This is a genomic window from Streptococcus halichoeri (assembly GCF_019774635.1).
GTDB classification, from domain to species: Bacteria; Bacillota; Bacilli; order Lactobacillales; family Streptococcaceae; genus Streptococcus; species Streptococcus halichoeri.
In genome coordinates this window covers 1,037,562-1,095,232 of record NZ_CP081502.1, presented here as the reverse complement: position 1 = coordinate 1,095,232, position 57,671 = coordinate 1,037,562, and the positions used below count along the sequence as shown (strand labels likewise).

Sequence of the window (57,671 nt, the reverse complement as noted above, 5' to 3'; positions counted from 1 at the left end):
TAGAAACCTCTCTCACATAATCATTTAGTTCCATCTGGAGCCAATAAACTTAAATTAACTTTATGGTGCTCAAGATCAATCCTCGAAACCCATACGGTTACGAGGTCGCCCACCGCAAGCACCTGACTAGGGTGGTTGACAAAGGTCTTGCTCATCTCAGAGATATGAATGAGACCGTCTTCGTGCACACCAATATCCACAAAAGCTCCAAAATCAACCACATTGCGGACTGTTCCTTCTAATTTTTGACCAATTTTTAAATCTGCCAACTCTAAAATATCTTGGCGCAGGACAGGTGCTTCGAAATCATCACGTAAATCCCGACCCGGTTTTAACAAATCACTAATAATGTCCTTTAGGGTTTCCCGGCCAATGCCAATTTTGTCAGCTAAGTCGCTAATAGATGCTTGCTGTAATTTTTCTTTAGCAGCTTGGTCTAACTCATTGATTTCAAGCTCTTTTAATAAAAGCTGAACTGCTGGATAGGACTCTGGATGGACGCCGGTATTATCTAGCATATTGTCACCATTTGGAATGCGTAAGAAACCAGCAGCTTGCTCAAAGGCTTTGGCACCCAAACGAGGGACATTTTTTAGCTCTTCTCGACTGGCTAAGCGGCCATTAGCTTGACGGTAACCCACGATATTTTCAGAAATGGCTTTATTGAGTCCAGAGACATGAGAAAGCAAGGTGGCACTTGCTGTATTCACATTGACACCTACCTGGTTGACCACCGTATCAACCACGAAATCGAGATGTTCGCTAAGCTTTTTTTGACTAACATCGTGCTGATACTGACCAACACCAATGGACTTGGGATCAATCTTAACCAGTTCAGCTAAAGGATCTTGTAAGCGTCTAGCGATGGAAATGGCTGAGCGTTTTTCAACCGTTAGATCTGGGAACTCTTTGCGGGCCAATTCTGAGGCGGAGTAGACTGAAGCCCCGCTTTCATTAACAATAACATAAGAAGTCTGTGGAAAATCACTGAGCACATCAGCAACGAAAGCTTCGCTTTCACGACTAGCTGTTCCGTTACCGATGGCAATGATTTCAATCGCGTAGGTCTCAATGAGTTCAGTCAAAGTCTGTTTAGCTTCTGCAATTTTAGTTGGATTGGCAGGAGGAACAGGATAGATGACTTGCGTGGTAACTAAGGTGCCCAACTGATCGACCACGGCTAGTTTTGCCCCTGTTCGAAAGGCGGGGTCAAACCCTAAAATCATCTTTCCTTTTAGAGGAGAAACCAGCAAGAGATTGCGAAGATTTTCAGAGAAAAGCGCAATAGCACCATCTTCAGCTGCTTCGGTTAGCTCCACTCGAATACGGCGTTCCATTGCTGGAACAATTTTTTTCTTAATGGTTTGATTGATCACCTCTAGAATGTAAGCATTGCTTTCTTTAAAGCGCACGCTAAAAAAGCGTAGCATCTTATCTAGATTATGCTCAAAACCAACCTTTAATACACCGAGTTTTTCGCCACGGTTCAATGCTAATGTCCGGTAGCCCTGCATTTTGGCCACGCGATCAGAAAAATCATAGTAAATGCTAAAGATTGCTTTGGGGTCGGCTTCCTTATCTTTGACAGTTGAGCGAATCAAACTGTACTGCCAGATTTCATTGTAAACCCAGGAGCGCAGTTTGGCGTCTTCTGAAAAAGCTTCAACCAAAATAGCAACTGCGCCAGCCAAGGCGTCTTGCGCTGTTGGAAAGGCTTCTGATAGATAATCTTGCGCCTTTAGCTCAAGTGGCTCAGCATTTTGCAAAATCAAGCGTGATAAAGGTAAAAGTCCAGCTTCGCGGGCAATGGTGGCCTTGGTTCGTCGTTTTTCTTTGTAGGGTAGGTAAAGTTCTTCTAGGTCTGTTAATTTTTCCGCGGCAAGGATGCTTGCTTTTAGGCTGTCAGTTAGTTTGCCCTGGGCTTCAATCTTGCTTAGGATTGTTTCTTTGCGTTCTTTGAGATTTTGCAGGGATTTGTTCAAATCAATGATAGCCTTGATTTGGACCTCATCTAAATTTCCAGTCGCTTCTTTGCGGTAACGTGCGATAAAGGGAATGGTGTTCCCTTCTTCCGTCAGGGTTAAAACCTGCTTAATTTGGTCTAAGGTTACAGCAAGTCTAGTGGCAATTGTTTCAAGTATCTTATTTTCTTTCATAAGGCTTATTATAGCACATCCCTTACCCAGTTTTACAGTTCTATTTGCGAAGTTGTCCCTAAAAAGAGGTTGACAATAATCAACCTCAGCACTTATAAATTGGACAATTCTTAGAAGATATGTGAAGGTCGCTTGTCCCTTTCTTTTGGCCACAAAAAGTAAAGATAAGGGCTTTGCCAATGACGCGTTTAGCTAATTTAATTCTATCAATTCACCTGTTTCTAAATAGACCATGCGTTCACAAATAGTCGCAATATAATCACCAAAACGCTCTAGATGCCCCAGTATCTTTAGATACTCCGTTCCATTGCGGATTGAGGCTTCTTGGACCTTCATCAGATCGATGACTTCCTTTGATAGGCTATAATACAAGGCATCAATAGCCTCATCTTGTTTGGCGATGGCTAGCGCATCTTTGGCAGCATGCTTTGGAAAGCTATCTAGCAATTGGTCTAGCATTTTTAAGGCCTTTTGCCCTACTTCATGCAGGCCCTCTTCGATTTCTGTAATCGCATCAGCTGCCCGCAAGTGTAAAATAGATTTAGAGACACCAGCCATGTGGTCACCCATGCGCTCTAAGTCCGAGCAGGCAGACATAATGGTAATGACCAAGCGTAGATCCGTTACCTGGGGCTGTTGTAGGGCTAGAATGCGGGCGCAGGCCAGTTCAATATCAACCTGGAATTGATTAATCATTTTGTCGCCTGCAATAATATGCTCTGCCATATCCTGATCCTTCGCTGATAGGGCCAACATGGCCTTGGAAGCTGCCTCTAAAACGCAATGTCCCAAGGTCAAAAACTGCTGTTCCAGAAGTTGCAATTCAATCGCAAATTGTTCTCTCATCTTAGCTTGTCCTTTCCTTAACCAAAGCGGCCCGAAATATAATCTTCTGTTCGTTTATCTTTTGGATTGGTGAAAATATCGATGGTGTCACCAAATTCACAGATTTCTCCCGTCAGGAAAAAGGCGGTTTTATCCGAAATACGTGAGGCTTGTTGCATATTGTGGGTAACGATAATAATCGTGTACTCTTTTTTTAGATTTTGCACGAGATCCTCAATTTTTAGGGTTGAAATGGGATCCAAAGCCGAGGTGGGCTCATCCATCAATAAAACGTCAGGTTCAACAGCAAGAGCACGCGCAATACACAGTCGTTGCTGCTGACCTCCAGATAAGGACATGGCACCCTTGTTTAGGCTGTCTTTAACCTCCTCCCAAATGGCTGCGCTTCTTAAGCTTTTTTCCACCAGGGCATCCAAGACTTTTTTATCCTTAATTCCATGCGTACGCGGGCCATAGGCAACGTTATCATAGATGGACATAGCAAATGGATTGGGTTGCTGAAAAACCATGCCTACGCGCTTGCGAAGGTTGTTTAAATTCATGTTTTTATCGTAAATGTTGGTGTCATCTAAAAAGACTTCTCCTTCAATGTGGCAATTAGGCACCAAGTCATTCATCCGATTCAGAGTTTTAAGAAAGGTTGATTTGCCACAACCAGATGGGCCAATCAGCGCTGTAATTTGCCCCTCAGGGATGGTGATGGAAACCTGCTTTAAGGCTTGAAAGTCCCCATAATACAAATCTAAATTGTTAACACAAAAAGTTCCCATTCTTAAGCCGCTCCTTTCACGAGACGTCGAGATAATAAACTAGAGGTGGCATTAATGACTAAGACGGTAATAATCAAAATCACACCTGTGGCATAGGCTTCATTAACATGCAAACCTTCACTAGAGAGCATGTACATGTGTAAAGCCAAGGAACGACCTGACGACAAAAGACTAGTTGGCGTATTCGTTGAAGTTCCCAAGGTATACATGAGGGCAGCTGTCTCACCGACAATCCGACCGATTGCTAAAATAACACCTGATAAGATCCCAGGCATAGCCACTGGCAAAACAATTTTAAAGACGGTACGTAATTTACCGGCCCCAAGCCCAAAGCTTGCCTGCCGCATGCTATCACTGACTGCTAGTAGGGCTTCTTCGGTAGAGCGAATAATCACGGGTAACACCATAATAACTGAGGTTAAAATCCCCGACAGCAACGAATACTGCAAGCCCAGAAAGATAACAAAGAAAAGCATCCCAAAGAGCCCAAAAACAATAGAAGGAATGCCCGCTAGAGTATCTGCAGCAATCCGAATGACTCTCACCCAAGGCGAGGTTTTTGGAGCGTATTCAACCAAGTAAAAGCCAGCAAAAATACCAATCGGTAGGGCTAAAATAAGAGAGCCAAATACCAAAATCAAGGTAGAGATAATGGCAGGCATCAAAGATACATTGTCACTGGTATATTTCCAGACAAATAAATTAGCAGTAATATGGGGTAGACCATTGGCTAAAATAAATCCAATGATTAAAAAGAGAGAACCAAATGTTAGAAGGGCAAAGAAATAGACTAAAGCTTTCAAAATGGGTTTACTCATGCACCGCTTTTCCTTTCATGTAAGCAAAGATGGCATTGATAATCAAGATAAAGACAAATAAAACGGCTGACGTGGCAATCAAAGCCTCACGGTGCTGACCAGAAGCATAGGCCATTTCTAAAACAATATTTGTGGTCATTGTCCGCGTCCCAGCAAAGAGGCCACTCGGAATAATCGGTTGGTTACCTGCAACCAGAATCACTGCCATAGTCTCACCAATAGCTCGGCCCACTCCTAGAATCACCGCTGAGAAGATGCCCGATTTTGCTGCGGGTAAAATCACACTGAAAATCGATCGCTCATGGCTAGCTCCTAGGGCTAGACTACCAGCATAATAAGCAGACGGAACTGTGCGGATGGCTGATTCTGACAGGCTAATAATGGTTGGCAAGATCATAATGCCTAGTAAGAGCGAAGCTGTCAGGACACTCATGCCATTACCAGAAAATGAACCAATCCAAGGCACCAGCAATTGTAAGCCAAAAAAACCATAGACAATGGACGGGATCGCTGCCATCAGGTTCACCGCCGATTTTAAAAAGGCATAGATCTGTTTAGGACAGTAATAAACCATAAAAACAGCAGTAAAAACACCGGTTGGAACACCTAGGGCAATAGCTCCGATCGTGATGAATACCGAACCCACAATCATGGGCAAAATACCATAGCTTGCCGGTGTATTAGAGGGCGACCAGTCATTACCTAATAAAAAGTGACTGATACCATATTTTCCAATAAACGGAAGACCATTCATAAAGATAAAGATACAGATTAAGAAGATGGCCAGGATAGCAGTTGCTGCGCTGAGAAAAAAGATTATCCGGAAAAACTCTTCTTTAAAGGTTTGTTTTTTCACGCTGTGTCCTTTCTAAGGATATAAAAGCAAGGGAGACAAATCGCCCCCTCACCCTTTTTCTACTGACCTATTTCACATTCTCCCAAGAAGTTGTTTTGCCACTGAAAATGTCAGCAACAGCACTCATACTTATTTTTTGTAATGCATTAGCTTTATTGACTACAAGAGCTATCCCATCAAGAGCTATGGCATCATGCTTAAGTGTCTTTCCTTCGTCTGGGGTCAATTCGCGAGAGACCATGCCAATATCTGCTGTTTTTTCTTTTGCAGCAGTAATGCCAGCAGACGAGCCATTGGCAGTGATGTCAATCGTAACGCCTGGATTTTCTTTCTTATAAGCCTCAGCTATTTTTTCCATCAGTGGGGCTACTGAGGTTGAGCCAACCAGCGATAGTTTACCAGACATTTTTTGTGAGCTATAATCTGCACCTTGTGTTTTGGCTTTAACATATTTATTTTCAGCAACCACTTTTTGTCCTTCTTTTGAATGAATGTAAGTGATAAAATCTTTACCTAGTGTTGAGAGGCTATCATTGTAAACAATATTAAACGGTCTTTGCAAAGGATAATCACCATCTAAGACAGTCTTGGCGGTGGCTTCTACACCATCTACTTTTAATGCTTTAACATTTTTATTGAGTGAGCCTAAGGAAATATAGCCAATCGCATTTTTGTTACCAGAAACGGCAGAAATCACTCCTTCGGTGCTGTTTTGGACCACTGCCGATTTGGTCGTATTATCGGTTTCTTTCCCACCACTTTTCTTTAGCAAGCCTGTGATTTCAGTAAATGCTCCGCGGGTCCCTGAGCCATTTTCACGTGTGACAACATCAATCTTTTTGGTTGCTCCTCCTTCTCCAGCGCCAGCTGAATGATTCCCACAGGCTGCAAGGCCTAAGCCAGATAAACCAAGTGCTGCTAAGATAAGCATTTTTTTCATTTTCATAATAACCACCTTTATATGGATTTTAAACATTTTCTTGTAGCTTGACTACATTTATAGTCTACCAAGCTATTGTAAAGATTGAGGCCTGATTTTGGTAAAGATTTGGTAAAGATTTCAAAAATCAGCAAAAAAACCTACTAAGATCGGCTTAGTAGGCAATGCGTTTTTGTCAATACAAGCTAGCAGGGCTGTTACGCTTTTGATGAGGGTGGTTCTGCAATCATTTGTTTAGGTAAGGTGATGGTAAAATCACTTCCTTGGCCCAACTGACTATCAACCTGAATAGTCGCACCAAGCAAGTCACTGAGTTCTTTGACAATGGCTAGGCCTAAGCCGGTGCCGCCGCTTTGGCGACTGCGTCCCTTGTTAACCCGATAAAAGCGTTCAAAAATACGTTCTAATTCATGCGTTTTAATGCCAATACCTGTATCAGAGACAGTAATTTTAAGTTCTTCATTAAGCCATTGCGTCTTAATCTTAATAGTCCCACCCTGATCTGTGTAGCGAATAGCATTTGACAGTAAATTTAACAAAATCTGCGATAAAACGTATTTATCAGTTTGGAGAACACAATCACCGGCCAATTGATAATGCAAGTGGAGCTGTTTTTGGCTTAATTGTGGCGTCATGCTCTGCCCAATGTAGGTTAAAAAATCATTAATGAGAAACCTGCTGGTTTGAATTTGTATTTTTGCAGCCTTAGACAAGGTGAGCATATGTTCAACAATACGTTCTAAGCGCAAGCTTTCATTATAGATAATCTCTAAAAATTCTTCTTGAGTCTTTGACTCGGTTTCTGGCATTTCCTTTAAGGTTTCAGCAAAACCTTTGATAGAGGTAACCGGCGTTCGCAGTTCATGTGAAGCATTAGAAATGAAATCCATATTTGTTTTTTCATAACTTCTGATGGTGGTTAAATCATAGAGCAAAACCAGCACTTGTGTGACCTGATCACGATTGGTAAGAATAGGAATGGCTGAAACCTCCAAGATTAGATCGTTATCATCAAGGCCTGCCAATTCTTTTTTGATCATCTTTTTCTTATCAAAAGCCTCATTGATCAATGCTTTAACATCCATACGACGAATGTCAGCAAGCATCCTAATCGGATGCTTTGTTTTGGGAAAATAGCTGGGCAGAGATTGACTTTGTAAGAGAACCGTGCGGTCTTTGCTGACCAAAAGCATCCCCATAGTCAAGTGGGACAAGAGGGCTTCAAGATGCTCTGACATGGTTTCTTTTTCAAGACTTAGAGCTGCTAGCTGGCTTTTGACTTGCCAATAGTCCTTAGCAAATGCTTTTAAATCGCTCTGCTTATCAGCAATAAAAGAAACGGGGTTGGCTTGCTGTCGAACGGCCAATAAATGAAATGCCTCTTGCCAGGCAAATAAAGACTTTAGGGTGTAAACCAAGCTGAGACAAACAACCCCATAGCCCAGATAAAACCAGTTAGATACCTGGCTTAACATCCCACAGACGCTCATAAGAACTAACAAGAAACTTATCCCACTCAGGACAATCAAGCGCTTTTTCATTGCTATTAGTCTCCTTTAAACTTATAGCCGTAACCACGAATGGTTTCAATCAATTTGGGATTTTTTGCATCATCTTCTACTTTTTCCCGCAATTTGCCAATATGCACATCCACCAGTCGTGTTTCTTGTCCAAAATCATAACCCCAGATACGTTCTAATAAACGCTCACGCGTTAAAGTCATGTTAGGATGCTTAATCAAATATAAGAGTAGTTCAAATTCCTTGGGAGTTAACCGCAATAATTGGCCAGCCTTATATACTTCATGACGTTCTGGGTAAATGGTAATGTCCTGAATAGTGAGAGCATCATCAAGATTTTCTTCATTTTGTAAACTGGCTTTAGTATCTGTTCGCCGTAAAACTGCCTTGACACGTGCGACCAATTCTCTGGGGCTAAAGGGCTTGGTCAAATAATCATCTGCTCCTAGTTCTAAAGCGAGGACTTTATCAAACTCTTCGCCTTTGGCTGATACCATCATGATCGGGGTTTTAATGCCCTTCGCACGTAAACGTTTGCAAACTTCTATGCCATCCAATTGGGGCAGCATAATATCCAAAATGATGAAATTATAGGGCTCTGATTGAGCTAACTTTAACGCAGTCCTGCCATCACTAACCAGCTCAGTTGCATAGCCTTCCTTTTGCAAATGGTAGTCTAACAGTCGTAAAATGTGCTCTTCATCATCCACAACTAGTAACTTCTTTTTCATGTTCAACTCCTACTAAGCTCATTATAACATAAGCCAGCAAGCTTTTAACAAAATTAAGGAGTAGAAATCTCTAATCTTCAAACTTTTTAAATCTAGACGATTTGAGACGATTGGGTAAAAAGCGTAGCTATGTCCTACCAAAGCCAAAAAAGTAAAGAAATGGTTTGCCAGGGTGCTGGCTGTTGTGATTAAGCCTCCCTACACCCTTGGGTTTTTAATTCCTGACAAAAGAGATGAGCTTGTACACTTTACTCTTTTGATACGAGGGTAACTTTAGGAATAGCTTAAGGTTAGTTTGGTAACCTAATCCTAGGGTTAATAAGGTTAAGAGAGAGCACATTATCATTATCCTCTACAGCTTTCACTTTCCTTTTAGCCCTATTTGATAGTATAATGGTACTAGTAACATTAGAAAGTTGGTTTTTTAGATGGCTATAACACATAAAAAAAATGATGAATTAGAAAAAATGATGGCACAATTTGCCAATATTCCTGGTTTTGATAAGCCTTTAGAAGTTGATACCGATGGTAAGATTATTCCTAATCCAGCCAAGGAGAAGCAACCCCATAATGAGTTGTAAGAAACTACTTTGTGCCACGGGCCCAAAAAGGAGGTTGATATAGCAATGAGCCTTTTTTCACAACTTCCGCCTAGTGTGCTTCAATGGTTTGCTATTTTTATCTCCATTATTATTGAAGCCCTCCCCTTTGTCCTTTTAGGAACAATTCTGTCTGGGGTGATTGAAGTCTATGTGACTCCAGAAGTGGTCCAGCGTTACTTGCCCAAACAAAAGTTTTTACGAATTCTCTTTGGAACGTTTATTGGCTTTGTTTTCCCTTCCTGTGAATGCGGAATCATTCCTATTATTAACCGTTTCCTTGAAAAACAGGTACCTAGCTATACAGCTGTGCCTTTTTTAGCAACTGCACCAATTATTAATCCTATTGTGCTTTTTGCTACCTATTCGGCTTTTGGAAATTCGCTGCGGTTTTTAGTATTGCGCTTAGTAGGGGCAACGATTGTAGCTATTGCTTTGGGGATTATGTTAGCCTATCTCACAGATGAGGCCATTTTAAAAGAAGACGCAAAACCAAGCCATCTTCACGATTATTCCCATGAAAAATGGTACCGCAAAATCTATCTGGCTCTGCTCCATGCTATTGATGAATTCTTTGATACGGGCCGCTATCTAGTTTTTGGAACCTTGATTGCCTCTGCGATGCAAATCTATGTGCCAACGCGTATTCTAACAACGATTGGTCATAATCCCTTAACAGCTATTTTAATCATGATGCTCTTAGCCTTTATCCTATCCTTGTGCAGTGAAGCGGATGCTTTTATTGGGGCTTCTTTATTATCAACCTTTGGCATAGCACCAGTCCTAGCCTTCTTGCTGATTGGACCCATGGTTGACATTAAAAACCTTATGATGATGCTCAAGGCCTTCAAAGGGAAGTTTATCGGCCAATTCATTGGTCTTTCAGTTGTGATGATTATTCTGTATTGCCTGGGGATCGGAGGTCTTCGCTTATGATTCGATTTTTAATTCTCGCTGGTTACTTTGAATTGACCATGTACTTAGAATTATCAGGTAAATTGGACCAATACATTAATATCAAATATTCTTATTTAGCTTATATATCAATGGTCTTGTCTTTCATTCTCGCATTGGTACAACTCTATTGCTGGATGAAAAATTGTAAGGTGCACAGCCATTTATCCGGAAAATGGGCCAAGCTAACCAGTCCGATGATTCTTGTTTTTCCAGTTTTGGTTGGGTTATTGGTGCCAACGGTGAGTTTGGACTCAACTACCGTTCAAGCCAAGGGCTATACTTTCCCGCTAGCAGCTGGCTCAACCAGCTCTGGTATCAGTCAAGACGGCACACGGGTGCAATACCTAAAGCCCGATACGAGCCTCTATTTCACCAAATCAGCCTACCAAAAAGAAATGCTAGCTGAGCTCAAAAAATATAAGGGGACCAGCCCGCTGACCATCACAAGTGCTAATTATATGGAAATTATGGAGCTTATTTACCTTTATCCTGAGGAATTCAGTAATCGGGATATTCGCTATACTGGCTTTGTCTTTAATGAACCAGATCATGAGGGTTACCAGTTCCTCTTTCGCTTTGGGATTATCCACTGTATCGCGGATTCAGGGGTTTATGGTTTATTAACAACAGGCGAACAAACACACTTTGCCAATAATACATGGTTGACAGTGAGTGGTCGTATCACTACGGAATATAATGCTAAGTTGGAGCAAACGCTTCCTGTCTTACATATTCAGCACGTTGAAGAAAAAGCCCAGCCGAAAAATCCCTATGTTTATCGTGTTTTCTAAAAACTTGCATGCCTCAATAACTTCAGATTGAAAAAAAGCTTGCTTAAGCCAATTCTTCAATCTTTTTTTGAGCCATAAAAAAACTCTTAGAAGCGCTAAAAAGCAGCTTTTCTAAGAGTTTATTGCTAGTCACGAATGCAAGGCAAAGTCCTTGTTTTCTTAAAAGTTTGGCAAAAGTCTAGCAGACGTTTCCAGCTAGTAAATCCTTTTTAAAGGCTTATTAAAAATCTAGCAGACACTTACAGCTAGCCAGGCCTTTAGCGGGGGCTAGTCAGGGCGGTCATCCAGCAGCTACAGCTTTTCGCCAAACAGCTAAGCCACAGGGCAACTGCGGAGCGGTTTTAGGCTTTAGCTAATGGCCTGTAACACTCAAGGAGGACTTGACGCTTTTTTGTGTTCTTCTTACCTAACACTAGAGAATGCCCGTTAACAGCCCTCTCATAAACTCCTCAGAGTTAAAGACACCAATATCATCGATTTTTTCCCCAAAGCCGATTAATTTAACAGGAATGTCCAACTCTTGACGAATGGCTAAAACAACGCCTCCTTTGGCTGTACCATCAATCTTTGTTAAAATTAATCCGGTCAAAGGCGTGATTTTAGAGAATTCTTTGGTCTGGCTAAGCGCATTTTGCCCAGTGGAAGCATCAAGAGCAAGTAAGGTTTCATGTGGGGCATCTGGCACTACACGTTTGATGATACGGCCAATTTTTTCCAGCTCAGCCATGAGATTTTCCTTGTTTTGCAAGCGGCCAGCCGTATCAATCATCAAGACATCAATCTTCTCTGCCACTGCTTTTTCCACACCATCAAAGACCACAGAAGCCGGATCGGCTTTTTCTGGGCCCGTAACTACGGGAACAGCCACCCGGCGGCCCCATTCTGCTAACTGAGCCACTGCTCCGGCCCGAAAGGTATCTGCTGCCACCAACATCACCTTTTTGCCTTCTTGCTTGTATTTGTAAGCCAATTTTCCAATCGAAGTGGTCTTACCAACGCCATTTACTCCCACAAACAACATCACCGTCAAACCAGGCTGCAGGTTGATTGTCTCTTTATAGGTCCCATCTTTTTCATAGATAGCGACTAATTTTTCAATGATGACTCGCTTAAGGGCTTCTGGTTTTTTCGCATTTTCGAGCTTGGCTTCTTGACGCAGAGCATCGGTCAACTCTGTCGCGACGGTCACCCCAACATCAGACAAAATCAACATTTCTTCTAATTCTTCAAAGAAATCTTCGTCAACCTTACGAAAAGTTGCAAAAAAACTATTGAGTCTGGCTGAAAAACCCGAGCGAGTTTTGGACAAGCTTCGCTTGTACTTGTCTTCTTCTGTCTCGGTCATCGCTGGCGCTGTTTGACTTGGCTCGGTCGCTGCCTCGGTGCTATCATCCTTAGTGTTAGCAGGTGTGTTTGACAGCTCAAGGTCATCAGCTGACTCTGTAGCATCACTTGTCCCACCAAGAGGAACAGGTTCTGATGTTTGTGCCTTGGCAGACTGGGCTAACTCAGGTTCCACACCTTCAAAGTCACCTGGTACAGCAAAAATCGCTGCTTCCTTCAATACTGGCTCAGGTTCTGGTTTGGCTACCGGCTCAGCTGGTTCCTCAGTGGCCACTTGCTTAGCTGCATCTGCTTTATTCCCACCGCCCTGCTCTGAGTGGACGGACTGTGGTTTTTCTTCAGGCTCAAAGTGACCTTCTGGCTCTGGTCTACCACTTGGCTCGTTGGTCACAACAGAAGGCTTAGCCTCTTGTTCTTCAGGTGTTGTTTGGCTTTCTTCTGCTACCGTTTCTTGAAGGGGGGCTTCCTTAGCGGACTGAGTCTCTTTTTTTTGCTTTTTATTTCCAAATAATCGATCAAATAATCCCATTATATCTCCTTAGCTAGAATATAGGTTTCAATAGCTTCTGCTACACCGGATGCGTCATTACTATGTTGTGTCACCTGATCAGCTACCGCCTTAATCGAAGGCACCGCATTGGCCATGGCCACGCCCAAGCCAGCCCATTTCAGCATAGTATAATCATTAGCCTCATCGCCCATGGCCATAACATTTTCAGGTAAAAGGCCAAGGTGCTCACACAAAAGGGCTAAACCAAAGGCTTTATGAATGCCTTTTGGCATGATTTCAAATATAATATCTCGTGATTTGAACGCCTCATAGTGGTCATATATGGCCCCTGGTAAGTGAGCTAGCTGCTGATCTAAATAATCAGCATCCGTCACACTAACAACCTTATTATATATAATATTTGGGTCTAAGTCATCTAAAGAATCACACGTGACAAAGGCCAAGGCCGGATTAGCTAGATGATACTGAGACTGACAGCCATCTTGACCTGCTATACTATAGACCCGACCCTCACTCAAAATATCAGTGGGAATGTTCAAATGGTACAAGGTCTGATGAATGTCTCTCACCTGATCAAAAGTTAAACTGGATTTAGCTAAAATCTCACCCGAATTACGTTGGACCAAACCACCGTTAAAGGTAATACTGTAATGTTCTGGGCCTGTAAGTACTAACTCAGTCAATAAGCCTTCGATGGCTTTAAGGGGCCGACCCGTTGTGATGACCACCTGCACACCAGCTGCTTGTGCTTGTCGGATCGCTTTTTGATTAGCCTGAGTTACTCTTTTATCGGTGGTTAATAAGGTCCCGTCAAGATCCAGAGCTAGCAGTTTAATGGGCTTCATCTCGAACCATCCTTTCTAGATACTGTAAAACAGCCTGACTATTGCAATGGCCAATCAGCTCATCAGCCACAGCCTTTATTTCAGGACGGGCATTGGCAGTAGCTATGGCTTTCCCTGCACAGGTTAGCATTTGCAGATCATTGAAATTATCCCCAAAAGCAAGGGTTTGATTCAAGGACAAGTCAAGTGCCTGACAAAGATGCTGTAAACCAAACCCTTTATTGACCTCTGATAGCATCACATCAATGGAATCAAAACCAGTGGTGACAGCTGTCGCATAAGGTAATGCCTGATCTAACCAGTCACTCCCTAGTAAAACGGTAGCATCAGTAAAGCTTGTGGTCATTTTAAAAATGAGGTCCTCATCCATAAGGTCATAGGTCTCAATGATTTGAACATTGGCATAGTAGTGCTTCATCTTCTCAATATAAGCAGGCGACGTTCCCTCAAGGATATAGCTAGCCTTTTGACCTGAAAAGAGCATACCAGCCGAGCCATGGTAAGGATTAGCTTTAATCTTCGCAGCAACCTCAAGGTATTGCGACTTAGACAGCGCATCCGAAAAAACAACTCGGCCCTGGTACTGCACCAAAGACCCATTCTCAGCAATAATGGCAATCTGATCTAAAAAGTCTTCAAAGAGGCGATTAATGGCCAACAAGGAACGGCCACTAGAGACAGCAAAAATAATCCCTGCCTCTTGGAGTTTTGGCAAAAGGCGGGCTAAGCGGTCCTTATCATAGGTCCCATCCTCTCTTAAGAAAGTTCCGTCCATATCTGTTGCTACTAATTTAATCATCTCATACCCTACTAATTTTTTGAGTTATGTCTCTTTATTATAACATAGAAGCTTGGAAATGGAGTAACAGGGCTTAAGACAAGACTTAAATCATTTCTTTTTTTGAACTTGGTCAGCTACTTCTTGGGAAAAAACCAGTATCACTTAGTCGACCTTAAAAACAAAAAGTGTTAAGCATTTGAACACAAATGAGCTAACTTAATATTATGAGCACATTTCAGATCATTCATAACTATGACCATCAAAGGCAGGTAAAAATTAGTAGAGCTTCCTAATCAAGCAAATACATAGCCGTCTAAACAACCAACAGCCCTATCAGCATCCTAAACATCATCAAAAAACACAGTGAAGCTCCTTTTCTATCAAGGAGCTTCGCTATGCTTTAGGCTGTTTTAGTGATAAGGTTAATTAGTTCACATAATCTAATTCTTGTGATTCTTTTAGCTTAACTGAAACAATTTTGGAAACGCCGGATTCTTGCATGGTTACGCCATAGATGCTATCTGCGGCAGCCATGGTTCCCTTACGGTGAGTGACCACAATGAATTGGCTGTCTTTGTCAAAACGGTTGAGGTAATCCCCAAAGCGTTTGACATTGGCTTCATCAAGTGCTGCTTCGACTTCGTCTAAGATGACAAATGGAATCGTCTTTACACGGATAATGGCAAATAATAGTGCCAAAGCCGATAAGGCTTTTTCACCACCTGACATCAGATTCAAGGATTGGATTTTTTTGCCTGGTGGTTGCACTGAAATCTCCACCCCCGATGCCAATAAATCTTTTTCTGTTAGAATCAAATCGGCAGAACCTCCGCCAAACATTTGCTTAAAGGTTTCTTTAAAGCTCTGACGAATGGCTTCAAAGGTCACTTTAAATCGGGCTTTTACCTCACTATCCATCTCCTCAATGGTCGAAAGTAGCATGTCACGCGCCTTAAGCAAATCAGCCTTTTGGCTGTTTAAAAAATTCAGACGCTGGCTGACTTCGTCATATTGTGCGATAGCATCCAAATTGATTGGTCCTAGGTTTTTGATGGCTTTTTGCAAGTGCCGTAAACTTTCTTTGGCTGCTACGGGTTCGCTGATTGCCTGCGCTAGCGATTTTGCTTCTTCAAAGGTGAGTTGGAAATCCTCTGACAAGGTGGTCGCTGCTTGTTTTAGGCGCTGGCTGATTTGTTCATTATCAGCCTCCCATTTGGTTTGCTGGCGAATATAGGCCTCGTTTTTTTGTTGTTCTTGTTGGAGTTTTTCTTCAAGTTCTTCTACTTGTGCTTGATAATCCTCTTGCTCGATCCGCAATTGAACCAGGCGCATTTCTTCGGCAGTTTTACGCTCACTAACAGCTTGCGCTTTGGCCTTTAATTCTGGCAGCTGATCAGCTTGATGCTCATCACTAGCTTGTGATAATGACCGGTTGAGCGCTAGTATCTCAGCTTGCACCTGCTCGATGTCTGTCTCTAAGCGTACTAAATTGCTTGTTTCGTAGCGTTGCTCATTTTGCAAATCACGCTCTTGTAATCTAGACTCGGCTAACTGCTGAGTTAGCTCTGCTTTTTTGGCATTAAGCGCCGTCTTATCATTTTTGATTTGATCAATGGCCTGCGTCAGCTGGGTCTTTTGTTCCTGAATGGTTTGCAGGGCCTGTTCGGTCTTTTCTTTTTGCTTTTGACGGGTATCTGAGGTCTGATTAGTGTGTTGCTTGTCCATCATGGCTAAGAGTGCCTTAGCTTCCGTCAACTGTTCTTGGGTTTGCTGCTGGTTAAATTCGGCTTTTTGCAGTTCCAAACGGGCCTGTTCCCCCTGCTCTTTAACCTTCTGTTGTTGCTCGCTTAGGTTCTGAAGGTTGGTCTGCAGTTTTTCGACCAGGGTCTCGTGTTGCCACAGTTGGGTCTCAAGCTTGGTCAGGTCACTAGTGATCTGGTCTAATTCAGGCTTAATAAAGGTCGTATTATTTTGACGAAGGGAACCGCCTGAAAAAGAGCCACCTGGTCGCAACTCGGTTCCATCCAGCGTGACAATCCGGATCGCATAGCGGAGCGCTTTAGCTGCCTTATTAGCATGATCAACCTGATCAAAGATAGCAGTGGTTCCTAAAAGATTTGCAAAAATAGCAGATAGGTCACTCGAATAGCTAACCAGCTCTTGGGCTGTCCCTAGATAGCCAGGGCTCTTAGCAAGCACTGCCTGGAGGTGATCGGCTAAATGGCGTTCTTTAAGGGTCGTTAAGGGTAAAAAGGTGGCCCGGCCCAAGCGTTTTTGCTTCAAATAGTTGATGGCTCGCTTAGCTGATGCTTCATCAGCTACAATAATATGCTGGCTGCTAGCGCCCAGCGCTATTTCTAAGGCCGTTTGATAGCGAGGTTCAAACGTCAAATGCTCACTAACTGCCCCAAGAATGCCGCCTAGGCTAGCGGCCTCCTGGAGAACGGCGCGCACTCCAGCATAGAATTGGCTGTGATTCTTTTGAATCGCCTCTAAACTAGCCTTCTTGGCTTGCTTTGCCTTTTTATCATCTAAGCAGTTAAATAAATCTTGTTGAGCAGTTTGGTAATGAGATTGTTCTTGTTCAATCGTCTTGGTTAGCTGCTGATACTGATCAAGTAAGGTTTGTACCTGTGCTTGACAAGCTTTAAGCCTCGTGCTTCGCTCCTGGTTGTCTGCTTCTAGGTCTTCAACTCTAGCGCGAACCTGTTGCTCTTGACTCAGCCGCTCCTCTTGTGATGCTTCTTCGGTTGCTAACTCAGACTGAATCACAGTCAATTGGTTGGACAAATCCGCTTCTTGCTTCATTAGTTGCACATAGTCTTCGCGCAGCTGTTCAATCAACTGGTCCGGATCACCAGCAAATTTGGCTACCTCATCAGTTAGGCTAGCGACCTGAGCCTGAATGGCAGTTAGTTGTCTGCTCAACTCTGTGAGCTGGGCTTGTTTGGCTGCCTGATCGGTCTGTAAGGCTGCCAAATTTTGCTCAAGCTGGGCTAAACGCTGACTGCTTTCTTGACGCTTTTCTGCCTTTTGATGACTGTCTAAGGTAATCAACTCAATCTGACGCTCACAATCGCCCAAGCGCTTGGTTAACTGAAGCAGATTGGTCTGCTTTTCTTCCGACTCGCTTTGCAATTGCTGGCGCTTTTGCTTAAGATGCTGATGCTTAGCTTCAAGCGACTCGCGCATCAGGTAGTATTCCTTGAGCTCTGCTTGCAAATTAGCCAGGTTTTTAGCCAGCTCGGCTTGCTTAGCTTGATTGCCTGTAATATCATACACAAGCAAATCAAGTTGAGCTTGTTTACGTTTTGCTTCTAAGCTTTGAAATTGGCGAGCCACCTCCGCTTGCTTTGCCAAAGGAGCCAGCTGGTTTTCCAATTCATAAACAATATCATCTAGCCGATCAACATTGGCCTGGGTCTGATCCAATTTGTGTTTGGTTTCTTTTTTACGTGTCTTGTACTTTAAAACCCCAGCTGCCTCTTCAAAGATAGCGCGACGCTCTTCTGGCTTACTGTTAAAAATCTCTTCAACCCGACCCTGGGAAATAATAGAGAAAGAATCCCGCCCCAAACCAGTGTCTAAGAACAAATCATGAATATCACGAAGGCGCACTTTTTTGCCTGCAATTAAATAATCACTATCGCCATTTCGATAAATGTGGCGTTCCACTCGGATTTCCTTAGGGGCATTGCTGATAAAGCCATCAGAATTGTCAAGGACTACTGCCACCTGAGCAAAATTTAAGGGACTTCGTTTTTCTGTCCCTGCAAAAATAACATCTGGCATCTTACCACCACGAAGGCTCTTGGCACTGGATTCTCCCAATGCCCAACGCAAGCTTTCTGTAATATTACTTTTGCCCGAACCATTAGGGCCAACAACAGCTGTAACCCCACGGTCAAACTCAACTTTGGTTTTATCGGCAAAGGATTTAAACCCTTGCATTTCAATTTCTTTTAAAAACATCTAACCCTCTTTCGAGTTTTGCCAATGCTATCTTAGCGGCATCTTGTTCTGCTAATTTTTTTGAGCGGCCTTGCCCTTGACTCAAAGGTTCTTGGTTAACCAGTACTTCAACGGTAAAGGCTTTGGCGTGGGCTGGACCTTCTTCGGCAATAACCTGATAATCAATAGTAACATCACCATGGGCTTGTAAAAGCTCTTGAAGACTTGTTTTGTAATCCTTGACGCGCTCATAGTTGCCTTTTTCTACTTGGGGAATCATCACCTGCTCTAAAAATTGCCGGACTTGCTCAACGCCTTGGTCCAATAGCAAAGCACCCAAAAATGCTTCAAACAGATCACCTAAAATGGTATCGCGGTTGCGACCGCCAGATTTTTCCTCTCCCTTGCCTAATTTGATAAATTCATCAAAGGAACAGTAGCGTGAAAAACCAGCCAGACTCTCTTCGCGCACAATCATCGAACGCATCTTAGACAAATCACCTTCAGGCTTATGAGGATATTTGGTAAAGAGGTACTCTGAGATAATTAATTGGAGAACGGCGTCTCCTAAAAATTCCAAACGTTCGTTATGTGAAATGTTTAGGAGGCGATGTTCGTTTGCGTATGAAGTATGAGTAAAGGCAGTTTCAAGCAAAGCTTTGTTTGTAAAATGAATGCCAAAAGCGTGGTATAAGACCTTCTCAAGTTTTTCCATGTTTTCTCCTTTTGCTGATGTCTACAGACCATCTTATTATAGCAAAAATTAGGTAAAAAATCCGCTTCGATTCTGTAACCAAAGCAGATTTTAGCTCTTATTTTTAAATATCTGTTAACGGACAAGCCGTATCTGGTGATGTGTCTAAGACTGTAAAATCAGAGCCAACTGCCAAATCAGCCTGAGCCAGTTGATTTTCCATCGTCATATGGGCCAACTCTTTGATATTGTTTTCTTTGGACAGGTGACCAAGATAGATTTTCTTGGTTTTGTAGCCCATGCTACGAATCATTGCACCAGCACCGTCTTCATTTGACAAATGTCCATGGTCTGATAAGATGCGCTGTTTGAGCGGCCAAGGATAAGAGCCTGCTCGCAAAATCTCAACATCATGATTTGATTCGATGAGATAACCGTCAGCATTTTCGATTAAGCCACTCAAACGATCACTAACATAACCTGTATCTGTCAACATAACAAAAGACTTATTATCTTTCATAAAACGATAAAACTGTGGGTCAATAGCGTCATGACTAACACCAAAACTCTCAATGTCAATATCGCCAAATGTTAGCACCTTATCACGTTGAAAAATATGTTTTTGAGCAAAATCAAGTTTTCCGAGCATATTGCGTTGGTCAATAGCCTGCCAAGTTAGCTCATTGGCATAGACATCAAGCTGATACTTGCGGGCTAAAACACCAACACCTTTGATGTGATCAGAATGCTCATGTGTGATTAAAATAGCATCTAAATCTTCTGGGCGTCGATCTATTTCAGCTAATAGGCTCACGATTTTTTTCCCTGTCAGTCCGGCATCAATCAAAAGGCGCTGCTTTGGCGTCTCCAAATAAAAGCTATTTCCAGTAGAGCCTGAAGCTAATATACTATACTTAAAGCCGTTTGTCGTCATTATTTAGTCTAAATCATCCTCCCATTCATCATAACTAACAGCATCCTTATCATAAGGCAAAACAATGGTAAAGGTTGAGCCCTTGCCATAGTCGCTCTTTGCCCAGATAAAACCATGATGCTGCTTAACAATTTCTTTAGCAATGGCTAGGCCAAGTCCCGTCCCGCCTTGGGCCCGACTTCTTGCCTTGTCTACCCGATAAAACCGATCAAAAATTAATGGTAAATCTTTCTTTGGAATGCCCAAGCCTTCATCAGAGATTGATACAATTAATTGGGTATCAGTCGTCTTCATTTTAACTGTTATTTCCCCCCATCTGGCGAATACTTAATAGCATTATTCAAGATATTTTCAATAACCTGTGTCATTTTATCATTATCAATCTCTAGCCAAATCGAGGTTAAGGGATAATCGCGCACAATGTCGTAAGTTTTGCCTGTACCAGATGTATTTTGTGTGCGAACTAAATCAAAACGATTTAAAATTGACGTCATAAAGGCCGTAAAATTAGTCATTTCAACTGCTAACTGGGTAACCTGGTTGTCAATACGAGAAAGATTCAACAAGTCAGAAATCATCCGCATCATCCGGTTGGTCTCATCAAGTGAGACCTTGATGAAGCTTGGTGCAATCTCTTCTTTAAGAGCGCCTTCATCCAGCGCTTCCAAATAAGACTTAACTGAAGTTAGTGGCGTTCGCAACTCATGGCTGACATTTGAGACAAACAACCGCCGTTCACGCTCTTCTTTTTCTTGTTCTGTTGTATCATGCAAGACAACAATCAAACCAGAGATGAAGCCGCTTTCGCGACGATTGAGCGCAAAACGTAAACGCAAGGAAATGAATTCACCCGTTTCATCACGGCGATTAAGGGTCACAATCGGGGTTTTTGACACCAAATCACGATAAGAATACGGCGTCTCACTATCAACCAAAAGGTCCGTAATGGATAAGTCTAAGGCTTGCTCCTTAGTTAAATCCAACTGTTTTTGGGCCGTTTCATTAATCATGGTAATCTTACCCGAACGATCTGTCGCCAAGACCCCGTCGGTCATATAAGCTAAGATACTGGCCAAGCGGTTCTTTTCTTGTGCTAAATTTTCATGAGTTAGGCGAAATACATCTGATAGGTCATTAAGTTGATAGGACAAATCCATCAACTCAACATCAGCTTTAACATCAATGTCATCGGTATAACGGCCATTGATCAAATCACGAATCTTGTGGCTCAGCAAACGAATAATGCGGGCATTACGAAAATCACGCACAGCTAAGTAAACAAAATAAATGGCTACAAAAACCAGCAATAAAAGAATGGCTAATTCAAATAATGACAGGTTTCCGATAATGTCTTTAGTCATATGCTTTCATAAAGTAACCGACGCCGCGACGGGTTAAGATATATTCGGGGCGACTCGGTGTGTCTTCAATCTTTTCGCGCAGACGACGTACCGTCACATCCACGGTGCGCACATCGCCAAAGTAGTCATAGCCCCATACCGTTTCTAGCAAATGTTCGCGCGTCATCACTTGGCCCATGTGTTTAGCTAAATGGTAGAGCAATTCAAATTCACGGTGGGTTAATTCAACTTCCACGCCACGCTTTTTAGCGACAAAGGCATCTGGCACAATTTGCAAATTGCCAATGGTCATCTCTTGATTGCCAAGTGATGCATTTTCTTCAGCGACAGCTGTTTCAATCGTCTCCGTACGACGGAGGTGAGCTTTGACGCGCGCAAGCAATTCCCGGTTAGAAAAAGGCTTGGTAACATAATCATCAGCCCCTATCTCTAGTCCAATGACCTTGTCAAATTCGCTATCTTTTGCTGATAACATAATAATGGGGATATGACTTGTTTTGCGGATTTCTTTGGCAACCTCTAGACCATCCAATTCTGGCAGCATCAAGTCAAGGATGACCAAATCAGGTTTTTCGGCTTCATACAAAGCTACTGCTTCGCGCCCATCAAAAGCGGTGATGGTTTCATAGCCTTCCTTTGTTAGGTTAAATTTAATGATGTCTGAAATAGGCTTTTCGTCATCGACAATAAGAACTTTTTTCATTTTTGTACCTCAATCATTTAGCGTTTGACCTTTTCACTTGTATCATCCTAAATGGTTCCGTTTCCTATTTTATCTTCATAATTATACCAGAATTTCACAGCATATGACAATATCTGTCTACGTTTTAGAGCTATGCTGTTTTGAATGGTCCCAAAACCGAAGTCGTTTGGTGATTCTGTCGCTAGTGTGTTTTAGAGCTATGCTGTTTTGAATGGTCCCAAAACCGAAGTCGTTTGGTGATTCTGTCGCTAGTGTGTTTTAGAGCTATGTTGTTTTGAATAGCTCTCAAAAGCCTGGCTTCAGGCTTGGAAAATCGCTAGGCGCAGCTGTTTGCTTTGAAGTCGCCTAGTCACTTTCATTTTCCCTGCACAAAGGCCAGCTGTGACGAAGCTTCGCACAGAGTAATTTGACTTGGAATACGCAAGCTGCCCTTTGAACCCAATAATGACTACTGCGCCCTTTGCGGGCATAAAAGCCACGGTGACTAAAATAAGACCAAGCAAAATCAGCAGAAGATCGGTGTGTCCACCAGTGCAGACGCTTTGGCGAGCGAAAGCCCTTAATCATTTGTTTACGAAAAGCAGGATCATGTCGGTACACCGGGTCAACATCTAAATCCCAGTGACGCTGGCCGCGTGTCCCGTAATTAAAGCTGGCACCATTTACCACACCGCCTTGTGTTACCTTTTCAGCATCTACTTCATTAAGAAAATGACCCTCACTAGACAAAATAAACTCCGTATGAAAATGCATGAGAAGTTTGATATTATAAGCAACTCTGGCATCTGGAAAAATAACTTGTCCATCTTTGAATGCCAGTTTATTATGCAAACGCGCCGATTCAAACACCGAATAGTCCCTTTTCTTACCTGCTAGCCAGCCTCCTTTTTTCTTTCTGAGATAATGGATTAAGGCTCTACGATCGGTCATCTGGGCTTTTTTAAAATGGCTGCGCACATACTGAGCTTGCTGACTGGAGATGATATAGCGAAACTGGTGGAGCTGACGCTCCAAGATCCCTGCCTGAGCAAGTGTCTGACCTGGATAAGTCCGATTAACCAACAAAGCAAATTCAGACCAAAATGGCGCATCTGGAGCTAACTCAGGGTGAAAATGACGCAAAATAGCTTGTGTCTGCTGTAGCTCGCCTGATAGATCTTCTTTAGGCATTGCTACCAAAGTCATAATCATCTGGAGCAGAGCTTTGCCATCGTCTAATAAATAATGCTGCTGCCAAAACGCCAAAAAGACAGGTGAGCCAATCCGATAATCAATGTCTTCTTGCCCGGCAAACAAGGCCAGATCCGCTTTTTTCCAACCGATGCTAGCCAAAAAAACTAGCTTTTTATAACGTTCCTCAATCCCTGTAAGCAAAGCCCTCTCCTTTTTTGCAGCAACTATCATCTCCATTATAGCTTAAAGTCAACCTATCAGCCAAGTAAGAAATGGTAAGAATCATTCCCGTAGTTAGTTATTCCATAGCCATCATAGCTTTTCAAACCCTCAAAAAGAAAAATCGCCACGTTAAGTAGCGATTTTTCCCTTTTGTGAGCCTCAATGAAACGTCAAAGCGTTATAATAGTTTTAAGCAAAAATCTCTATTAACGAGGTCTCACTATGAAAATTATAACACAGCTTAACCTTTTTGAAGATCAGGAACTGGGTGATTTGGAAAAAATTTTGATGGTATTAGATGGTCTTCCAGAAACGGATTTCTTTGACCAGTTAGAAGCCAAACGAAAACATGGTCGAAAAGATTACACCATCCAGTCCTATTTCATTGCCTATATTGCTAAAATAGTTCTTCAATTGGAAACCGATCAACAGTTGATTCGTCAGCTTAATATGAATAGTCAACTACGTCAAATCTGTGGCTTTGAAACCCACGGGGTTAAATTGAAAAATGGGACGATAAAACTAGTCCATGCCCCCTCTAAATCTGCTTATTCCCGTTTCATCCAGGACTTGGAAGAGGTCTGCCCTGATATTGAGGACTGGGTATTATCTGGCATATCTGAACTATATGACCTTCTTCCTAATTTCGGTGTTAACTTGGCCTTAGATGGTAAATTCATAGATAGCTATGCTAGTCCTTATGGTAAATATAAGAAAAAGAAAGATAAGCGTGCCGATTTAGATGCCGATAGTGGAATCAAACAGTGCCCTCATAAAAATGGGATGGTAACTAAAGAAACCCATTATGGCTATCGTTGTCATCTTATCGTTGATACGACCTATGAATTACCTGTGGCTTGGAGAGTAACACCAGCCTCAAAAGGGGAACCAACGGTTGCGAAAGAGCTCATCAGGAACCTCAGTCCAATGACGCTTGAAAAAGGGAAGTACCTAATGGCAGACAAAGGCTACAGTGGCAGCCCTCTTCAAGCTCTTTTGGAGGAGGCTCATATCGTCACAATCATTGATAACCCACATAAGTGGAAAAAGAATGGCACTAGGCAATATTTGGATACCGATTTGATTTATAACCAATCAGGAGAAGTGTTTTGGGTAGATGATAGAGGCCAAGCGATTCAGCTCATGTACAAGGGCTATGATTCTTCTAGTGATAGTTTACGATATGGTTTTCACCCTAAGTATCAAGATAACTGTATTTTTCGTTTAAAACGATGTGTTGAACCGATTATCTTTAATCAAGTAGCGCGAGATAGTAAGAAGTTCAAGAGGCTATACAGGAAGCGAATAGCTGTGGAGCGAGTGAATGGACGATTAGACAGAGACTTTAGGTTTGAGACCCATACTATTCGAGGGTTAAAGAAGATGAGTTTAGCTGTTGCCATGAGCTTTTTAGTCATGCTCGGCTTTGCCTTAAGGAAAGCCAAGTCAGGGACAAGGACTCACCTTGCGAGCTGGGTAGTTTAACTGGTTCAAAAAAATCACCACATAAACAAGGGGTTATTTCGCCCTTTTTTGCATTTAATTGGAAGAAAGGGCATCAGTGAATATTGTTGAGCAATTGTTAAGACAAGGAAAGTCATTATTATCTCCCTTTGGACTATAACAAATTGGACAACAATATTAACTACGGGAATGATTCGGTAAAGCTGCACCTCAAAATACCTGCCTATTAAACAAAGAGACTAAAACCGTATGAAAGTAGGGCTTTTAAACCCTAATTTCATACGGTTTTACCAATTATTAGTGGTCGCATAGCTAGCTCATGACTAGATGTGATTTAAAATTAGTTGAAATATAAGAGCACCCACTACTCCACCAACCAGTGGTCCAAACACCGGAATCCAAGCATAAGACCAATCTGAATTACCTTTATTAGGGATAGGCAGGAGTTGATGCATTAGCCTAGGGCCTAAATCACGCGCTGGATTGATGGCATAGCCAGTTGTTGCACCTAAGGAGAACCCCACTGCTGCAACTACTAAACCAACAAGCAAGGGGCCAAAACCAGCAGCTAATTTATTGGGCCCAATAGCCATGACTGTCACCACAAGGATTGCCGTACCAAGGGCTTCGCCAAAGAAGTTTGACCAAGTATGGCGAATAGCTGGTGCTGTTGAAAAACAAGATAAGATCGTAGTTGGGTCATCTGTTTCTTGCCAGTGTGGGTAATAGTGCAAATATAAGACAAGGGCCCCAAGCATCGCTCCTAACATCTGGGCCAAAAAATAGATTGGTACCTGAGCCCAAGGTAAACTGCCCACGCTAGCCAAAGCCAGGGTAACTGCTGGGTTTAAATGTGCCCCACTTATAAAGCCAGTTACATAGACAGCAATGCTGACTGCCGCCGCCCAGCCCAAAACAATGGTCACCCAACCACTATTTTGGGCTTTTGTTTTATGAAGTACACAAGCCGAGATGACCCCATCACCTAGTAGGACAAGAATAAAAGTTCCTAGACACTCGCCAATAAAGTTCATCTGATGTCTCCTTATTTTTTGATTTCTAATTCCTTTAGCTGGGCTAAAATAGCCTCTTTAGCCACTCCGGCTTGAATTAGGGCTGCAGCTGTATAAGCCCCCTCAACAATTGGTACTTTAAGTACTGTGAGCGTTTTATCAGTAACATCTGCTGCCATCTCCAAATTCATACCAGCACTGCCTAAATCATAGAAGGCTAAAAGATCGTCTTGTGGATTCGCGTCGATTTTGGCTTGCACTTGTTCAAAACTAGTACCAATGCCACCATCTTCGCTACCACCGATATAAGTAATAGCCACATCTTGAGAGACTTCCAAGAGCAGATCCACAACCCCTTGGGCAATGTTTTTTGAGTGCGATACAATCACCATTCCTAGAGCTGTCATTAGGCCACCTCCGCTTCTAGCATTGCCTCAAAAAGAAGATAAGAGGAGTAAGCACCTGGATCTATATGCCCCACAGAACGCTCTCCCAGATATGAAGCCCGCCCCTTGGTCGCTTTGATGTCTTTTGTGGCTTGAGCGAACGCTGCGACAGCTTCTTTGGTCAATTCTCCCTGGCTAAGCGCCTCAATAACGGGTTGCCAAACATCGATCATGGTTTTTTCTCCAACCTGGGCTTTGCCCCGTTTTTGAATCATCTCAAGCCCCGCTTGCAAACAGTCTATAAGAGAAGCGCCATCAGCTGCTTTAGCCATGCCCATAAAGGCCGAACCATAAAGAGGACCTGATGCACCACCGACTTTGCTGACTAGTTGAGTTGCGATTATTTTAAAAACATCGCTAGCTTGATCAAATGTCTTGCCGCTCAGGCTTTCCATCACAGCAGCCATGCCCCGAACCAGATTGCCGCCATGATCGCCATCTCCAATGGGGGTATCAAGCTCGCTAAGGTAGTCCTTATTAGCTTTTACTTTATCATTAAATAAGCTCATCCATGTTACTATTTTTGTCGTATCCATAAGTCCTCCTTACCAAGCTACCGTAGTGACTGGTGCTTTTAATGCTTCAATCCATGCTTGATCTTCACATCTTAATAAGGTTAGTGAAAGACCAGCCATATCCAGAGACGTCATGTAATCACCAATTTTTTTAAAAACGACATCCACACCTTTTTCTGCTAAGAGTTGGGCAACATCATTAGCAAAAACATATTCTTCCATAAGCGGTGTACTTCCTAAACCATTAATTAGCAGGGCAAACTGCTGACCAGCAGTCATTTGAAAGCTCGCAGCTAATTTATCAACTAATTCTTGCGCCAAAAGATGTGATGGCTGCATTTTTTCTCTCTTATAGCCAGGTTCGCCATGGATTCCCACCCCATACTCAAATTCGTCTTCACTAAGGACAAAGCCTGGCTTACCAACTTCAGGGACAGTTGCCCCTGATAAGGCTAAGCCAATGGTTTTGAGCTGAGGTACTAAGTTTTCTGCTAGGTGCTTGATTTGCGATAAACTCTGACCAGCTTGGGCAGCGTGACCTAAAATTTTATGCACAAGAACGGTACCGGCAACGCCGCGCCGGCCTTGGGTATAAAGACTGTCTTCCACAGCAATATCATCATCAACAATGATACTTGATACCTCAATTCCTTCCATTTCAGCAAGCTCCTGGGCCATCTCAAAATTCATGATATCACCAGAGTAATTCTTAATAACCATAAAGACACCCGCACCTTCATCAGCAGCCTTGATGGCCTCCAAAATGTGATCCGGAGTGGGAGAGGTAAAGACCGCTCCACAAACAGCGGCCGAAAGCATACCCAATCCGACAAAGCCAGCATGGGCTGGCTCATGGCCAGAACCACCGCCTGAAATAATAGCAACCTTGTGTGTTTTAGGAGCCTTGCGAACAATGACATCAAAACCATCCAAGCGCTCTACCAGGTCATCATGCATATAGGCCAACCCTTGAAGCATGTCATCAACGATGTGTGTTGGCTCATTCATAATTTTCTTCATCAGCAAATCCTCCATTTTTTGTTTACGCTTTCATTTTAACTTAACTTTTTCTTGCTGGTAAGGGACAATTATCACCATTTGTCCATATCTTTTTAAGGTAGCTTTTGATAAGCTATTAAGGAAGAGAACAAGAAATAAAGGAAAATTTAATGGCAACTTCTCTGATTACTAAAAAGCGTATTGCCAAGGCTTTCAAAAAACAGTTACAAGAAAAAAGCTTTGAAAAAATTTCAGTCGTAGACATTATGGACACTGCTGGAATCAGACGGCAAACTTTTTATAACCATTTTGTAGATAAATACGAGTTATTGGACTGGATCTTTGAGACCGAATTGCAAGAGCAAGTCACTAGTAATCTCAACTATATCTCTGGATTTAAACTGCTGGAAGAATTATTATTTTATATCCAAAGTAATCAGCATTTCTATGCCCAGCTCTTCAATATTGAAGGACAAAATGACTTTTACTCCTTTTTTGGGGATTATTGTATTATCCTAGTTGAAAAAATCATCAAGGAAGAAGAGGACAAGCAAGCCCTGTCATTAACAGATGACTACAAAACCTTTTTAATTCATTACCACGCTAATGCTCTTGCTACGGTCATCAAACACTATGTTAATCACGAAGAAGTCCTTCCCCAGATAAGTGACCTTAAAGCCATTATTTTAAAAACCTTACAAGACATATAGGAGCATAATCATGGTAACTATTATGAACCACGTCAGTCAAACGTTCGAACAGTATATAGACGGCATCTTAGCTGCTCAGCCTCATTTAGCCAAATTAGGCCGGTGGCCTATCATTTATAATCGGCATCTTGATCACGATAGTGTGCCCATCCTCTCTGGCGGCGGCTCTGGCCATGAGCCAGCCCATGCCGGATTTGTTGGCAATGGCATGCTCAGTGCAGCCATTTATGGTGAGCTCTTTGTACCACCAAAACCTGAAGCCATTTTAAAAGCCATTCGTTTTTTAGACCAGGGCAAGGGTGTCTTTATCATCATCAAAAATTTTGAAGCTGATATAGCCTCCTTTCAAACGGCTATTCACACGGCTAGACAAGAAGGTCACAATATCAAGTATATTATCTCGCATGATGATATTTCTGTTGAGCCCAAACAACAATTTGCAATGCGGCATCGCGGTTTGGCTGGCACCATTTTACTCCACAAAATTCTAGGTGCAGCTGCCAAGAGTGGTGCAAGTTTGACTGAGCTAGAAGCCCTGGCCTTTGAAGTGGCTACCGAAACAGCTACGATTGGCTTTGCCACCAAATCCGCCAGTCTACCTGGCACTCAGCAGCCGCTTTTTGCATTAAACAACAACCAGATTGCCTTTGGTATTGGCATTCATGGTGAAGAAGGTTACCGTCAAGTTGACTTTCATTCTTCAGAGCAATTGGCCATTGAGATTATGAATAAGTTACACATTAAATTTCATTGGCAAGAAGGGCAACACTTTATCTTACTGGTTAACAATCTGGGAACAGCAACTGACTTAGAACAGGGTATCTTCCTAAATGATATGCACCAACTACTAGAACTAGAAGGTCTGCAGCTGCCCTTTATCAAAAATGGAAAATTCATGACCAGCCTTGATATGACAGGCATTTCAGTTACTCTTTGCCGGCTTAAGAATCAAAGCTGGCTTACTTACCTACAAGCCCCTACCAATGCCTATGCTTGGTAATAGGGCACGGCAAAAGACAGTAGTTCGTACTACTGCCTTTTCATTTATTGATGCTGACTTTGGTCTGGCTTTTTACAGCTAGCACTCTTTTGGGTCAACTTATCTCGTCTAAGAGCCTGCGCTCTCATAAGCAGCCAAGCCCCATTTCCACAGTTTGAGCGATACGGCAAACACAAGCAAGGAAATAACCATCAAACCACCGATATTAAAAAGGAAGTTCTGTCCTGTCAAAAAGTAGGATGCCGGATAATAAGCCGTAAAGGCAAAAGGAATGAGAAAACTAAGCACCCACTTCAATAACGAATTATAAATGGACATGGGGTATTTGGCAAAGTCATTAAACATGTAAAAGATATAAATGACTGCTCCTGATTGCTTAGTCCAAAAGGAAATACTAGCGGTCGCGATTTTTAAAGAGGTATAAATCAAGGTAGCAAAGGGAATGGCTATCACAAAAAGCACTAGCTTAGGGAGCGTCCAGGTAAGAGAGCCAACCGTTGTAGACAGCAAGATAATCCCAACCAGTAGTTCCCCCAGGGCATCCACTTGAAAGGTTTCTACCAAGACATGAAATAAAGGGCTAATCGGTCTGGTCAGATATTTATCAAATTCTCCTTTACGAACCAGGCGCTGCCCCAAAGCCCAGAGGTTGTCAAAAAAGAGGTGGTCAATGCCCTTTGGGATGAGAGAAAAACCATAGATAAAGGCAATCTGCTCAAAGGTCCAACCTTCTAACGCCGGGATATGCTGAAACAGCACATTTAAAAAGAGCAAATTCAGTCCTTGAGTCAGGAAAACCCCCAGCACTCCTACCACAAAATCAACCTTATATTCCAAGATTTGCTTGAGGTATTGCTTGATAAAAATCGCATGCATACGTCTGATTTTTGCCATCTCATCCTCCTTGAATCGTTAACTGATACTGCACTTTTTTCCAAATCAGCTGGGATAATACCACCATCACCAAAAGCCAAAAAAGCTGTAAACCTAGAGCAAGCCCGATTTGACGCAAGTTATATTTTCCAATCACAATCATCACTGGCGTATAAACTAAAGAAGAAAAGGGCAGAAAACTAAGGACGTTTGCCACAACTTTTGGGAAAAAGGCCAAAGGAATCAAGCTTCCAGACATAAAGGAAACTAAAGCATTTTTTAGCAAATTAGAACCCCAAAGGTTCTTAAAAACAAATGCTGTAAAGCCAAAACAAATATTAAAATAAAAATTAATTAAAAAGGCCAGCAAAAGACTAAGCAAATACAAAAAAATACTCGCTAATACTTGCCAAAATGGTAGCCCTGCCATCACTCTGACACCAGATATGACCAACAAAAAAGGTAGCCCCACACTAATCAAAACAATCCAGCGAAAGCCAATTTCCATAAAAAGATAAGAAGCGGCAAAATGAACCGGGCACAGCAGGCGCATAATAATCGAGCCATCCTTAACTTCTTCACCAATTATAAAAGAACTGTCTGACTTAGTCAACAAGGTGGTGACAAAACTCATGATAATGTAAAACGTCATATCTGACAGAGTAAAACCATTAATCAAGGGTTGCTTAGCAGAATCAAAAACAGCCTTCCAAAGGTAGAAAGCCACAAAAGCTCCCATAACATCACCAAGGCGGTACAAAAAGAAATTGACACGGTAGGTGATCAATTCCTGAATACCAGCACTGATAAAGGGCCTATAACGTTTCCAAAATGATAGCATCTTAGAGCTCCTTTCGGTAAAAGCGACGGACAATATCCTCAATGTTAACGTCAGCCATTTTCAAGTCCCTAACGGCAAAGTCAGCCAGAGTCTTTTGAATAATCTCTGCCGTTTGGTAACGCGAACTATCGTACTTTATATCCAAAACAAGGTCCTGCCGGATTACTGTTATATCAGGTAGCCCCGCAAAGGAGGAGACTAGCTGCTCTTGACCTGGTTTTAGTTCAAAGGTCAAGCTTTTTTGTTTGCCAAATGTTTGCTTTAATTGCCTTACTGTGCCATCAAAGATTTCTTTTCCCTTATCAATCATAATCAACCGATCACACAATTGCTCAATATCACTCAAATCATGAGTGGTTAGTAAAATCGTTGTCGCTTCTTCTTGATTTATCTGCGTAATGGCACGACGAATGTTATCCTTCACCGAAACATCCAAGCCAATGGTCGGCTCATCTAGAAATAAAACCTTAGGATTATGTAGCAATGACGCCGCAATATCAGCCCGCATGCGCTGACCAAGCGATAAAGTGCGAACAGGATCTTTGATGAAATCATTGAGGTCTAAAACGTCATTTAAAAAGGCCATTCGTTTGTGAAAAACCTGGTCAGGCACATCATAAATTTCCTTTAAGACTGTATAGGTTTCCTGCAAAGCTAAGTCCCACCACAGTTGTGTTCGTTGTCCAAAAACAACCCCAATATCTTTGACATAGTCTTGGCGATTATCTTGTGGGATTTTGCCATTAATACGACAATAACCTGACGTTGGTTTTAAAATGCCAGTTAGCATCTTAATTGTCGTTGATTTGCCAGCGCCATTAGCCCCAATAAAGCCCATGATTTGCCCTTTTGGTATCTCAAAAGTTAGGTCCTTGACCGCTTCAAAGTTGGTCTTTTGCGGATGCACAAAAGATTTCAAGGCACCCTTTAACCCAGGCTCTTTTCTTATTTTAGAAAAGGTTTTGTGAAGATGAGATACTTCTATCATTGCCATTACAATCACACTCCATTATTACACTATCATAACATCTTAATGAACTTTATTATAACAAGTTAAAATAGCTTGCGCAAGCGTTTTCCAAAGCAGCAAAAAAAGAAGCCGCACAGCTTCTTTTCAGTTGATATTAGTTGTCTTGTGGGCGGGATTTACGTGCAATATCGGCTAAGATGGTCTCTACAAATTGATCAACAGTTTCTGTATGGGTTGCCTTACTGCCGTAGCGGCGGACATTGACTGATTTATCTTCCATTTCCTTGTCCCCAACGATTAATTGGTAAGGGATCTTGCTGGTTTGAGAAGCACGAATCTTGTACTGCATTTTTTCATTGCGCTCATCCACATCGACGCGCACGCCATGATCACGTAAAGTTTTTGCCACTTGCCAAGCATAGTCAATGTGTGCTTCGTTAGAAATTGGGATAACCGTAACTTGGTGTGGAGCCAACCAGGTTGGGAAAGCACCCTTGTAAGTCTCAATCAAGATCGCTGTAAAGCGTTCCATGGTTGAGATGACTCCGCGGTGAATCATGACTGGACGGTGCTCTTCCCCATCAGCTCCAATGTAAGACAGGTTAAAGCGTTCTGGTAACAAGAAATCCAACTGGATGGTGGAGAGGGTTTCTTCATTACCAAGGGCCGTTTTAACCTGAATATCCAGTTTTGGTCCGTAAAAGGCAGCTTCGCCTTCTGCTTCGAAATAGTCGACGCCCATGTCGTCCAGCGCAGCCTTGAGCATGCTTTGTGCATTTTCCCACATCTCATCATCGTCATAATATTTATGTGTATCTTTGGGATCCCGATAGGACAAACGAAAACGATAGTCTGTTAAGTTGAAGTCCTCATAAACATCAATGATTAATTGCAGGGCACGTTGGAATTCTTCGTGGATCTGCTCTGGTGCTACAAAGATGTGACCGTCATTAAGCGTCATCTCACGAACACGTTGCAAGCCAGATAAGGCACCAGATTTTTCATAGCGGTGCATCATCCCAAGCTCTGCGATCCGAATCGGCAACTCACGGTAAGAATGCACGCGGTTTTTATAGACCTGAATGTGATGCGGGCAGTTCATGGGACGTAGAACAAACTCCTCACCGTCTCCCATATCCATGGTTGGGAACATGTCTTCGCGATAGTGATCCCAGTGACCAGAAGTTTTATAAAAGTCAACAGAGGCCATTGGTGGTGTGTAGACATGTTGGTAACCAGAAGCTAATTCTTTGTCCGTGATATAACGCTCAAGCGTCCGACGAATCGTCGCACCATCTGGTAGCCAAAAAGGTAAACCTTGACCGACCTCTGGATTAATCATGAACAAGTCCAACTCTTTACCCAGTTTGCGATGATCACGTTCTTTTGCTTCTTCTAGCCGGGTCAAATAAGCCTTGAGATCTTTTTTGTCAAACCAAGCGGTGCCATAAACCCTTTGCATCATGTTATTGTCACTGTTACCGCGCCAGTAAGCACCAGCTACATTGAGCAGGTGGAAGACTTGGATCCGACCTGTTGATGGTACGTGAGGGCCACGGCAAAGATCGACAAACTCGCCTTGACGATAAACCGTTAAACCAGCAGCATCGTCAGCGTGCTCTTTGATTAATTCGACTTTGTAGGGGTCATCTTTAAATAAGTCTAGGGCTTCTTCCTTGGACAATTCCTCACGGATACAAGGATAATTTTCTTTGACAATTTTACGCATTTCTTCTTCAATGCGGGGCAGATCTTCGTTAGAAATCTGGCCTTGGGCATTGTCAGTATCATAGTAAAAGCCATCTTCAATAGCAGGGCCTACTCCTAGGTGTAAATCAGGAAAGAGGCGTTTTGCTGCTTGAGCAAACAAATGAGCCGCTGAATGACGAAGAACACCCAAGGCATCCTCGTGCTCGGGAGTCACGATTTCAATACTGCCGTCTTCTGTAATAGGGCGATTGGTATCTATTAAGTGGCCGTTAAATTTCCCGGCTAAGGCTTTTTTGGCCAAGGATTTGCTGATGGATTCAGCGATTGCAACGGTTGTGATTCCTTTTGCATATTCGCGCACGGCACCATCTGGAAATGTTATATTAATCATCGTCTTCTCCTTAATCAAGCATTTTTCTCAAGTCACATTTTATCAAAACAAGCTCCTCTTCAAGCGAACTTACACTGAGCTTAGCTGTTGCTGCCAAAACACCTCACTACTTTGGTTAGTCTCTCAAAAAGAAAAACCACATCCTATATCAGGACGCGGTTGCGTGGTTCCACCTTCATTCATCCAACAAAAAAACTAGCATTCTCATGTTGAACCTCAAGCGGCGATAAGGGAACCACCCTTTTATGTTTGCATAAAATCATGGAAGGAGTATTAAGTTAGTCTATTTTGCGCTCTTTTCACCAACCAGCGCTCGCTTATCACAAATAAAGGGTAACTTAACGTGTCTTCATGCTTATTATATCAATTTTTCTACAGATTTCAAGTCCCTATCTTAAAAATCCACCAGACCATTTTGCCACCCAGTAAGCTTAAGCACAAGTGTGCCTTGTTAATCTAAAAAATCACGGATCGCATTGACCATTTTTAAGGGCGCCTTGACGACTTTGACCGACGTTTTAGCCGTAGCTTTGACAGCTCTTTGCGGAAGATGAATGGCTTGTGCGACCAGCTTGATGGGCTCATGCTTTTCTGGACTATTGATATATAAGCTTAAACGCTTGTGCTTTTGCTCTGATTTAGCAATGAGGGTGTCCAAATAAAAGGTATAGATGGATTGGCCAAAATGCTGAGCAGAAATTTCATAGCGCTTTTGCTCTAATAGCAGCGGATCCATGTCGGGCGTGACATTGATGGCATCAATGATGGCAGCGGGAATGTCTTCTTCGCGATAAAACAAGGTTCCAAACATTTTATGGGAAATCAAATCATCCAAATAAGGATTGCCATGGGCGATGATGGGTTTGCCACTCGCCAAACTCTCAATATAAGTCAAACCTTGGGTCTCACTAGTTGAAGCACTGATAAAAAAGTCACAGGCCTTATAATAATGGGCCACTTGCTCATGGGGAATCATCCCAGTAAAAATAACATGGCTGGTCATTTTTAATTGCTCTGCCAATTCTTGTAAGGTTGACAGGTAAGGGCCATCACCAACAATCACCAGTTTTATCTTTGGATTTTCTGCGATAACTTGGGGAAATTGAAACAAGATTGCCTGGATATTTTTTTCATACGACACACGAGATAAACTTAAAAGCATCTTATCATCAGGAGCTAGGCCTAAGTTAGCTTTTAAATTAGCAACCATTTCTTGGGTAATATCATCTTGAATATAATTTTCTACAGGAATTCCTGTTGGAATCACACGCTTAGGAATCTTAATCTCATAGCCTTCTAGCAAATTAAGCACAATTCTACTTGGACAGACAACACCATCCAAGTCTTTGAGGTAATTGCGCAAAATCGGCTTTACCATACTTGGTCTGATGAGCTTGCCATTGGCAATATATTTAACATAGTCTTCATATTGTGTGTGATAGGTGTGTACCACTGGAATCCGTAAGGCCTTGCCAATCATTTTGCCTAATAAGCCTAAGCTAAATTCAGTCTGAGTATGAATAATATCTAAGTGGTAGTCTTTAGCAATTTTATATGAGGAGACTAATCCACGGTAGACCACGCGCCGATCAGTAAAAGAAATAAAAGGAACGCTTGGCAAACGGATAATGGTGGGATCTTCAAAACGCTTGACATTCTTATCGGTGGTGGTAAAAATATAGACTTCATGACCTTCTTTTTCCAACTCTTCTTTCAGGGTTCTAATACTGGTCGACACGCCTGAAACTTGTGGAAAATAGGTGTCTGTAAATAATCCGACACGCATACTATAACTCCATTACTTTTTGATAGACGTTTATTAATTCTTTGGCAATTTGTTCGAGATTTCGGCTTTGTGCTACAGCATAGCCTGCATCGCGTTTATCTGATTGATTACTCAATATCCGCTCTAGTGCTTCTTTAAAGCCAGTAGCATCAGCTGCTAACTCCGCACTATCACTAGAAATCCAACCATGGTAGACGGGGATGTCCCGCAAGACCAGTCTTTGACGGCTGGCTAAGGCTTCTAAAACAACAATGCCTTCTGTTTCTTCTCGACTAGGAAAGAAAAAGGCATCAGCTCCGGTCATGGCACCTTCATACACAGGACCTTTAATATAGCCGGGAAAGCGGACATTTTTGGGGTGCTTACTGGACACAAGTCTTCTAACCTTTCGCGGAATCACCCAGCGGTTGGTTTCACCAAACCAAATAAACTGCACCTCCGGTAATTCTCTTGCAACGCGGACAAAATCATCAATTCCCTTTCGCATAAAATAGAGGCCCGCCCCAATAACCACTTTTTCTTCCTTGGCCAACTGAAAATGGTCCCTAAAAGCTTGTTCTTTAACAGGATCAGCCCGATACTGTGTTAAATCAATTCCGTTTGAAATCGCATAAATGGGAGTTGTGATGCCATAATTCTGAATCAAAGTCTTGGAATACTCTGTCGGTGTAATAATAGCATCTGCTGTCTTATAAAACAAGCATAAATAACGCCTAAAAAAAGGGGCAATAAAATTAGAAAAAACAAAAGAGTTGCGGAAGTCTTCTTCAGTCGAATGACCATGCATAATCACTTTTTTACCTTGCTTTTGAGCACGTTTCATCAAACGCCAGCTCTTTATACCATAGGTATTAATATGCACAAGATCATAGTCATCATTAGGGTCCACTGTAAAGGCTTGGCCGACTAGAGCTAAGGCTTTTGCTTGGTGTTTAATTGCCCGTCCGATGCCCGACTTGGTTAAAAAACCTTCAGCTTCTAAATATAGTAAGACTTTCATAATGACTATTATAGCCTATTTCAGTGTAATTTTCACTAAAGATGACAAAAATCAACCCTTGGGCTGATTTTTCTCTTTAGCTTATTTAGAGAAGGTTTTGCTTAGGGAGCCAGACCGACACCGAACCTGCTTCAACCTGAAAGTCGCCCCAGCCATCCTGATTAATGCTGATTTCTTGATCACAATGACCCAGATAATCTACAAAAACCTGATTGGCGTAATCTTGACCCACTTCCATTTTCTTCCAGCCACGATCGCCATTGGTTAAAATGACTGCTAGACAGCCTGGATGCTCAGAGTCACCTAATTCTGTCCAGCCGATGCAATTACCGTGATCGAAATAGTCTTTTTGGCAACCATAGACATAATGCTTGCGCAGATAGGCAAGCTTGTCTATGACATCTTTAAAGGAGGCTTGGCCATATTCTCCGGAAATACCATAATAATCACCATAAAACAGGCAGGGGGTCCCCTCTTGACGTAACATAATTAGGCTATAGGCTAAGGGCTTGAACCAGGCTTCTACTTGTGTTTCTAGCGCCTGACCGGCCTGTGTATCATGGTTATCAACAAATGTGACCGCAAAATCTGGGCGCAGTTGCATCAGGCTACCATTCAAAATGGTTCGCATATCGTATTGATTGCCCTGTTTACTAGCAGTAAAGAGATTCATGTGCAAAGCCACATCAATCAAATCAAGCTGCATGTCCAGAGCTTCTAGATACTTATCCGTTGCTTGGCTGTCATTTTTCCAGTATTCACCAAAAACATAGAGTTCTGAGTCAAGATTATCACGAATATAGCGGATAAAATGATTCATAAATTGTGAATCAATATGCTTGATTGCATCTAATCGAAAACCACGAATGTGACTCGTTTTCAAAAACCACTCTACCCATTGGTTTAGATGGGCTCGTACCTCAGGATGCTTAAAATCAATATCGTTAAACATCAAATAATCAAAATTACCATTTTCATTATCGACATGTGCTTGATCAGCCCAGCCTTTGTTGTCACCTGTAATCTGATAAATCCCTACTTCATCGTGTAAGGCATCATAATCCGTACCTGTAAAATGGTACCAATGCCATTTAAAATCACTATAATGGTTATTGCGACCAGGAAAATCAAAGCCCGTCCAGGCTTCAATCTCATAGGGCTCTGAAATAGCCTGCTGGCGATTTTTGGGATCCATTTGCAACACATAAAAACGCTCTTTATGATCTCCATTTGCTTTGTGATTCAAGACAATATCTGCTATTGGCATGATTTGAGCCTGATTAAGGCTGCTAATCAAAGTCAAATACTCATCCTTGGTACCATATTTGGTCGGAATTGTCCCATTTTGATCAAATTCACCAAGATCAAAAAGATCGTAGACACCATAGCCGACATCATTTGCGCCTGTTCCCTTAAAAGCGGGCGGTAGCCACATTTTAGTGACGCCTAGTTCTTGATAATCGGCAATGGCTTGCTGCAAGTTCTTCCAGTGCTTCGCATCTGCTTTTAAATACCATTCAAAAGCTTGAAAAATGAGTTCATTGGTCATGTTCTTATCCTTTTTCCAAGAGCGCATGCCTTGCTTGATGATGGCCTGTAAAGCTTATGGCCTTTTTCTGAAAAAGAGAAGGGCCTTGCTTTGTGAGACTTCCTAATCAGTCAAACGCAGCTGTGGCTTGGGCTTGCTTTGCCTTATTCTAATCATGAAAATAGGGTCTGAGCAAGTTGCCCAGCCCCTCTATTTGGTTGTTCCACGTCTTTTTAGTCCATGATTTAACAAAATTTCTTTTTCTTCGAGCTCTTCTTTATTCATGATTTTTGTGAGCATGCGCATGCTTACTGCTCCTAGGTCATAGACAGGTTGGCTGATGGAACTTAGATTAGGTCTTGTGTATTCTACCACAGGTGAATCATTACTTGTGATAATTTCAAAATCTGCAGGAACATTGATGCCAGCATCAAATAAGCCATTGAGAAGTCCAGCAGCCAATTCATCCTCACCAACATAGGCTGCCGTCGCACCGGAATTGATCACACGCTTGGCTAAGTGGTAACCTTCACTGTAAGCATAATTAGCTTCAAAAACCAAGCCTTCTGTATAGTCCAAATGATTTTGTTTTAAGCCATTTTTATAGCCAGACAATCTAACTTTCCCATTAATGTCATCAATAAGCGGCCCTGAAACAAAAGCAATCTTGTCATGCCGCTCTGCCAATATTGTAATCACTTCTTCTACGGCAGCCTTATAATCAATATTAACACTTGGTAATTGATGCTCTAAATCAACGGTCCCAGCTAAAACAATTGGTGTACGTGAACGCGAAAACTCAGCGCGAATTTTTTCAGTTAAATGATGTCCCATAAAAATAATACCATCAACCTGTTTGGCAAATAGGGTATTGACAACATTGACCTCTTTATCATCATCTTCATCACTTGAGGCTAAGACGATATTATATTTATACATAGCTGCAATATCGTCGATTCCTTTAGCTAAAATCGAAAAATAGCTATTGGCAATATTTGGAATCACAACACCTACTGTGGTCGTTTTTTTGCTTGCCAGTCCTCTGGCAACCGCGTTGGGACGATAATCTAAACGATCGATAACTTCAAGAACTTTCTTACGAGTGTTTTCTTTGACATTTTTATTGCCATTGACAACACGACTGACAGTTGCCATTGATACACCTGCTTCACGCGCAACGTCGTATATTGTAATTGTATCATCAGTGTTCATTTTCGTCTTCCTTCCTATTTGAAAATTACGCTTTCAAAATTCATTTTAGCATGAATTGTAAACACTTTCAAGTACTAATTGGTGAATTTTGAAAACTTTTTCAATCATTTGAAGAAAACTTGCTTTTTTGCTGTTTTTTTGAAAAAATAGAAAACAGAAAGAAGGTATTGCGATGACAAAATTAGAACAAATTCGTCACTTTTTAACCCAACAACATTCTGAATTAGCCATTCTTTCAGATCCGGTTACAATCCATTATCTTACGGGTTTCTTTTGTGACCCCCATGAACGTCAACTCTTTTTGTTTGTCTATAATCAACTAGCCCCCGTCTTGTTTGTCCCTGCTTTAGAAGTTGCGCGTGCCAAAGAGGCAGTTGACTTTCCTGTCTTTGGTTACATGGATTCTGAAAATCCCTGGGAAAAGCTAACAAAGGTCTTACCAAACACTGCTGCCAAGACCTTGTATGCTGAGTTTGACCATCTTAATTTAAGTAAATTTAAGGGTCTACAAACCGTTTTTGCTGGTCGTTTTGAAAATTTAACGCCCTTGGTCCAAGAAATGCGAGTCATCAAATCAGCTGATGAAATTCAAAAATTACGGATTGCTGGTGATTTTGCCGATAAGGCTGTGCAAGCTGGTTTTGAAGCCATCTCCCTTCAAGCAACCGAAACCGATATCATTGCCAAGATTGAATACGATATGAAAAAGCAAGGCATTAGTAAGATGAGTTTTGAAACAATGGTACTAACTGGTAATAATGCCGCTAATCCTCATGGGATACCTGGAACCAATCCAATTGAAAATAACGCCCTACTGCTATTTGACTTAGGCGTAGAAACCTTAGGATATACATCTGATATGACAAGAACCGTTGCTGTCGGCCAGCCTGATTCCTTTAAACAAGACATCTACGCCCTTTGTTTAGAAGCGCAATTAACTGCCTTAGACTTTATTAAGCCTGGTGTCACAGCTGCCGAAATTGATGCTGCAGCTCGCCAGGTTATTGAAAAAGCCGGCTACGGAGAATACTTTAACCATCGCCTTGGGCATGGTTTAGGTATGGATGTGCATGAGTATCCATCTATCATGGCGGGCAATGAGCTTGTCATCAAAGAAGGCATGTGCTTCTCTGTTGAGCCAGGTATTTACATCCCAGGTAAAGTTGGAGTTCGCATTGAAGACTGTGGTCATGTTACCAAGAATGGCTTTGAGCTCTTTACCCAAACACCAAAAGAATTACTCTTTTTTGAAGGATAGGTGGCTTAAAGTTTAGACTTGTTCACCTAGCACTCGCAAGCCCATAGCAAATAAAAAAACAAAAGAAGAGACTAAAAGCAAAATAGCAAACATGTAAATCTGCTTTTAGTCTCTTCTTTGTTATTACTATCACTAAAACCAACTAGGACGCTGCTTCTACAATAACCTGAGATAGGGTTAGGTGATACTCTTTCATTAATAGTTCTTTGAGCTTAGCATCGCTAAGCTGGGAATAGACGGAGAAAGTCCCTGCTTGACTATTACCAGAAATGACGGTTACGTACCGGGCAAGAGCCTGATTACGACGAATATCAATTAAGGTTGAGGTTTGATTGAAATAAACAAGATAATAAAAATCAACCTTTTCTTTGGTGAGAAAGCTCCCTCTAAATAGCGTATAAATGAGAAACGTAAATAAGAGAATGTGGATTACTATTACCCCTATGGCCATGATTTACTCCTAACTCTAAATGGACTACCTTCAATAGTATACCCCGATGTGTAAGCGTTGTCAATTCAACCTTCTGACTTTCTCTTTGGAGGTGGGGCAAAAAACCTTGATATCGCAATCAATTCAAGCAACCGAGCGTTAATTCGATCAACCTATTAGCACAAAGAAAATACCTTGTTAGACTTGCTTGGTCAGGTTGCTGATCGCTTTGTTGACGTTCTGGTATTATTTACCAACAGACAGCTGGCCCACATCAAAATGCGGGTTTTTTGTTTTGCCTCATCCTTTGTGTTATGATGAAGCTATAAGGAGAGAAAAAGGAGGAAACAATGACATCTATTCGAGAACAATTACAATCTGCTCAGCAATTTCGCACGGCCGTGCGGGTCTATAAGGAACAAAAAATCAGCGAGGATGATCTCAAACTGATTTTAGATGCTGCCTGGCAAAGCCCCTCCTCTGTAGGAATGGAAGCCTGGCGATTCATTGTCCTAAATAATGAAGCAGTCAAAGAAGAGCTAAAGCCAATCTCTTGGGGTGCCCAGTATCAATTAGAAACAGCCAGTCACATTGTGCTGTTAGTTGCTGAAAAAAACACCCGCTATGATAGCTCGACTATTAAACAGAGTCTCGAGCGGCGCGGCTTTACAGGGGGCGAGGAGATGGACCTGCGTTTACAGACCTATAAGGAATTTCAAACACGTGATTTAGAGATTGCTGATGATCCACGTGCCTTATTTGATTGGTCAGCTAAGCAAACCTATATTGCTTTAGGCAATATGATGACAACAGCTGCCTTAATGGGGATTGATTCGTGCCCAATTGAGGGCTTTGACCACAAAGAGGTTGATCATATTCTCGCACAACATGGCATTATTACTCCTAATACCGAAGGTATTGTCACCATGTTATCGCTTGGCTATCGGCTTCGTGATCCAAAGCACCCCCACTCTCGTAAACCACGAGAAGAAGTCATTTCTGTTATTAATTAAGGAGAATCAGATGAAATCACTACATACCTGCATCCGCGTCCAGAATTTGGAAAAATCCATCGCCTTTTATACCTCTGCTTTTCCTTTCAAAGAAACGCGCCGCAAAGACTTTCCTGATAAGGAATTCACACTCGTTTATCTAGCTCTAGAAGGGCAGGATTATGAGCTTGAGTTAACCTATAATTATAATCATGGACCCTATGACTTAGGTGATGGTTATGGCCATATTGCCCTTGGGACAGATGCCTTTGAGGAGTTACATCAAAAACATATTGATGCCGGTTTTAATGTTACTGCTATTAAGAGCCTAGATGACGAATCTGTTTTTTTCTATTTCTTACAAGATCCTGATGGCTATAAAATTGAAGTCATTGACCTCAACCATAATCATTAAGACTGAACAAGACTAAAAAGAGCTGAAAGATACGTTTCAACTCTCAGATTGAAGAAGAAGTCCATTTTGGATAATTTTCTTCAATCTTTTTTCGTTGTGAAGCTCATTAATAATTCTCAGAAACATTGCCAGATTAACGTTTCTAAGTGTTTAATAATTTAACAGCTCACTTAGGCTACATCAAATGATGCCATTCTATAGGAGTTTGTCTACGTGCTGAGAGCTGAAAGACACGTTTCAACTCTTTTTTAGACCCTATTAACGCCTATTTACGCTTTTCATTACCCGTTTAATATCACGCTCTTGATCGCGACGCTTAATGGTTTCACGTTTATCGTAGTCGTGCTTTCCTCTTGCCACTCCTAGCAAAATTTTAGCAAAGCCATTCTTTAGATAGACCTTCAAGGGCACAAGCGTCATCCCGCTTCCTTTTAAAGTGTTGCTGAGGTGATTAATCTCACGTTTTTTGAGCAGGAGCTTACGTGTTCGTTCGGGATCTTGATTCCAGATATTTCCCTGTTCAAACGGTGCAATATGAACATTGACAAGCCAGGCTTCACCATTTTTAATTTGCGCAAAACCGTCCTTGAGCTGGATACGCGCAGCACGAACACTCTTGATTTCCGTGCCTGTTAGGACAATACCAGCTTCAAGCGTCTCTTCAATGTGATAGTCATGCCTGGCTTTTTTGTTTTGTGCCAGTAAATTTCCTTCCCCTTTAGCCATTATGAACTCCTTTTTCGTCCTTTCTTTTTAGACAGACCTTTATAAAATGACTTTTGGCCTTTGGCCTTTTTGCTGTTACTTTTAAAAACTGACTTGCTCTTGCCTTTTTTAGGGTCCTGCTTGGTTGATCCCTTGCGCTTGTTTTGATGAGATTTTTGGGCTGAAATGGCCTTTTTATCAATAATATCCAGCTCACTGGCTACATAGGCAAAATCAATATCACCAGTTTCTTTATCAGCTTTTACCACCTTAATTCGGATAGGTTGACCAACTTTAAAGCTTGTACCCGATTTTTCACCCGTCAACACCATGGTTCGTTCATTGTAGTGATAGTACTCTGGTAAAGACGTCACATGAATCAAACCCTCAATGGTGTTAGGTAATTCTACAAATATTCCAAACTTGACAACACTAGCCACGATACCCAGGAATTCTTGACCAAGAAACGCTTGCATGTATTCAGCTTTTTTCATAGCCTCAACCAAACGCTCGGCGTCAATGGCGCGACGCTCCAGACGTGACGAACTGCTGGCCAATTCGGGAATAATCTGGGCAAAATGAGCCTTAACCTCATCAGTAGGCTTTTGATAGTCGCGTATCATTCGATGCACTAATAAATCAGGATAACGTCGAATGGGACTGGTAAAGTGCGTGTAGTACTCAGCAGCTAAACCATAATGCCCATGATTGTGTTCCAAATAGCGCGCCTGCTGCATGGAACGCAAGAGCATCATGTTTAGCACATCAGCACCAGGTTTACCTTCTACCTTCGCCATAAAATCTTGCAAGGCCGTCTGAGAAATCTTCGCAGCGCTTCCCTTGATTTGAATTCCAAAAACTCCCGCGTAATCAATAAATTGCTGTAGTTTCTCAGCCTTTGGCTCTTCGTGAATGCGATAGATAAAAGGAAGATTAGCTTTGGCAAAATGCTGTGCGACACATTCATTAGCAGCTAGCATGAAGGATTCAATCATGCGTTCAGCAATTCCTCGCTGGCGCAGCATAATATCAACTGCCATCCCTTTATCATTGACCACAATCTTGGCCTCAGAGGTATCAAAGTTCAAAGCTCCGCGATTTACCCGCATCTGCTCTAAAATGTTATGCAGACTGACCATATCAGAGACAGAAGAAGCAATCTTTGGATAGGTTGCTAGAGCTGTGTCATCACGAGCAATCATATCATTGACATCTGAGTAGGTCATGCGATAGGTGGTATTAATGACCGACTGGCAAATCTGGTACTGGCGCACATGGCCCTGCTGATCAATCTCCATCAAAGCAGACTGCGTTAAGCGATCAACATTAGGGTTTAACGAGCAAATACCATTTGAGAGTCGCTCTGGTAGCATAGGCACCACCCGGTCCGTCACATACACTGAGGTTCCCCGCGCTGCTGCTTCTTTGTCTAAGGCAGACCCTTCTTTGACATAGTAGGACACATCAGCTATATGAACACCCAACTCAAAATTACCATTTGCTAAACGTTTAATGTGGACCGCATCATCTAAATCTTTAGCATCGGCACCATCGATCGTAAAAGTGGTCTCTTGCCGTAAATCAACACGGCCGATCAGGTCTTTTTCTGTAAGCTGCTCTGAAATAGCATCTGCTTCTGCTAGAACAGCAGCCGGAAAGTTAGAAACAATATCCATTGATTCCAATACTTCCAAAACATCAATACCAACATCTCCTTGATGACCGACAATGTCTAAAACGCTAGCGACAAAATAATCATGCCCCCGGGTTGGATACTTGTCAATAGCTACCTTGATAATTTCCGTCCCATCAAGCACAACGGGCTCTTTTTTTATATATATTTTTTGCTGGACTTTTTGATTTTTGGACCTAATATAGCCTGCATATTTTGGCTTTGCATCATCAAGGATAAATTTCCCAACGACAGTTGTCAGGGCTCTCTCAAGAATACCAACAACCTTAGCTTCAGCGGCAGCACCTTTTAAGCGATTAGCTGGTTTTTTGACCACAACTTCAACCAAGTCGCCATCAATCGCATAGGCCACGTCATTACGACCAATAAACATATCATCTTCAGTATCATTCACATGCAAAAAGCCAAAGCCAGCCTTATTAGCACGAAAGATACCCTGCACCGTAATATCCTGTTTCTTTTTGGATGATGGCTGGCGCAAGGCCAACGAACCATCATCTGAGAAGCGCAAAAGACCCTGGCTTTCCATTTTGGAAATCGATTTAATTAAACTTGGAAATTTTTTGGCTCCTGCCATATCTAAATATCTTGCCAAGTCATTAATGTTGATGCCTTCGTGCTCCTTCAATAATTGAATAATTTGTTCTTTCATAAACTTCTTTCTAAACTGACCTTACTAAATGATAAAAAAATGAGCTAGACTAACTCTGTCAAGCTCACTTCTATTTACTTGATAATACGGCAAGAATTAAAGCAATAGCTAGCCAAAAGAAGACTAACACGGCTGTATAACGTTGCATAAAGGCTTCAAAACCACGAGCTTTAGTACGCTCAAATAAAGCTTCTGAACCACTGTTATCAAAGACGTTACTGCTTGGATTTTTTTGCGGCTGCATAAAAATAGCAATAACAAGTAATACCGACAAAACAAGTAATACTGTTAGTAGTAAGTTGTACATGTTTTTTCCTCCAACATATTCTTACTCATAGTAACATAAAAGCTGTTAAGATTCAACATGCAAGGTGACTTTTCTCTCTTTGGGACAATACTTGGGAACTGATATTTTCTCAGGATGAGTAGCCTTATTTTTACTCGTTAAGTAATTTTTGCTACCACATTGGCTACACTGTAAGGTTATTTTTATTCTCACTGAATTTCTCTGACTCTTAAATACTTTCTAAAATTAATAAAACTCCAAACAAAATTAGCAAGCACCACGAAACTGGTAACCCAAAAAACCGAGCGATAGCCTAAAGTTACCGCAATATGTGAACCAATGAAAGGCCCAATAACCATCCCTAGATTAGTAAAAGCCTGATTATAAGAAAAAATTCTTGAGAGGCCCTGCTTTGGTGTTAACCGCGTTAAAAGAGAATTGACACTAGGCATCAAAGCTCCTACTCCAAAACCATAGGCAAAACGCAACAAACCCAGCAACAAACTACTATTTGCCAAACCTGTTAAGAAATACATCACAAAACTATACATTAATGCCAATAGTAAAAGGCGATGATTGCCTATACGGTCACCCAATTTGCCAAGTGTTGAACTGCTCATTAAACTAGAAACTCCTAGAGCTGAAACAATCATGCCCGAAACGACCATCAGATTGTCTACTTGACCAAGGTGACGAATATATAAAGGTAAGATTGGAGCCACCGATTGAGCTGCAATTTGAATAATCATACTCGTCACAAACAAACCAATCAAGATTTGCCGATGCGTCATCTGCTGCCACAAGATTTTTGAAGGGATCATTTCTGAACGCTGAACGGGCTCGAAATCTTCTTTAACATACAAGAGTGTCATCAAGTAACACACGAATAAGATGATACCAACAATTAAAAAGACTGTTCGAATCCCAAGCATCTCAGCCAGAACACCACCAAATAAAGGGCCAATCAAGGTTCCTGCAGTGGTGCCTGTTGCCAATTTTCCTAATGCATAACCCGAACGTTGTTTGGGTGCTTGACTGGCAATTAAAGCAGTAGAATTAGCAATATACCCCGCAAAAATGCCATTTAATAGCCGCAAAAAAAGCAGCCATTGCACATTTGGTATAAAAGCCAGCCCACCCATGGTAAATGTCATCGCTAGGCTAGCACGAAGCATCATCGGTTTTCGCCCGTAGCGATCAGCAAGCCGCCCCCAAATAGGCGATACAAGAGCTGAGGATAGGGCTGAAATAGCAACCGCAAAGCCCGCATATAGTTCAATTTTGGTTTTTGCGACCCCTAATTGCTCCACGTAGAGAGCCATAAAAGGCATAACAAGTGAAAAGCTTGCCCCAGTGAAAAAATTCCCGAGCCAAGCTACTTTGAGGTTCTGTTCCCAGTTAATGGTTGAGGCTACATCTGAGTTGATACAATGTCATCTTCTTTCTCTCACTAGATATGTCACATTATAACATAAGTCAATAATCAAACAAAGTATAAACTTCAGCTTTTATTGAGCAAGAGGCGGGAAAGCATTAGTCCTCACACCATTCACAGCTCACAGCCTTGCTTCACCAAATAGGAAGTAATCCAACTAAGCTACAATTATAATTTAAAATTAAAAAGCTATCTTGCACGCTAAGACACACCTATAACTTAAAAGCCTATAACTTCAAATTAGAAAAAGCTATCTTGCAAACTAGGTCTTGCCTGTAATAATCAAAGTGAAACCGCCCCTGACTGCCAAAACAAAGAACGGCCTACTTAGCATGTAAGTATGAGTAGCTAAAAACGGTTCACTTTTATTGTAAACCCAATAGGCTACGATCACCCCCCAAAGGCAGGGTGAAAAGTATGTCGGTAGTTGCTAATTACACACTAGTTTCATAAAAATTTCAGTAGACTTACGTTTTACTATCTCTATTTCCTCGCTTTGATGGTTACTACGCCACAATTCTCTTTTCCTGAAACTAGCATGGAACTATGGAAAGGCCCTATCCCAAAACAATTTTCTCTTTATAGATTTGGCATGGCTATAATAGCACACTCAAAACAAAATATATTTTTTAGCCTTTTTAAAAACTTGAGTAAAAGCTACTTTATGGTTGATAAATCCTGATGAATAAGCTCTGACACCCTTTGCTTGAGCTCTTCTTGACTACCATTATTATCAATAATTACCGTAGCAACCGCCTTTTTGGCTTCTAGTGGCATCTGGTGTTCCAGCCGTTTAAGAGCGTCTTTCTTAGAATAGTGATTACGGTGCATCAGACGCGAAACTTGTGTCTCGTGGTTAACATACACCAGCCAAATAGCATCAAACCATCCCACATAATCCTGTTCAATTAGCAAGGGAATATCCATAAAGAAAATACTTTCCTTTTGCGATAACTGGTCTTTTGCTTGTCTAAGGCTCTCTCTAATAATGCTACTTTGCAACCGAGCAGATTGGGCCATTAACTCAGGGTTATTAAAGAGCATACGCGACAAAACAGGGCGGTCAATCTCACCAGCATCATCTAAAATTGCCGGCCCAAAATACTCAACAAGCACCTGATACAATTTTCCACCTTTATCTTGTAAGCGATGAACAAGCTTGTCTGCATCAATAACCTGATAGCCTGCATCTTGCAAAAAGCTAACAACCGTTGACTTGCCAGAGGCAATGCCTCCTGTAATACCAATGATATAAGTCATAGTTTTTGGCACTTAGGACAGAAATGTGTCCCCCTTCCACCCACTTTTATTTTTTCAATTGGGGTTCCACAACGCGGACATGGGTGGTCCGTTTGCCCATAAACCTTAAGATAGTTCTGCATATGGCCATCCATTCCCATTGTGTTTTGATAGGTTCTAATGGTTGAGCCACCCTTTTCAATAGCAAAAGCCATAAGAGCAATAATCCCCTTATGCAATTGTTTCATTTCAGCTGAGGTCAGACTACTGCTCAGCCTTAAGGGGTGCACCTGTGCCGCCCACAAAGCCTCATCAACATAAATATTACCTAGACCAGCAACCACCGATTGCTCCAGTAAATAGGGTTTGATTTTTTTAGATGATGATTGCAAAGCTGCTTGAAAAGCTTTGAGTTGAAACAGTTCACTTGTCGGTTCAGGACCAATTTTCTTTTGTCTAAAGAAATCAGTCAGTTCATCTTGCACAAGAAGATTAAAAGTGCCAAATTTGCGGACATCCTGATAGACTAAAGTTGAACCATCTGTAAAATGAAAGAAAACATGAAAGTGCTTATTATCTGGCACCTTATCCTTAAACAGTAAATATTTTCCCTCCATGCGGAGATGAGAAATCACTACTGCTTCTTCAAATAAAAAGATAAGGTATTTGCCTCGACGTTGTACTGCTTTGAGGGTTTGATGGCGTAACGTTTCTACAAAGTCATCAACATTACACTTGATCATCTTGGGCACTCTAATATCAATCGAAGCAATTGTTTTGCCAACAACTAGCCGCTCTAGCCCACGGCGTACTGTTTCAACTTCAGGTAATTCTGGCATAACCCATTCATCTTAGAACTAAGCCTGTGGACAAGTGACCAACCTGTTCACTTTACTCTTAATTGAGTTGCTTAATCTCTTCCTTTCTTTTGAGAGTATAACCGCTTTTACAGCAATATCATTTTAGTTGATTTTTGACTAAATACAGTATCTATTTCTATTATAGCATGAGTTAATCACGTACTGGCTTTAAAAACTCAGAACCTTGTGCAATGACTTTACCTTCTTTGATATGATAGACAGTTTCACAAACAGCTCTAATATCTTCTTTATAGTGCGAGGTGATAATTGCCAAGCCCGTTTGACAATGCTGTTTAATAAGACTCTGGGTTTTAGCAACACTCTCTTCGTCTAAAGCACTCATTGGCTCATCTAAAACCAAGATTTTTGGTTGATCCATAAAGGCCTGAATAAGAGCTAATTTTTTCTTTGTTCCCAAGGATAAATAACGATAAGCTGTTTGCTCAAATGGCTTTAACTGATACCAATCAATCCAGTAATCAAGGTTGATTTGCCCAGAATGCTGGCAAAGTCCTTTGAGCCACTCTAAATTTTCACGTAAGGTTAAATGGGAAATAAACTGCAGATTTTCAATGACAATCCCTGCATCAGTAATATAGTGATAACCACAACGAATCTCACGTTGATCTTGATAAACATGTCCTTGATCAAGTTTTAAATAACCCGCCAGAGCCTTAAGCAGCAATGTTTTGCCTGAACCATTAATACCAACAATGCCATAGCACCCTTTATTATCAAATTGCAAATTTATATCTTTTAAGACCCATTGACCTTTATACCGCTTAGAAGCTTTTTCAATTTTTAACATAGTTTTCCTTTCGATATCTTATTCCAATAAATATAGCCAGCAATAATACCATTATTAGTGGATGTAAAAGCAGATAGGAGCGCAATATAAATCCTAATAGTATCAAGCACATTCCTTCAATAGCTGTTTTAGCATAGTATTGTGTTATTGTTAGGCAAAGAAGGTCACAGATAAAAAGTGAAACAAATAGACTAAAACTTTCATACAGTCGTATATCTAGCTTCATGAATAAGCCTATTGCTATATACACTGATATGATGACAAGCCATTCTTTAACATAGCATTTGCCAATTGTTAAAAAAGCATAGAAGCGCACCCAAACTTCACTTTTTGAGTGATAACGAATGAGCTGCTTACTCCCTTGAGCCAAATCAATGGTTAAATTAATCGTCTTTAGCCAGCCAATCAAAGCTAAGCCCAAAATCATAATCGCCTTCAAAAAAGAGAAGTGTTCCCCAACTTGTGAAGGAAAAGGATTCAACACTTGATGGTAAAAAAGCGTAGCAGCTGCTCTTGTTTGCCAATCAGGCATCAGCTTAATAAGTTCTGTCGCGATATAAAAACTAAGACCGGCTTGCGCTAAATAAGTCAAGCTCTTAGACCACCTCATCATTACCAAAAATCCTTCCAAAAATGAATAAACCTATAAAAGGGAGATAAGTTAATACAATCTGAATGAAGGTTAAATTGCCATATGATAAAATCATCAGATTAGACATAGGTACCAAATAAAAGGGAACTAGCGGATATAAAAGCGGTGCCAAGGCCCATATTATTAGCAAAAAGGCAAGCATTGCTTTTGTGATATGTCCTAAATAATCCACTAGATAACAAGCAAAGATTGTCTCAAAAAAGAGCGCTGAGCCTTTCACAAGGAAATAGAAAATCAAAAAACGTTTAGTATCTGTAGCAAAAAATCTCAAAGACGAAGACGCATTAAAAATCATTTCCAAAGCAGGGATAGGTGAGCGATTAACACTATAGGCAATCAGACAAATAAAAGCAAAAACTAAACTAAAAACAGCTAGAACTTGATAGGCTAATTGCAATTTTAGAAAAAAGCGTTTTAAGTGATACTGCTCCTGTTTCCCAATACTATATTTAAGATAGCGCGTTTTAATAAAATGATAGGAATAGGCAGCAAAACAAATAATCACTGGAAAAATAAAAGCTTGAAAAAAGTTAAAGTTAAATAAGCTATTATTTATGGAAAGCATATTTCGAAAATAGTGTTGCTTAACCACAAGTCCTTCTGCTGTAGGTAAATCCTGGGCTTTTAGGTCAAAAAACAACTGATGAAATACAGCATCATGATAAACCAACAATAAAAGAACTAACGGCAGAAATAACCAAACTTTTCGGTAAGGTAATAGCTTCAGGTGAGACATAAAGGAATCCTCCATCAATAATTACAGTCTTGCTTAATACTAACGATTGAGACTAATGTGAATCCAAGGACCAGCTACCATCAATATAGGCAGCCGTATCCCAGAAATTTTCTCGTGCTAAATTTAAATTATACAGATAATGCGGTTTGGCATTGTTGGTGTAGATTCCTCGCTGGCCAGTCCATGTCAAATCCACATCACTGCGCCTTGCACCATTGGTATTTGCCAAATAATGCTTAACACGAATTTGCGGACTCCTACTATTTAGATTAACCACATAGTAGCTATCATTCATCTTCTCCAAATATGGCGTGGCTGCAAAAGCTGGCAAAATCCGAAAATGGAATAATTGTCCAACTTGTCGTGTACCAGCAAAGATGCTAGTTGGCACCATCAGCAATAAGCTTAAAACAAGTGCTAATTTTACTTTCATTCAATAAAACCTCCTTTGATCAATTAACGAAAACTGTTCTAATGGCTAGAAACCTTTTTACCACCTAACTTATTATTCGAAAAAAATATAGCTTTATTGGAATAATTGAAAAAATTATTTTTCAAATCCCGCTGAAATAAAAAATATCAGTTAGAGCCCCCTATCTCAGACAAAAGCTGGTGGGGCCGGGGCCTTACCCATTTGTCCAGACTTTGCAGTCAGTGCGGCCAACCCCAAAAAGCAGACCCCACAAAGAGCCTGCCAGATTGACCATTTAGTGATCACACTATTTTTCAGCGCTGCTCCTTGGTTTTAGGATAAAGTCGCTGCAAAATTGCTGAGCAATCCCAGTGGCTCGCAGTTTAAAGGCTGTGTGCAAAAACTTTTTGCTAGTAAGCCCTAGCTGAAGTCCGCAGCTAGTTTTTTGCTATAGCAAAAAGCTAGAAAAATCGCGAATTGACCAATCGCTAGGTAAACTAAAAATAAAACTAGCACTACCATAACACAAAAATCATAAAAACCGAAGTTCAAAATATCATAGCTTCCTTCGTTTCACAACACCAAGCATATATTCAAAAGCTAGCTTTTTTGCCACTATTGCGACAAGCTCAAGCAAATCGCCTATTAAACAAAAGAGCTCACCACGCATACCGACCAAGATTCTCAACATACCAGAACGCGATTTCAAGACTTCCTTAGACAGAAAAAAACATGTCAGTCTAGTATGGGCCAAAAAGGCAATCGTACGATAATGCACTTTATAGAATCCATTTGTAAAACATTAAAACGAAAGCCTGTCCACGATGCGTATCTTGCATCCATTGAACAGGCTCAACTTGAACTCTTTAAATATATGGAAATCTGTTATAATCCAAAAGGTCTTTTTGCAAAATATGACTTAAATAATTTTAATTATATTGACTGTTAAATGCTAAAACATTTCCCCTTATTTACTCTGGAGTTTTTCTGACTTATTTATATATTTAATTCCCCAAATCAATAATAAGGAGAATACTATTGAAATAATACCAACTATACTTGTTAAAACTTTTTGGTATAATTCTATATTGTCAACACAAAAGAATCGGTAAATACAAACAATTCCTAAAGTAATAAAAATAGCTATAAGGATGAATTGAGAAAATAGAATGCTTGATGACAAGTTGTTTTTTACTTTCTCTTCTCTTATTTCTTTTGTCAAAAAATAATTTGAAAGCATTGCACTAAATAATAAATAAAAGACAATAATCGTATTTGTGACAGTCATTTTTTGAAGATCGTTTATATTTAAAAATAGAATTAAAAAAGAGATAATTACTGGTAATTGTCCAGTGAAAAATCTAACGATTCTTAATTTATTTAGGCGTGTTTTTATTACCATTATTTTATTCTTCCTTTAGTTTATGGTTTCAACAGGTTAAAGCCCCTCCAACTCCACCAATTACTGCTCCTATCGCGCCGGTCCCAAAAGCATATGGCCCTAAAAATGCCGTTCCTCCTGCAGTTGCCATATATCCTTCTCCAGCACCAAAAGCAATACCAGCTGCACAGGATCCTACTTTACCCCAATTTATTTTTCTACCGCCCTTTACTTCAATAAGTTGGGCACTGTTCAAAACAGAATAATCTTCAAGTGTATTCATAATATTTTCCTATTATCTATTAGTATTTATCTCGAGATATACTAACTATACCACTTTCAAGTCAGTAACGATCCATTTTCCCCAAATGGGGCAAATATAGCCTAAATGGTACAAAATTAGTAATTGCAATGACAATCTATGCAAAATACTGTTTTTTAGGTATTTGTGAATTTCCAATGCATTAATTTTGTCATAATGTCATTATTTGGAGACTTAGAAAGGAAAAATACCTAAAATGAATGATTTTAAACAATTTTTAACAATTTCAGAAACCGAATTAGACCAAATAATTGGAGGAAAGTCATTGTGGCAGACAATAAATTCAATTTTTAATAAAACCATTAAAAATGCAGTCATAGAAGAAATCGCCCAATAACGAAGTACCTATAGAAATAATTCAATCTCCATCAAATTGTTAATAGAAAACAACAGCGATAAGCTTATCAAAGCTCCCGTTCCTAAAGTGCTTTTGACACATAGCTTGGGTTCAGCCTCTATCATCGCTCACACCATCCACCAGAAGGTTAAACTTAAGGTGCCCAATTAACGCCCAGAAAGAGGACTGGCATAAGCTAGGCTTACCGATTAGTCGGAAAGAAATAACCAACTGGCCTATCAAGTCAAGCCAATATTATTTCGAGCCGATTTATGACCTGTTGCATGAGAAATTGCTGGAACACCCCATCTTTCATGCCGATGAATCCTCCTACAGGGGCTTCGAAAGTGATAGTCAACTGACCTATCTTCTAGGCAATCTTCCTAACAAAGAGACACTCGCTAAAAAGGAAGTTCTAGAGGCTGATTTACCATGGACTGAAAACATTGAAAGTAACTGTAAATGAAAAGAACGTCCAAAGTTTATTTGACTTTGGACGTTTTCAATATACTCCGTTATTGGGCGCTTACCAATAAAAATTGGTATCATTTCAAGATAAAATAGTTACTGTTCACTAACTATTTCTAACATTTGAGTAAATTTATAGTCTAGACTTTGGGTCTTTAACTTTACTAAATGGTATTTTTTTAATATTCTTGATACCTTATAAAGCCCAATACCTCTGTCCTTACCTTTTGAACTTTCAAATTCATTAAATAAATATGTTATATCAATTTGATTATCTCGAGTGCTATTTTCAATAATACAGATTTGCCTATTATTATCTTCAAAAAATGCGAATGATATAGTGGGGTTCTTTGATAAACATGTTGCCTCAATAGCATTATCAAAAAATATGGAGACTATAGTAATAAAATCTATCAAATCCATCGCACATAACGATATTTTATACGGAATTTCTAAAGTAACAGTAATGCCTTTTTCTTCCATTTGGATAAATTTAGCAGCTAATAAACTCTTCAGTGCTTTGTTTTCGATGTTTACTAATCGTGTAATATCATACTTATGACTTTCTAGTTCTCTATTTGAATCCTTTAAAACTTTTTCAAAGACATCTTTTACTATACTCATATTATCTTCTTCAATACCAATCTTTAATGTTGATAAAATATTAGCATAATCGTGTCTAAAATGACGCACCTGATTATACAATTCTTCGACATGTTGACTATAATTTTCAAGGTTTTGCAGTTGCATTTCTTTTTGGAAAATGATTTCTTTTTGAAGTTTTTCTCTAATTTTTTTGTCCAAAAAATTTAATATACCTAAAAATAATAAAAAATATATAGTTACGATAATTTGACGATAAAATAGAGTATCAATTGCTAATTGGTAATCAATAAATGAAATGATTTGAATAAGAAAGTAATAAGTTAACATAAAGAAATTTGCAAAACATAATAATTTTTTCTCTTGTTTACTGAATTGTTGATCTGAAAAAGCCGAAAAATCATAATGAAAAACTTTTAAAAATAGTACTAATATTGCAACCGATAACAAATATATTGGTAAAAATAATTGACTTTTCTGAAAATATGAATTGCTAATCCCCAAAATAGGCAATAGGTAAAATACAATAGTACGATAGATAAGGTTCCATAAGGTGATGGGAAATAGAGCATAAAAAATAGTCAGCAAACTAATGTTAAACTTATATATATACGAAGTAAAAAGCAGCATATATAAAGGTAATGATAAATAAATAAAAATATCATTAATAATCGATTTTTCGTTTAAAAATACAAAGAGAAGGATCAATAAAACTCTTATGAATACACCAATCAACACTTCTTTAAATTTGATTTTTCTCTTTGTAATAAAATAAAATAAAAAAATGGGGACAGCAATGTCACAAATTTTTTCAAACATTGATAAGAAGATAAGCAGCTTATTTCTCCTTTCTTAAGTTAATGATACTTTCAGTAATAAACGTTATTTTTGAACGCGAAGCATAGCACTTTATTCCTCTTTCAAAATAAATAGTTCGTTCTTTTTTATCTATTTTGATCACATTATTCGGGTTGATAATATAAGATCGATGACATTTTAATAGCCTGGGCTCTTGTTTTAATACCTCAGCAATACTCCCATAAAATTCAAAAATTTCATTTTGTCCGTGCAATATCAGGCGATGTGACTCTGGTGAAGTTTCAATAAAATAAATGTTTTCAAAAGGAATTTGCAGGATATTATTTTGATTTTCAAAAAAGAATGTACTTTTTATTGAACGACTATTTCCATTTTTTAAAATAAACAAAGTATAAATTTCTAATTATCTTTTTATATTTTCTTAAATGCTCGTAAAGCCTTATTCTATGTGCTTTCGAGTATTTTTACTGTAGGAAGATACTTCACGTTTCTTTGCATATTTCCTCATGTCTTAGCTGTCAGAAGTGGTAAATAAGTAGTAAATTCATTTGTACTACTAAGCAACAAGACGCTCCTGTTGCTTCTCTTTATTCAAGCGTTTCATTTCTGCCATTGCAGAATCGAATGTTGCATGTGCGTAATAGTTCAGCGTCATGGCTATATTAGCATGTCCCATAATGTACTGTAATGCCTTTGGATTCATTCCTGCATTTGCATAGTTGGTACAGAATGTATGTCGCAAACTATGTGGAGTGATGTGTGGCAATTTATCCTCGTTATACTTATTGTATTTCTTAACAAGACCTTTCATCATGCCGTTGTAATCACTTGCCACTTTTGGATAGTTCTTTCTATTAAGAAAGAGGAAATCACTATATCCATCAATCTCAACACGCTTATCATTCTTTCGATTCGCTAACACTCGCTTAAATGCTTGATAGGCTTCTTCAACCATAGGAACTTGACGTTCGCCACTTTTGGTCTTTGGTGTTTCAATGTAGTACCCAATTTCAGTATCTCTCAATAGCTGATGGTCTATATTGACAAGACGATTCTCAAAATCTAAATCTGGAAGTGTCAAACCACCAAACTCTGAAATACGAAGACCTGTTTTTAAGAGTATCAGAATTTCATCATAATTTTTGCTGTAGGTTTTATCAGCTTTTGCAAAGGCTAACAGTTTTTCTTCCTGTTCTTCTGTTAGTAC

General features: G+C 40.7%; 57 protein-coding genes and 1 pseudogene (2 of these 58 cut by a window edge). 11 read left to right on the top strand and 47 right to left on the bottom strand.

Translation table 11 applies throughout. The features are described from left to right. From K5J94_RS05335 to K5J94_RS05295, 9 genes are all read right to left on the bottom strand, one after another. Positions 1 to 34, bottom strand: the start of a protein-coding gene (locus K5J94_RS05335) for a SprT family protein (RefSeq protein WP_159564269.1). Its footprint begins 410 nt before the window's first position; 34 of the gene's 444 nt are visible here — the first part of the coding sequence; the start codon lies at positions 32 to 34; its stop codon lies beyond the left edge, outside the window. Next, positions 21 to 2,156, bottom strand: coding sequence for a Tex family protein (locus K5J94_RS05330; protein ID WP_159564271.1), 2,136 nt, complete (start codon positions 2,154 to 2,156; stop codon positions 21 to 23). Before K5J94_RS05330 ends, K5J94_RS05335 begins: the two co-directional genes overlap by 14 nt. Before the next feature lie 192 nt (positions 2,157 to 2,348). Beyond that, positions 2,349 to 3,002 carry a phosphate signaling complex protein PhoU gene (gene phoU, locus K5J94_RS05325; protein WP_221912580.1) on the bottom strand — a complete coding sequence of 218 codons (654 nt, stop codon included), beginning with the start codon at positions 3,000 to 3,002 and terminating at the stop codon, positions 2,349 to 2,351. Between the two features lie 17 nt (positions 3,003 to 3,019). After that, on the bottom strand, positions 3,020 to 3,772 hold the full coding sequence (gene pstB, locus K5J94_RS05320; RefSeq protein ID WP_159545758.1) for a phosphate ABC transporter ATP-binding protein PstB: 753 nt from the start codon (positions 3,770 to 3,772) through the stop codon (positions 3,020 to 3,022). A gap of 2 nt (positions 3,773 to 3,774) precedes the next feature. Further along, entirely contained in the window at positions 3,775 to 4,590 is an 816-nt protein-coding gene (gene pstA, locus K5J94_RS05315; RefSeq protein ID WP_159545760.1) for a phosphate ABC transporter permease PstA, read from the bottom strand. Beyond that, positions 4,583 to 5,446 (bottom strand): phosphate ABC transporter permease subunit PstC, encoded by an 864-nt coding sequence (gene pstC / locus K5J94_RS05310; RefSeq protein WP_159564277.1) that lies wholly within the window; start codon positions 5,444 to 5,446, stop codon positions 4,583 to 4,585. Before pstC ends, pstA begins: the two co-directional genes overlap by 8 nt. 67 nt (positions 5,447 to 5,513) lie before the next feature. Then, positions 5,514 to 6,392 (bottom strand): substrate-binding domain-containing protein, encoded by an 879-nt coding sequence (locus K5J94_RS05305; protein WP_159545764.1) that lies wholly within the window; start codon positions 6,390 to 6,392, stop codon positions 5,514 to 5,516. A gap of 191 nt (positions 6,393 to 6,583) precedes the next feature. Further along, a complete protein-coding gene (gene pnpS / locus K5J94_RS05300) occupies positions 6,584 to 7,927 on the bottom strand; it encodes a two-component system histidine kinase PnpS (protein WP_221912579.1) in 1,344 nt (447 codons plus the stop codon). A 5-nt stretch (positions 7,928 to 7,932) separates the two neighbouring features. Next, positions 7,933 to 8,637 (bottom strand): response regulator transcription factor, encoded by a 705-nt coding sequence (locus K5J94_RS05295; protein ID WP_159564281.1) that lies wholly within the window; start codon positions 8,635 to 8,637, stop codon positions 7,933 to 7,935. A gap of 428 nt (positions 8,638 to 9,065) precedes the next feature. On the opposite strand from K5J94_RS05295, the gene K5J94_RS05290 reads away from it, so the two are divergent. From K5J94_RS05290 to K5J94_RS05280, 3 genes are read left to right on the top strand one after another with little or no spacing between them, the layout of a single operon-like run. Beyond that, complete coding sequence (locus K5J94_RS05290; RefSeq protein WP_167547764.1) at positions 9,066 to 9,218, top strand: SPJ_0845 family protein; 153 nt, start codon at positions 9,066 to 9,068, stop codon at positions 9,216 to 9,218. Between the two features lie 45 nt (positions 9,219 to 9,263). Next, positions 9,264 to 10,172, top strand: coding sequence for a permease (locus K5J94_RS05285; protein WP_159564283.1), 909 nt, complete (start codon positions 9,264 to 9,266; stop codon positions 10,170 to 10,172). Further along, entirely contained in the window at positions 10,169 to 10,984 is an 816-nt protein-coding gene (locus tag K5J94_RS05280) for a TIGR03943 family putative permease subunit (protein WP_221912578.1), read from the top strand. Before K5J94_RS05285 ends, K5J94_RS05280 begins: the two co-directional genes overlap by 4 nt. A gap of 412 nt (positions 10,985 to 11,396) precedes the next feature. On the opposite strand, the gene ftsY is transcribed toward K5J94_RS05280, so the two are convergent. The 9 genes and pseudogenes from ftsY to K5J94_RS05235 form a co-directional block, all read right to left on the bottom strand. Next, a complete protein-coding gene (gene ftsY / locus K5J94_RS05275) occupies positions 11,397 to 12,857 on the bottom strand; it encodes a signal recognition particle-docking protein FtsY (protein WP_221912577.1) in 1,461 nt (486 codons plus the stop codon). Beyond that, entirely contained in the window at positions 12,857 to 13,684 is an 828-nt protein-coding gene (locus K5J94_RS05270) for a Cof-type HAD-IIB family hydrolase (protein WP_221912576.1), read from the bottom strand. The genes ftsY and K5J94_RS05270 overlap by 1 nt, the downstream gene beginning before the upstream one ends. After that, on the bottom strand, positions 13,671 to 14,483 hold the full coding sequence (locus K5J94_RS05265) for a Cof-type HAD-IIB family hydrolase (RefSeq protein ID WP_159564291.1): 813 nt from the start codon (positions 14,481 to 14,483) through the stop codon (positions 13,671 to 13,673). Before K5J94_RS05265 ends, K5J94_RS05270 begins: the two co-directional genes overlap by 14 nt. 408 nt (positions 14,484 to 14,891) lie before the next feature. Beyond that, entirely contained in the window at positions 14,892 to 18,437 is a 3,546-nt protein-coding gene (gene smc / locus K5J94_RS05260; RefSeq protein ID WP_221912575.1) for a chromosome segregation protein SMC, read from the bottom strand. After that, positions 18,418 to 19,131, bottom strand: coding sequence for a ribonuclease III (gene rnc / locus K5J94_RS05255; protein WP_159564710.1), 714 nt, complete (start codon positions 19,129 to 19,131; stop codon positions 18,418 to 18,420). The genes smc and rnc overlap by 20 nt, the downstream gene beginning before the upstream one ends. Positions 19,132 to 19,234: 103 nt before the next feature. Beyond that, positions 19,235 to 20,044 (bottom strand): MBL fold metallo-hydrolase, encoded by an 810-nt coding sequence (locus K5J94_RS05250; protein ID WP_159545784.1) that lies wholly within the window; start codon positions 20,042 to 20,044, stop codon positions 19,235 to 19,237. Between the two features lie 3 nt (positions 20,045 to 20,047). Next, positions 20,048 to 21,405: pseudogene (vicK, locus tag K5J94_RS05245) on the bottom strand (cell wall metabolism sensor histidine kinase VicK). After that, entirely contained in the window at positions 21,398 to 22,108 is a 711-nt protein-coding gene (gene yycF, locus K5J94_RS05240; protein ID WP_159545788.1) for a response regulator YycF, read from the bottom strand. The pseudogene vicK and the gene yycF overlap by 8 nt, the downstream one beginning before the upstream one ends. A gap of 345 nt (positions 22,109 to 22,453) precedes the next feature. Beyond that, positions 22,454 to 23,512 carry a DUF3114 domain-containing protein gene (locus K5J94_RS05235; RefSeq protein ID WP_408022824.1) on the bottom strand — a complete coding sequence of 353 codons (1,059 nt, stop codon included), beginning with the start codon at positions 23,510 to 23,512 and terminating at the stop codon, positions 22,454 to 22,456. A 213-nt stretch (positions 23,513 to 23,725) separates the two neighbouring features. On the opposite strand from K5J94_RS05235, the gene K5J94_RS05230 reads away from it, so the two are divergent. Then, a complete protein-coding gene (locus K5J94_RS05230; RefSeq protein ID WP_221912573.1) occupies positions 23,726 to 24,988 on the top strand; it encodes a transposase in 1,263 nt (420 codons plus the stop codon). A 302-nt stretch (positions 24,989 to 25,290) separates the two neighbouring features. Here K5J94_RS05230 and K5J94_RS05225 read toward each other — a convergent pair whose 3' ends face one another. The 4 genes from K5J94_RS05225 to dhaK are packed head-to-tail and all read right to left on the bottom strand — an operon-like array spanning position 25,291 to position 27,961. Beyond that, complete coding sequence (locus tag K5J94_RS05225; RefSeq protein ID WP_159550204.1) at positions 25,291 to 26,001, bottom strand: MIP/aquaporin family protein; 711 nt, start codon at positions 25,999 to 26,001, stop codon at positions 25,291 to 25,293. An 11-nt stretch (positions 26,002 to 26,012) separates the two neighbouring features. Beyond that, positions 26,013 to 26,387: a dihydroxyacetone kinase phosphoryl donor subunit DhaM gene (gene dhaM, locus K5J94_RS05220; protein WP_159550207.1), complete on the bottom strand. Its 375-nt coding sequence runs from the start codon at positions 26,385 to 26,387 to the stop codon at positions 26,013 to 26,015. Continuing rightward, positions 26,387 to 26,962: a dihydroxyacetone kinase subunit DhaL gene (dhaL, locus tag K5J94_RS05215; protein ID WP_159545796.1), complete on the bottom strand. Its 576-nt coding sequence runs from the start codon at positions 26,960 to 26,962 to the stop codon at positions 26,387 to 26,389. The genes dhaM and dhaL overlap by 1 nt, the downstream gene beginning before the upstream one ends. Positions 26,963 to 26,971: 9 nt before the next feature. After that, entirely contained in the window at positions 26,972 to 27,961 is a 990-nt protein-coding gene (gene dhaK / locus K5J94_RS05210; protein WP_221912572.1) for a dihydroxyacetone kinase subunit DhaK, read from the bottom strand. Positions 27,962 to 28,110: 149 nt separating this feature from the next. Here dhaK and dhaS point away from each other — a divergent pair, with 149 nt between their 5' ends. Both dhaS and dhaQ read left to right on the top strand, forming a co-directional pair. Continuing rightward, positions 28,111 to 28,650, top strand: coding sequence for a dihydroxyacetone kinase transcriptional activator DhaS (gene dhaS / locus K5J94_RS05205; RefSeq protein ID WP_159560746.1), 540 nt, complete (start codon positions 28,111 to 28,113; stop codon positions 28,648 to 28,650). A 10-nt stretch (positions 28,651 to 28,660) separates the two neighbouring features. Then, a complete protein-coding gene (gene dhaQ / locus K5J94_RS05200) occupies positions 28,661 to 29,650 on the top strand; it encodes a DhaKLM operon coactivator DhaQ (RefSeq protein ID WP_221912571.1) in 990 nt (329 codons plus the stop codon). A gap of 108 nt (positions 29,651 to 29,758) precedes the next feature. Here the strand turns inward: dhaQ and K5J94_RS05195 are convergent, their stop codons facing one another. From K5J94_RS05195 to ccpA, 8 genes are all read right to left on the bottom strand, one after another. Beyond that, on the bottom strand, positions 29,759 to 30,544 hold the full coding sequence (locus K5J94_RS05195; RefSeq protein ID WP_159564700.1) for an ABC transporter permease: 786 nt from the start codon (positions 30,542 to 30,544) through the stop codon (positions 29,759 to 29,761). Position 30,545: 1 nt separating this feature from the next. After that, positions 30,546 to 31,364 (bottom strand): ABC transporter permease, encoded by an 819-nt coding sequence (locus K5J94_RS05190; protein WP_221912570.1) that lies wholly within the window; start codon positions 31,362 to 31,364, stop codon positions 30,546 to 30,548. Between the two features lies 1 nt (position 31,365). Beyond that, positions 31,366 to 32,358: an ABC transporter ATP-binding protein gene (locus tag K5J94_RS05185; RefSeq protein ID WP_159564698.1), complete on the bottom strand. Its 993-nt coding sequence runs from the start codon at positions 32,356 to 32,358 to the stop codon at positions 31,366 to 31,368. A 130-nt stretch (positions 32,359 to 32,488) separates the two neighbouring features. Then, positions 32,489 to 34,435, bottom strand: coding sequence for a threonine--tRNA ligase (gene thrS / locus K5J94_RS05180; RefSeq protein WP_159560762.1), 1,947 nt, complete (start codon positions 34,433 to 34,435; stop codon positions 32,489 to 32,491). 451 nt (positions 34,436 to 34,886) lie between these two features. Next, the gene (locus K5J94_RS05175; protein ID WP_159564696.1) at positions 34,887 to 36,221 is read right to left on the bottom strand and encodes a glycosyltransferase family 4 protein; all 1,335 of its coding nucleotides are present in this window, start codon (positions 36,219 to 36,221) and stop codon (positions 34,887 to 34,889) included. A 1-nt stretch (position 36,222) separates the two neighbouring features. Beyond that, a complete protein-coding gene (locus K5J94_RS05170; RefSeq protein WP_221912569.1) occupies positions 36,223 to 37,221 on the bottom strand; it encodes a glycosyltransferase family 4 protein in 999 nt (332 codons plus the stop codon). Positions 37,222 to 37,306: 85 nt separating this feature from the next. Then, positions 37,307 to 38,770: an alpha-amylase gene (locus K5J94_RS05165; protein ID WP_221912568.1), complete on the bottom strand. Its 1,464-nt coding sequence runs from the start codon at positions 38,768 to 38,770 to the stop codon at positions 37,307 to 37,309. 189 nt (positions 38,771 to 38,959) lie between these two features. Continuing rightward, a complete protein-coding gene (ccpA, locus tag K5J94_RS05160; RefSeq protein ID WP_159546020.1) occupies positions 38,960 to 39,961 on the bottom strand; it encodes a catabolite control protein A in 1,002 nt (333 codons plus the stop codon). 172 nt (positions 39,962 to 40,133) lie between these two features. Here ccpA and K5J94_RS05155 point away from each other — a divergent pair, with 172 nt between their 5' ends. Next, on the top strand, positions 40,134 to 41,219 hold the full coding sequence (locus K5J94_RS05155) for a M24 family metallopeptidase (protein ID WP_159582836.1): 1,086 nt from the start codon (positions 40,134 to 40,136) through the stop codon (positions 41,217 to 41,219). Between the two features lie 142 nt (positions 41,220 to 41,361). Here the strand turns inward: K5J94_RS05155 and K5J94_RS05150 are convergent, their stop codons facing one another. Next, positions 41,362 to 41,670 carry a hypothetical protein gene (locus K5J94_RS05150; RefSeq protein ID WP_159546024.1) on the bottom strand — a complete coding sequence of 103 codons (309 nt, stop codon included), beginning with the start codon at positions 41,668 to 41,670 and terminating at the stop codon, positions 41,362 to 41,364. Between the two features lie 329 nt (positions 41,671 to 41,999). Between K5J94_RS05150 and K5J94_RS05145 the strand changes: the two genes are divergently transcribed. Next, complete coding sequence (locus K5J94_RS05145) at positions 42,000 to 42,662, top strand: NAD(P)H-dependent oxidoreductase (RefSeq protein ID WP_159550004.1); 663 nt, start codon at positions 42,000 to 42,002, stop codon at positions 42,660 to 42,662. A 10-nt stretch (positions 42,663 to 42,672) separates the two neighbouring features. After that, positions 42,673 to 43,056, top strand: a complete 384-nt coding sequence (gene gloA / locus K5J94_RS05140) for a lactoylglutathione lyase (RefSeq protein WP_221912567.1) — start codon at positions 42,673 to 42,675, stop codon at positions 43,054 to 43,056. A 258-nt stretch (positions 43,057 to 43,314) separates the two neighbouring features. On the opposite strand, the gene smpB is transcribed toward gloA, so the two are convergent. The 13 genes from smpB to K5J94_RS05075 form a co-directional block, all read right to left on the bottom strand. After that, positions 43,315 to 43,782 (bottom strand): SsrA-binding protein SmpB, encoded by a 468-nt coding sequence (gene smpB, locus K5J94_RS05135; RefSeq protein WP_159546030.1) that lies wholly within the window; start codon positions 43,780 to 43,782, stop codon positions 43,315 to 43,317. Continuing rightward, positions 43,782 to 46,106, bottom strand: a complete 2,325-nt coding sequence (rnr, locus tag K5J94_RS05130) for a ribonuclease R (protein WP_221912566.1) — start codon at positions 46,104 to 46,106, stop codon at positions 43,782 to 43,784. Before rnr ends, smpB begins: the two co-directional genes overlap by 1 nt. A gap of 70 nt (positions 46,107 to 46,176) precedes the next feature. Next, complete coding sequence (gene secG, locus K5J94_RS05125) at positions 46,177 to 46,413, bottom strand: preprotein translocase subunit SecG (RefSeq protein ID WP_159546034.1); 237 nt, start codon at positions 46,411 to 46,413, stop codon at positions 46,177 to 46,179. A 45-nt stretch (positions 46,414 to 46,458) separates the two neighbouring features. Next, positions 46,459 to 46,605: a 50S ribosomal protein L33 gene (gene rpmG, locus K5J94_RS05120; RefSeq protein ID WP_159546036.1), complete on the bottom strand. Its 147-nt coding sequence runs from the start codon at positions 46,603 to 46,605 to the stop codon at positions 46,459 to 46,461. Next, complete coding sequence (locus tag K5J94_RS05115; protein ID WP_221913778.1) at positions 46,602 to 47,795, bottom strand: multidrug efflux MFS transporter; 1,194 nt, start codon at positions 47,793 to 47,795, stop codon at positions 46,602 to 46,604. Before K5J94_RS05115 ends, rpmG begins: the two co-directional genes overlap by 4 nt. A gap of 689 nt (positions 47,796 to 48,484) precedes the next feature. After that, positions 48,485 to 49,087 (bottom strand): dephospho-CoA kinase, encoded by a 603-nt coding sequence (coaE, locus tag K5J94_RS05110; protein WP_159564685.1) that lies wholly within the window; start codon positions 49,085 to 49,087, stop codon positions 48,485 to 48,487. Continuing rightward, a complete protein-coding gene (mutM, locus tag K5J94_RS05105) occupies positions 49,084 to 49,905 on the bottom strand; it encodes a DNA-formamidopyrimidine glycosylase (protein ID WP_159564683.1) in 822 nt (273 codons plus the stop codon). Before mutM ends, coaE begins: the two co-directional genes overlap by 4 nt. Before the next feature lie 172 nt (positions 49,906 to 50,077). Next, positions 50,078 to 50,734, bottom strand: coding sequence for an ABC transporter ATP-binding protein (locus tag K5J94_RS05100; RefSeq protein WP_221912565.1), 657 nt, complete (start codon positions 50,732 to 50,734; stop codon positions 50,078 to 50,080). Next, on the bottom strand, positions 50,721 to 51,347 hold the full coding sequence (locus K5J94_RS05095) for a hypothetical protein (protein ID WP_221912564.1): 627 nt from the start codon (positions 51,345 to 51,347) through the stop codon (positions 50,721 to 50,723). The genes K5J94_RS05100 and K5J94_RS05095 overlap by 14 nt, the downstream gene beginning before the upstream one ends. After that, a complete protein-coding gene (locus K5J94_RS05090) occupies positions 51,331 to 52,122 on the bottom strand; it encodes a hypothetical protein (protein WP_159546046.1) in 792 nt (263 codons plus the stop codon). The genes K5J94_RS05095 and K5J94_RS05090 overlap by 17 nt, the downstream gene beginning before the upstream one ends. 52 nt (positions 52,123 to 52,174) lie before the next feature. After that, the gene (locus tag K5J94_RS05085) at positions 52,175 to 52,555 is read right to left on the bottom strand and encodes a hypothetical protein (RefSeq protein WP_159546048.1); all 381 of its coding nucleotides are present in this window, start codon (positions 52,553 to 52,555) and stop codon (positions 52,175 to 52,177) included. A 946-nt stretch (positions 52,556 to 53,501) separates the two neighbouring features. Beyond that, the gene (locus K5J94_RS05080) at positions 53,502 to 53,936 is read right to left on the bottom strand and encodes a hypothetical protein (RefSeq protein WP_159546051.1); all 435 of its coding nucleotides are present in this window, start codon (positions 53,934 to 53,936) and stop codon (positions 53,502 to 53,504) included. 28 nt (positions 53,937 to 53,964) lie between these two features. Next, positions 53,965 to 54,198, bottom strand: coding sequence for a ComC/BlpC family peptide pheromone/bacteriocin (locus K5J94_RS05075; RefSeq protein WP_167547768.1), 234 nt, complete (start codon positions 54,196 to 54,198; stop codon positions 53,965 to 53,967). Positions 54,199 to 54,433: 235 nt separating this feature from the next. Here K5J94_RS05075 and K5J94_RS05070 point away from each other — a divergent pair, with 235 nt between their 5' ends. Together K5J94_RS05070 and K5J94_RS09620 are read left to right on the top strand one after the other, a co-directional pair. After that, a complete protein-coding gene (locus K5J94_RS05070; protein WP_159564681.1) occupies positions 54,434 to 54,574 on the top strand; it encodes a bacteriocin in 141 nt (46 codons plus the stop codon). A 100-nt stretch (positions 54,575 to 54,674) separates the two neighbouring features. Beyond that, positions 54,675 to 55,040, top strand: coding sequence for an IS66 family transposase (locus tag K5J94_RS09620; protein ID WP_331461850.1), 366 nt, complete (start codon positions 54,675 to 54,677; stop codon positions 55,038 to 55,040). A 98-nt stretch (positions 55,041 to 55,138) separates the two neighbouring features. Here K5J94_RS09620 and K5J94_RS05060 read toward each other — a convergent pair whose 3' ends face one another. From K5J94_RS05060 to K5J94_RS05050, 3 genes are all read right to left on the bottom strand, one after another. Next, positions 55,139 to 56,464 (bottom strand): sensor histidine kinase, encoded by a 1,326-nt coding sequence (locus K5J94_RS05060; RefSeq protein ID WP_159564679.1) that lies wholly within the window; start codon positions 56,462 to 56,464, stop codon positions 55,139 to 55,141. 19 nt (positions 56,465 to 56,483) lie between these two features. Next, on the bottom strand, positions 56,484 to 56,852 hold the full coding sequence (locus K5J94_RS05055) for a LytTR family DNA-binding domain-containing protein (RefSeq protein ID WP_221912563.1): 369 nt from the start codon (positions 56,850 to 56,852) through the stop codon (positions 56,484 to 56,486). A gap of 168 nt (positions 56,853 to 57,020) precedes the next feature. After that, positions 57,021 to 57,671 carry the 3' portion of a tyrosine-type recombinase/integrase gene (locus tag K5J94_RS05050; protein ID WP_001291561.1) on the bottom strand. 567 nt of this gene lie beyond the right edge of the window, so the window shows 651 of its 1,218 coding nt (coding positions 568-1,218); its start codon lies off the right edge, out of view — the gene reads right to left on this strand; its stop codon occupies positions 57,021 to 57,023.

Bases quoted from the DNA above. Each gene is read 5' to 3' on its own strand.
- K5J94_RS05090 (WP_159546046.1), bottom strand. From the start codon at position 52,122: ATGTCTCACCTGAAGCTATTACCTTACCGAAAAGTTTGGTTATTTCTG.
- K5J94_RS05060 (WP_159564679.1), bottom strand. From the start codon at position 56,464: ATGTTTGAAAAAATTTGTGACATTGCTGTCCCCATTTTTTTATTTTAT.
- K5J94_RS05295 (WP_159564281.1), bottom strand. From the start codon at position 8,637: ATGAAAAAGAAGTTACTAGTTGTGGATGATGAAGAGCACATTTTACGA.
- dhaK (WP_221912572.1), bottom strand. From the start codon at position 27,961: ATGAAGAAAATTATGAATGAGCCAACACACATCGTTGATGACATGCTT.
- yycF (WP_159545788.1), bottom strand. From the start codon at position 22,108: ATGAAAAAAGTTCTTATTGTCGATGACGAAAAGCCTATTTCAGACATC.
- K5J94_RS05080 (WP_159546051.1), bottom strand. From the start codon at position 53,936: ATGGTAATAAAAACACGCCTAAATAAATTAAGAATCGTTAGATTTTTC.
- K5J94_RS05150 (WP_159546024.1), bottom strand. From the start codon at position 41,670: ATGGCCATAGGGGTAATAGTAATCCACATTCTCTTATTTACGTTTCTC.
- secG (WP_159546034.1), bottom strand. From the start codon at position 46,413: ATGTACAACTTACTACTAACAGTATTACTTGTTTTGTCGGTATTACTT.
- coaE (WP_159564685.1), bottom strand. From the start codon at position 49,087: ATGACTTATATCATTGGTATTACAGGAGGCATTGCCTCTGGCAAGTCA.
- K5J94_RS05235 (WP_408022824.1), bottom strand. From the start codon at position 23,512: ATGATAGTTGCTGCAAAAAAGGAGAGGGCTTTGCTTACAGGGATTGAG.
- K5J94_RS05280 (WP_221912578.1), top strand. From the start codon at position 10,169: ATGATTCGATTTTTAATTCTCGCTGGTTACTTTGAATTGACCATGTAC.
- K5J94_RS05075 (WP_167547768.1), bottom strand. From the start codon at position 54,198: ATGAATACACTTGAAGATTATTCTGTTTTGAACAGTGCCCAACTTATT.
- gloA (WP_221912567.1), top strand. From the start codon at position 42,673: ATGAAATCACTACATACCTGCATCCGCGTCCAGAATTTGGAAAAATCC.
- dhaL (WP_159545796.1), bottom strand. From the start codon at position 26,962: ATGGATACGACAAAAATAGTAACATGGATGAGCTTATTTAATGATAAA.
- smpB (WP_159546030.1), bottom strand. From the start codon at position 43,782: ATGGCTAAAGGGGAAGGAAATTTACTGGCACAAAACAAAAAAGCCAGG.
- ftsY (WP_221912577.1), bottom strand. From the start codon at position 12,857: ATGGGATTATTTGATCGATTATTTGGAAATAAAAAGCAAAAAAAAGAG.
- K5J94_RS05230 (WP_221912573.1), top strand. From the start codon at position 23,726: ATGAAAATTATAACACAGCTTAACCTTTTTGAAGATCAGGAACTGGGT.
- K5J94_RS05265 (WP_159564291.1), bottom strand. From the start codon at position 14,483: ATGATTAAATTAGTAGCAACAGATATGGACGGAACTTTCTTAAGAGAG.
- K5J94_RS05175 (WP_159564696.1), bottom strand. From the start codon at position 36,221: ATGCGTGTCGGATTATTTACAGACACCTATTTTCCACAAGTTTCAGGC.
- K5J94_RS05225 (WP_159550204.1), bottom strand. From the start codon at position 26,001: ATGAACTTTATTGGCGAGTGTCTAGGAACTTTTATTCTTGTCCTACTA.
- pnpS (WP_221912579.1), bottom strand. From the start codon at position 7,927: ATGAAAAAGCGCTTGATTGTCCTGAGTGGGATAAGTTTCTTGTTAGTT.
- ccpA (WP_159546020.1), bottom strand. From the start codon at position 39,961: ATGAACACTGATGATACAATTACAATATACGACGTTGCGCGTGAAGCA.
- dhaQ (WP_221912571.1), top strand. From the start codon at position 28,661: ATGGTAACTATTATGAACCACGTCAGTCAAACGTTCGAACAGTATATA.
- K5J94_RS05195 (WP_159564700.1), bottom strand. From the start codon at position 30,544: ATGGCAAAAATCAGACGTATGCATGCGATTTTTATCAAGCAATACCTC.
- K5J94_RS05330 (WP_159564271.1), bottom strand. From the start codon at position 2,156: ATGAAAGAAAATAAGATACTTGAAACAATTGCCACTAGACTTGCTGTA.
- K5J94_RS05190 (WP_221912570.1), bottom strand. From the start codon at position 31,364: ATGCTATCATTTTGGAAACGTTATAGGCCCTTTATCAGTGCTGGTATT.
- thrS (WP_159560762.1), bottom strand. From the start codon at position 34,435: ATGATTAATATAACATTTCCAGATGGTGCCGTGCGCGAATATGCAAAA.
- K5J94_RS05270 (WP_221912576.1), bottom strand. From the start codon at position 13,684: ATGAAGCCCATTAAACTGCTAGCTCTGGATCTTGACGGGACCTTATTA.
- K5J94_RS05100 (WP_221912565.1), bottom strand. From the start codon at position 50,734: ATGTTAAAAATTGAAAAAGCTTCTAAGCGGTATAAAGGTCAATGGGTC.
- K5J94_RS05085 (WP_159546048.1), bottom strand. From the start codon at position 52,555: ATGAAAGTAAAATTAGCACTTGTTTTAAGCTTATTGCTGATGGTGCCA.
- pstA (WP_159545760.1), bottom strand. From the start codon at position 4,590: ATGAGTAAACCCATTTTGAAAGCTTTAGTCTATTTCTTTGCCCTTCTA.
- mutM (WP_159564683.1), bottom strand. From the start codon at position 49,905: ATGCCAGAATTACCTGAAGTTGAAACAGTACGCCGTGGGCTAGAGCGG.
- K5J94_RS05165 (WP_221912568.1), bottom strand. From the start codon at position 38,770: ATGACCAATGAACTCATTTTTCAAGCTTTTGAATGGTATTTAAAAGCA.
- K5J94_RS05305 (WP_159545764.1), bottom strand. From the start codon at position 6,392: ATGAAAATGAAAAAAATGCTTATCTTAGCAGCACTTGGTTTATCTGGC.
- K5J94_RS05185 (WP_159564698.1), bottom strand. From the start codon at position 32,358: ATGGCAATGATAGAAGTATCTCATCTTCACAAAACCTTTTCTAAAATA.
- K5J94_RS05250 (WP_159545784.1), bottom strand. From the start codon at position 20,044: ATGACGACAAACGGCTTTAAGTATAGTATATTAGCTTCAGGCTCTACT.
- pstB (WP_159545758.1), bottom strand. From the start codon at position 3,772: ATGGGAACTTTTTGTGTTAACAATTTAGATTTGTATTATGGGGACTTT.
- phoU (WP_221912580.1), bottom strand. From the start codon at position 3,002: ATGAGAGAACAATTTGCGATTGAATTGCAACTTCTGGAACAGCAGTTT.
- smc (WP_221912575.1), bottom strand. From the start codon at position 18,437: ATGTTTTTAAAAGAAATTGAAATGCAAGGGTTTAAATCCTTTGCCGAT.
- rnc (WP_159564710.1), bottom strand. From the start codon at position 19,131: ATGGAAAAACTTGAGAAGGTCTTATACCACGCTTTTGGCATTCATTTT.
- dhaM (WP_159550207.1), bottom strand. From the start codon at position 26,387: ATGACAGCTCTAGGAATGGTGATTGTATCGCACTCAAAAAACATTGCC.
- K5J94_RS05095 (WP_221912564.1), bottom strand. From the start codon at position 51,347: ATGATGAGGTGGTCTAAGAGCTTGACTTATTTAGCGCAAGCCGGTCTT.
- rnr (WP_221912566.1), bottom strand. From the start codon at position 46,106: ATGAAAGAACAAATTATTCAATTATTGAAGGAGCACGAAGGCATCAAC.
- K5J94_RS05155 (WP_159582836.1), top strand. From the start codon at position 40,134: ATGACAAAATTAGAACAAATTCGTCACTTTTTAACCCAACAACATTCT.
- K5J94_RS05285 (WP_159564283.1), top strand. From the start codon at position 9,264: ATGAGCCTTTTTTCACAACTTCCGCCTAGTGTGCTTCAATGGTTTGCT.
- K5J94_RS05170 (WP_221912569.1), bottom strand. From the start codon at position 37,221: ATGAAAGTCTTACTATATTTAGAAGCTGAAGGTTTTTTAACCAAGTCG.
- K5J94_RS05290 (WP_167547764.1), top strand. From the start codon at position 9,066: ATGGCTATAACACATAAAAAAAATGATGAATTAGAAAAAATGATGGCA.
- K5J94_RS05145 (WP_159550004.1), top strand. From the start codon at position 42,000: ATGACATCTATTCGAGAACAATTACAATCTGCTCAGCAATTTCGCACG.
- K5J94_RS05070 (WP_159564681.1), top strand. From the start codon at position 54,434: ATGAATGATTTTAAACAATTTTTAACAATTTCAGAAACCGAATTAGAC.
- dhaS (WP_159560746.1), top strand. From the start codon at position 28,111: ATGGCAACTTCTCTGATTACTAAAAAGCGTATTGCCAAGGCTTTCAAA.